General features: G+C 54.9%; 55 protein-coding genes and 1 tRNA gene (1 of these 56 running past the window's edge). 30 read left to right on the top strand and 26 right to left on the bottom strand.

Annotation, left to right across the window (positions count from 1 at the left end):
* Positions 1-1,342, top strand: partial view of a zeta toxin family protein gene (locus CC94_RS0119540; protein WP_005372580.1) — the 3' portion only. Its footprint begins 830 nt before the window's first position; 1,342 of the gene's 2,172 nt are visible here — the last part of the coding sequence; its start codon lies beyond the left edge, outside the window; its stop codon occupies positions 1,340-1,342.
* A gap of 69 nt (positions 1,343-1,411) precedes the next feature.
* On the opposite strand, the gene CC94_RS0119535 is transcribed toward CC94_RS0119540, so the two are convergent.
* Entirely contained in the window at positions 1,412-1,903 is a 492-nt protein-coding gene (locus CC94_RS0119535; RefSeq protein WP_005372579.1) for a peroxiredoxin, read from the bottom strand.
* A 270-nt stretch (positions 1,904-2,173) separates the two neighbouring features.
* Here CC94_RS0119535 and CC94_RS0119530 point away from each other — a divergent pair, with 270 nt between their 5' ends.
* The 4 genes from CC94_RS0119530 to CC94_RS0119515 all read left to right on the top strand — a co-directional run bounded on the left by CC94_RS0119530 (position 2,174) and on the right by CC94_RS0119515 (position 7,091).
* A complete protein-coding gene (locus tag CC94_RS0119530; RefSeq protein ID WP_005372578.1) occupies positions 2,174-2,515 on the top strand; it encodes an STAS domain-containing protein in 342 nt (113 codons plus the stop codon).
* A gap of 9 nt (positions 2,516-2,524) precedes the next feature.
* On the top strand, positions 2,525-2,950 hold the full coding sequence (locus tag CC94_RS0119525; RefSeq protein ID WP_005372577.1) for an ATP-binding protein: 426 nt from the start codon (positions 2,525-2,527) through the stop codon (positions 2,948-2,950).
* Complete coding sequence (locus tag CC94_RS0119520) at positions 2,947-6,324, top strand: NAD-glutamate dehydrogenase domain-containing protein (RefSeq protein ID WP_005372576.1); 3,378 nt, start codon at positions 2,947-2,949, stop codon at positions 6,322-6,324. Before CC94_RS0119525 ends, CC94_RS0119520 begins: the two co-directional genes overlap by 4 nt.
* Before the next feature lie 371 nt (positions 6,325-6,695).
* On the top strand, positions 6,696-7,091 hold the full coding sequence (locus tag CC94_RS0119515; RefSeq protein WP_005372575.1) for a PilZ domain-containing protein: 396 nt from the start codon (positions 6,696-6,698) through the stop codon (positions 7,089-7,091).
* A 37-nt stretch (positions 7,092-7,128) separates the two neighbouring features.
* Here CC94_RS0119515 and glnD read toward each other — a convergent pair whose 3' ends face one another.
* Positions 7,129-9,759 (bottom strand): [protein-PII] uridylyltransferase, encoded by a 2,631-nt coding sequence (gene glnD / locus CC94_RS0119510; RefSeq protein WP_031431880.1) that lies wholly within the window; start codon positions 9,757-9,759, stop codon positions 7,129-7,131.
* A gap of 5 nt (positions 9,760-9,764) precedes the next feature.
* Positions 9,765-10,529: a type I methionyl aminopeptidase gene (gene map / locus CC94_RS0119505; RefSeq protein WP_005372572.1), complete on the bottom strand. Its 765-nt coding sequence runs from the start codon at positions 10,527-10,529 to the stop codon at positions 9,765-9,767.
* A gap of 341 nt (positions 10,530-10,870) precedes the next feature.
* On the opposite strand from map, the gene CC94_RS24905 reads away from it, so the two are divergent.
* From CC94_RS24905 to CC94_RS0119440, 11 genes are all read left to right on the top strand, one after another.
* Positions 10,871-11,092, top strand: a complete 222-nt coding sequence (locus tag CC94_RS24905) for a DUF4172 domain-containing protein (protein ID WP_245549356.1) — start codon at positions 10,871-10,873, stop codon at positions 11,090-11,092.
* A gap of 842 nt (positions 11,093-11,934) precedes the next feature.
* Complete coding sequence (rpsB, locus tag CC94_RS0119485; protein ID WP_005372570.1) at positions 11,935-12,678, top strand: 30S ribosomal protein S2; 744 nt, start codon at positions 11,935-11,937, stop codon at positions 12,676-12,678.
* An 87-nt stretch (positions 12,679-12,765) separates the two neighbouring features.
* Positions 12,766-13,647 (top strand): translation elongation factor Ts, encoded by an 882-nt coding sequence (tsf, locus tag CC94_RS0119480; RefSeq protein WP_005372568.1) that lies wholly within the window; start codon positions 12,766-12,768, stop codon positions 13,645-13,647.
* 57 nt (positions 13,648-13,704) lie between these two features.
* On the top strand, positions 13,705-14,433 hold the full coding sequence (gene pyrH / locus CC94_RS0119475; RefSeq protein WP_005372567.1) for a UMP kinase: 729 nt from the start codon (positions 13,705-13,707) through the stop codon (positions 14,431-14,433).
* Complete coding sequence (gene frr / locus CC94_RS0119470; RefSeq protein ID WP_005372565.1) at positions 14,430-14,987, top strand: ribosome recycling factor; 558 nt, start codon at positions 14,430-14,432, stop codon at positions 14,985-14,987. The genes pyrH and frr overlap by 4 nt, the downstream gene beginning before the upstream one ends.
* A 14-nt stretch (positions 14,988-15,001) precedes the next feature.
* Entirely contained in the window at positions 15,002-15,769 is a 768-nt protein-coding gene (locus CC94_RS0119465) for an undecaprenyl pyrophosphate synthase (protein ID WP_005372556.1), read from the top strand.
* Positions 15,770-15,789: 20 nt separating this feature from the next.
* Positions 15,790-16,659 (top strand): phosphatidate cytidylyltransferase, encoded by an 870-nt coding sequence (locus tag CC94_RS0119460; RefSeq protein ID WP_005372549.1) that lies wholly within the window; start codon positions 15,790-15,792, stop codon positions 16,657-16,659.
* Positions 16,659-17,843, top strand: a complete 1,185-nt coding sequence (gene ispC / locus CC94_RS0119455) for a 1-deoxy-D-xylulose-5-phosphate reductoisomerase (protein ID WP_005372547.1) — start codon at positions 16,659-16,661, stop codon at positions 17,841-17,843. Before CC94_RS0119460 ends, ispC begins: the two co-directional genes overlap by 1 nt.
* A gap of 7 nt (positions 17,844-17,850) precedes the next feature.
* Positions 17,851-19,224 carry an RIP metalloprotease RseP gene (rseP, locus tag CC94_RS0119450; protein ID WP_005372545.1) on the top strand — a complete coding sequence of 458 codons (1,374 nt, stop codon included), beginning with the start codon at positions 17,851-17,853 and terminating at the stop codon, positions 19,222-19,224.
* 73 nt (positions 19,225-19,297) lie between these two features.
* A complete protein-coding gene (locus tag CC94_RS0119445; RefSeq protein WP_005372543.1) occupies positions 19,298-20,020 on the top strand; it encodes a DsbC family protein in 723 nt (240 codons plus the stop codon).
* A 175-nt stretch (positions 20,021-20,195) separates the two neighbouring features.
* Positions 20,196-21,140, top strand: coding sequence for a quinoprotein relay system zinc metallohydrolase 2 (locus CC94_RS0119440; protein ID WP_031431879.1), 945 nt, complete (start codon positions 20,196-20,198; stop codon positions 21,138-21,140).
* Between the two features lie 90 nt (positions 21,141-21,230).
* Here CC94_RS0119440 and holA read toward each other — a convergent pair whose 3' ends face one another.
* The 3 genes from holA to leuS are packed head-to-tail and all read right to left on the bottom strand — an operon-like array spanning position 21,231 to position 25,230.
* Positions 21,231-22,253, bottom strand: a complete 1,023-nt coding sequence (gene holA, locus CC94_RS0119430; RefSeq protein ID WP_031431878.1) for a DNA polymerase III subunit delta — start codon at positions 22,251-22,253, stop codon at positions 21,231-21,233.
* Between the two features lie 2 nt (positions 22,254-22,255).
* Entirely contained in the window at positions 22,256-22,747 is a 492-nt protein-coding gene (locus tag CC94_RS0119425) for an LPS-assembly lipoprotein LptE (protein WP_031431877.1), read from the bottom strand.
* Positions 22,747-25,230 (bottom strand): leucine--tRNA ligase, encoded by a 2,484-nt coding sequence (gene leuS, locus CC94_RS0119420; protein ID WP_031431876.1) that lies wholly within the window; start codon positions 25,228-25,230, stop codon positions 22,747-22,749. Before leuS ends, CC94_RS0119425 begins: the two co-directional genes overlap by 1 nt.
* An 82-nt stretch (positions 25,231-25,312) precedes the next feature.
* On the opposite strand from leuS, the gene CC94_RS0119415 reads away from it, so the two are divergent.
* Both CC94_RS0119415 and CC94_RS0119410 read left to right on the top strand, forming a co-directional pair.
* Positions 25,313-25,798, top strand: coding sequence for a zinc ribbon-containing protein (locus tag CC94_RS0119415; RefSeq protein ID WP_005372534.1), 486 nt, complete (start codon positions 25,313-25,315; stop codon positions 25,796-25,798).
* A gap of 71 nt (positions 25,799-25,869) precedes the next feature.
* Positions 25,870-26,652, top strand: coding sequence for a ParA family protein (locus CC94_RS0119410; RefSeq protein ID WP_031431875.1), 783 nt, complete (start codon positions 25,870-25,872; stop codon positions 26,650-26,652).
* A gap of 28 nt (positions 26,653-26,680) precedes the next feature.
* Here the strand turns inward: CC94_RS0119410 and CC94_RS0119405 are convergent, their stop codons facing one another.
* Positions 26,681-27,517 (bottom strand): DUF2927 domain-containing protein, encoded by an 837-nt coding sequence (locus CC94_RS0119405; RefSeq protein ID WP_051911554.1) that lies wholly within the window; start codon positions 27,515-27,517, stop codon positions 26,681-26,683.
* 127 nt (positions 27,518-27,644) lie between these two features.
* On the opposite strand from CC94_RS0119405, the gene lnt reads away from it, so the two are divergent.
* Together lnt and CC94_RS0119395 are read left to right on the top strand one after the other, a co-directional pair.
* Positions 27,645-29,219: an apolipoprotein N-acyltransferase gene (gene lnt / locus CC94_RS0119400; protein WP_031431873.1), complete on the top strand. Its 1,575-nt coding sequence runs from the start codon at positions 27,645-27,647 to the stop codon at positions 29,217-29,219.
* Positions 29,220-29,397: 178 nt separating this feature from the next.
* Positions 29,398-30,354 carry an IS5 family transposase gene (locus CC94_RS0119395; protein WP_005369880.1) on the top strand — a complete coding sequence of 319 codons (957 nt, stop codon included), beginning with the start codon at positions 29,398-29,400 and terminating at the stop codon, positions 30,352-30,354.
* Between the two features lie 151 nt (positions 30,355-30,505).
* On the opposite strand, the gene CC94_RS0119390 is transcribed toward CC94_RS0119395, so the two are convergent.
* From CC94_RS0119390 to bamJ, 3 genes are all read right to left on the bottom strand, one after another.
* Complete coding sequence (locus tag CC94_RS0119390) at positions 30,506-30,775, bottom strand: acylphosphatase (protein WP_005372530.1); 270 nt, start codon at positions 30,773-30,775, stop codon at positions 30,506-30,508.
* Complete coding sequence (gene rlmKL / locus CC94_RS0119385) at positions 30,763-32,973, bottom strand: bifunctional 23S rRNA (guanine(2069)-N(7))-methyltransferase RlmK/23S rRNA (guanine(2445)-N(2))-methyltransferase RlmL (protein WP_031431872.1); 2,211 nt, start codon at positions 32,971-32,973, stop codon at positions 30,763-30,765. The genes CC94_RS0119390 and rlmKL overlap by 13 nt, the downstream gene beginning before the upstream one ends.
* 153 nt (positions 32,974-33,126) lie before the next feature.
* Entirely contained in the window at positions 33,127-33,606 is a 480-nt protein-coding gene (bamJ, locus tag CC94_RS0119380) for a BamJ family beta-barrel-assembly machinery protein (RefSeq protein WP_005372527.1), read from the bottom strand.
* 177 nt (positions 33,607-33,783) lie between these two features.
* Between bamJ and CC94_RS0119375 the strand changes: the two genes are divergently transcribed.
* Entirely contained in the window at positions 33,784-34,137 is a 354-nt protein-coding gene (locus tag CC94_RS0119375) for a DMT family protein (RefSeq protein ID WP_031431871.1), read from the top strand.
* 95 nt (positions 34,138-34,232) lie between these two features.
* Here CC94_RS0119375 and CC94_RS0119370 read toward each other — a convergent pair whose 3' ends face one another.
* On the bottom strand, positions 34,233-36,050 hold the full coding sequence (locus CC94_RS0119370) for a multicopper oxidase family protein (protein WP_031431870.1): 1,818 nt from the start codon (positions 36,048-36,050) through the stop codon (positions 34,233-34,235).
* 259 nt (positions 36,051-36,309) lie between these two features.
* On the opposite strand from CC94_RS0119370, the gene ald reads away from it, so the two are divergent.
* Positions 36,310-37,440: an alanine dehydrogenase gene (gene ald / locus CC94_RS0119365; RefSeq protein WP_005372524.1), complete on the top strand. Its 1,131-nt coding sequence runs from the start codon at positions 36,310-36,312 to the stop codon at positions 37,438-37,440.
* Positions 37,441-37,556: 116 nt separating this feature from the next.
* Positions 37,557-37,632 (top strand) — tRNA-Lys (locus CC94_RS0119360).
* Between the two features lie 99 nt (positions 37,633-37,731).
* On the opposite strand, the gene CC94_RS0119355 is transcribed toward CC94_RS0119360, so the two are convergent.
* From CC94_RS0119355 to CC94_RS0119310, 10 genes are all read right to left on the bottom strand, one after another.
* On the bottom strand, positions 37,732-38,793 hold the full coding sequence (locus CC94_RS0119355) for a tyrosine-type recombinase/integrase (RefSeq protein ID WP_031431869.1): 1,062 nt from the start codon (positions 38,791-38,793) through the stop codon (positions 37,732-37,734).
* A gap of 187 nt (positions 38,794-38,980) precedes the next feature.
* A complete protein-coding gene (locus tag CC94_RS23945) occupies positions 38,981-39,196 on the bottom strand; it encodes a hypothetical protein (protein WP_157203494.1) in 216 nt (71 codons plus the stop codon).
* The gene (locus tag CC94_RS0119345; protein ID WP_031431868.1) at positions 39,193-40,101 is read right to left on the bottom strand and encodes a recombination-associated protein RdgC; all 909 of its coding nucleotides are present in this window, start codon (positions 40,099-40,101) and stop codon (positions 39,193-39,195) included. Before CC94_RS0119345 ends, CC94_RS23945 begins: the two co-directional genes overlap by 4 nt.
* A 232-nt stretch (positions 40,102-40,333) precedes the next feature.
* A complete protein-coding gene (locus CC94_RS0119340; protein ID WP_031431867.1) occupies positions 40,334-41,941 on the bottom strand; it encodes a DEAD/DEAH box helicase in 1,608 nt (535 codons plus the stop codon).
* A 126-nt stretch (positions 41,942-42,067) separates the two neighbouring features.
* Positions 42,068-43,270 (bottom strand): hypothetical protein, encoded by a 1,203-nt coding sequence (locus CC94_RS0119335; protein WP_031431866.1) that lies wholly within the window; start codon positions 43,268-43,270, stop codon positions 42,068-42,070.
* Positions 43,254-44,321 carry a serine-rich family protein gene (locus CC94_RS22625; RefSeq protein ID WP_157203493.1) on the bottom strand — a complete coding sequence of 356 codons (1,068 nt, stop codon included), beginning with the start codon at positions 44,319-44,321 and terminating at the stop codon, positions 43,254-43,256. Before CC94_RS22625 ends, CC94_RS0119335 begins: the two co-directional genes overlap by 17 nt.
* 62 nt (positions 44,322-44,383) lie before the next feature.
* On the bottom strand, positions 44,384-45,112 hold the full coding sequence (locus CC94_RS0119325) for a DUF669 domain-containing protein (RefSeq protein WP_031431864.1): 729 nt from the start codon (positions 45,110-45,112) through the stop codon (positions 44,384-44,386).
* Positions 45,113-45,126: 14 nt separating this feature from the next.
* Positions 45,127-45,891 carry an ATP-binding protein gene (locus tag CC94_RS0119320; RefSeq protein WP_084675398.1) on the bottom strand — a complete coding sequence of 255 codons (765 nt, stop codon included), beginning with the start codon at positions 45,889-45,891 and terminating at the stop codon, positions 45,127-45,129.
* 3 nt (positions 45,892-45,894) lie between these two features.
* Positions 45,895-46,323 carry a hypothetical protein gene (locus CC94_RS0119315; protein ID WP_031431862.1) on the bottom strand — a complete coding sequence of 143 codons (429 nt, stop codon included), beginning with the start codon at positions 46,321-46,323 and terminating at the stop codon, positions 45,895-45,897.
* Positions 46,324-46,459: 136 nt separating this feature from the next.
* Positions 46,460-46,780 carry a helix-turn-helix domain-containing protein gene (locus tag CC94_RS0119310; RefSeq protein ID WP_031431861.1) on the bottom strand — a complete coding sequence of 107 codons (321 nt, stop codon included), beginning with the start codon at positions 46,778-46,780 and terminating at the stop codon, positions 46,460-46,462.
* A 176-nt stretch (positions 46,781-46,956) separates the two neighbouring features.
* Between CC94_RS0119310 and CC94_RS0119305 the strand changes: the two genes are divergently transcribed.
* From CC94_RS0119305 to CC94_RS0119275, 5 genes are all read left to right on the top strand, one after another.
* A complete protein-coding gene (locus CC94_RS0119305; protein ID WP_031431860.1) occupies positions 46,957-47,196 on the top strand; it encodes a carph-isopro domain-containing protein in 240 nt (79 codons plus the stop codon).
* Positions 47,193-47,423, top strand: coding sequence for a hypothetical protein (locus CC94_RS0119300; RefSeq protein WP_031431859.1), 231 nt, complete (start codon positions 47,193-47,195; stop codon positions 47,421-47,423). The genes CC94_RS0119305 and CC94_RS0119300 overlap by 4 nt, the downstream gene beginning before the upstream one ends.
* A gap of 3 nt (positions 47,424-47,426) precedes the next feature.
* Positions 47,427-48,470 (top strand): DNA cytosine methyltransferase, encoded by a 1,044-nt coding sequence (locus CC94_RS22620; protein WP_051911552.1) that lies wholly within the window; start codon positions 47,427-47,429, stop codon positions 48,468-48,470.
* Positions 48,471-48,549: 79 nt separating this feature from the next.
* The gene (locus tag CC94_RS0119285) at positions 48,550-50,901 is read left to right on the top strand and encodes a DUF3987 domain-containing protein (protein WP_031431857.1); all 2,352 of its coding nucleotides are present in this window, start codon (positions 48,550-48,552) and stop codon (positions 50,899-50,901) included.
* A gap of 216 nt (positions 50,902-51,117) precedes the next feature.
* Positions 51,118-52,452 (top strand): ATP-dependent DNA helicase, encoded by a 1,335-nt coding sequence (locus tag CC94_RS0119275; protein ID WP_031431856.1) that lies wholly within the window; start codon positions 51,118-51,120, stop codon positions 52,450-52,452.
* A gap of 41 nt (positions 52,453-52,493) precedes the next feature.
* Here the strand turns inward: CC94_RS0119275 and CC94_RS0119270 are convergent, their stop codons facing one another.
* Together CC94_RS0119270 and CC94_RS22615 are read right to left on the bottom strand one after the other, a co-directional pair.
* Complete coding sequence (locus CC94_RS0119270; RefSeq protein WP_031431855.1) at positions 52,494-52,781, bottom strand: hypothetical protein; 288 nt, start codon at positions 52,779-52,781, stop codon at positions 52,494-52,496.
* A gap of 51 nt (positions 52,782-52,832) precedes the next feature.
* Positions 52,833-54,041: an ORF6N domain-containing protein gene (locus CC94_RS22615; protein WP_157203492.1), complete on the bottom strand. Its 1,209-nt coding sequence runs from the start codon at positions 54,039-54,041 to the stop codon at positions 52,833-52,835.
* Between the two features lie 210 nt (positions 54,042-54,251).
* Here CC94_RS22615 and CC94_RS22610 point away from each other — a divergent pair, with 210 nt between their 5' ends.
* The gene (locus tag CC94_RS22610) at positions 54,252-54,923 is read left to right on the top strand and encodes a tetratricopeptide repeat protein (RefSeq protein ID WP_169740983.1); all 672 of its coding nucleotides are present in this window, start codon (positions 54,252-54,254) and stop codon (positions 54,921-54,923) included.
* Between the two features lie 70 nt (positions 54,924-54,993).
* Entirely contained in the window at positions 54,994-55,392 is a 399-nt protein-coding gene (locus CC94_RS23940) for a hypothetical protein (protein WP_157203491.1), read from the top strand.
* Positions 55,393-55,425: 33 nt separating this feature from the next.
* Here CC94_RS23940 and CC94_RS25580 read toward each other — a convergent pair whose 3' ends face one another.
* From CC94_RS25580 to CC94_RS0119240, 3 genes are read right to left on the bottom strand one after another with little or no spacing between them, the layout of a single operon-like run.
* Positions 55,426-55,548, bottom strand: coding sequence for a DUF1660 family phage protein (locus CC94_RS25580; RefSeq protein WP_157203490.1), 123 nt, complete (start codon positions 55,546-55,548; stop codon positions 55,426-55,428).
* A 13-nt stretch (positions 55,549-55,561) separates the two neighbouring features.
* Positions 55,562-56,218, bottom strand: coding sequence for a BRO-N domain-containing protein (locus CC94_RS0119245; protein WP_157203489.1), 657 nt, complete (start codon positions 56,216-56,218; stop codon positions 55,562-55,564).
* Positions 56,219-56,230: 12 nt separating this feature from the next.
* Positions 56,231-56,719, bottom strand: coding sequence for a hypothetical protein (locus CC94_RS0119240; protein ID WP_169740982.1), 489 nt, complete (start codon positions 56,717-56,719; stop codon positions 56,231-56,233).
* Between the last annotated feature and the right edge of the window lie 291 nt (positions 56,720-57,010).

The raw sequence follows: 57,010 nt of genomic DNA, 5'->3' as shown, positions 1-57,010 counted from the left end.
CGGCTATTTGCCCGGCACGGAGGCGCTCCGCGAGCCGGGAAAAAGCGAGATCGACGGGGTCAGGTCGAGCGCGGGCGAGGCGGCGCCACTGTTCTGCCTGGACATCAACATGCTGACCGGTTTGCGCCTGCCGAGTCATACCGAATTGCTGGAGCTGCTCAGGCAGTGCGAAGGCGTCAAGACGCCGATCTTCAAGCTCGCCAATAACGAAGCATTGAAGAACCGCTTGTTGATCGCGGCCGACGGCGATCTCAGGCTTAGGCGCGGCGTCGAAATCGCTTACGAACGGCTCGGACGGATTGCGGGTAAACTGGAACACGCCCAAGCGGCCATTTTCGAAGGGAAAGCCCCGGATCCGAACCCGAAGCTGTTTATGTGCATGGGCGGGGCCGGTGCCGGCAAGACCGCGGTCGAGGAAATTGCCAGGGCCGAGTGCGGGGATAATTTCGTGATCGCATCGCTGGACGAATTCCGCAAGGTCAGCGATTCCTACCTGGTGCTGACCGCGGCCAGCCATCACAGCGATGATTATGTCTACGTCGAACCGTTCGCGAACCGGCTGCGCGACATGGTCGCCGAGCATGCGCGCACGTTTGGCTACAATCTGCTCTATGACGGCACCAGCATTCCCTATCATCCGCGCTACGCGAATCTGGTCAGGCAATTCAAGGAATCCGGTTTCCATACCCAGATTGCGGCGGTCGACGCGTTTATCGTGAAGCCGTCCGGACGCGAGGAAGAGCTGTTCCGTTCCGGCGTGATCGACAGCGTGAAGGCGCGCTTCGACGAAGCCGGGCGCGCCCTGCCGTGGGTGATTACCGTTTACAAGCACATCCGTTCGCCCGAGTCATTCCTGAACGCGCTGGAAGACCCGGCGCTGGACAAACTGGCGCTGTTTGCGAACGACGGCGAACGCGGCCGGCATTACCTGGTCGCCGAAAGCTTCCTGCTCTCCGACCGGCAGGTGGAAGTTTTGCGGGAGAAGCAGCGGGACGGCGGTCTGGCCGACCATTTGCGCCTGATCATCGCCTGGCGCTACGATTCGCTGCTGAACAGATTGTCGCTGGGCGACCAGGACCGGCTGGCCGGGCTCTTGGCCCGCAATCCGGCGTTCGAAGAGAGCAATGTCGCCTATCAGATTTATCCGGTGCAGAACGGCAACCGGGTGCTGTTGATCTACAATACTCGGCGCATGATCGATTTCGTCGAAAAACGCCAGCTCAATCCGCATGCCTCCGGCGAGGAAGGGCTTTTGCACAAGCCCGAGGCGCTGGCCTTCCATGTCGACCCGCATACGAAAGAGCCCTGGATTACCCGCTTGCAAGGTTCCCAGAGCGGATAGACTCGTTAAACGCGACAAGGGCGGAAGAAGAGCGTTCCGCCCGTGTACACAGCCCTGGCTTGGCAGCGCTTATTCGGCTGCCGCTTCCTCTTCCTCGGGCTGGGGATTCAGCTTGTCCAGGATTTCCTGGGCATGCCCTTCCGGGGTGACGCCGTAGGCGACGTCTTGCAGAATGCCTTCCTTGTCGATGATGAAGGTCGAGCGCAGAATGTGCATGCCTTTCACGCCGTTCTTCTCGCGTTCGCGCCAGACGCCGTAGTTTACGCACATTTCGCCTTGGGTATCGGCGAGCAGTTCCACTTTCAGTCCGTACTTCTTGACGAAATCGGCATGGCATTGGCAGGTATCCTTACTGACGCCGATCACGACCGTATCGAGTTTTGCGAATTCGTCGGCCAACTGGGTAAATTCATTGGCCTCGATCGTGCAGCCGGGGGTATCGTCTTTCGGATAGAAATATAAGACAATGTTTTTCTCGCCGGCAAAATCGTGCAGGCTGACCAGTTGGTTGTTCTGGTTCATTGCTCTGAACATCGGAGCGGGTTGGAGTTTTTCTAGCATCGAACACCTCGAATCTCGTTATTGTTATTATGGTACACTCAGCACAAAGCCGGGCTTCGGTGCGAACGGCCAATGAGCAAGACCGGGTATTTGTTTGTCTGAGTGGGTAGGATCGGAACACCGTTTACGGACGATGTCCTCCGCATGATAATCAGCCTGTAAACGAAAGTCTAGCCATTGTCTTGACCCGGTTGATAAATAATTCTCCGTCCGGCCGGAAGCAAGGTATGCGATGGGATAAAGTTAAAGGTAAAAATTTTGGAATAAGTGATGAATGCGAGTCTGGAGAAAATCAACGGCTACAGTGTAGTGAATGTGCTCGACGAACGGATCGATGCGCATAATTCGGCCGGGTTGAAAGAAATGTTTCTGCGTTTGATCGAACAGGGAGAGGCCAAGATCGTCGTGCAGTTGGACAAGGTGCGCTTTATCGACAGTTCGGGGCTCGGTGCGCTCTTGTCCGGACACAAGAATCTGACGTCGAAGAAGTCTGGCCGGTTCATCCTGGCCGGCTGCAAACAGCAGGTGCTGTCGATGTTTGAATTAACGCGTTTGAACCGGATTTTCGAAATCTATACCGATCTAACTGAAGCTTTGGAAAATGAAAAATAAACGTTAGCTATGTGCGATCCCATTATGCAGGTCGAAGTGATCATTCCCACCCAGACCAAATATCTGAATCTGATCGGGAGTATCGGCGAACATATTGCGAAGGAGTTGGAAGACTACTCCGGCGATCGTGAAATGCTGGCATATCATCTGAATCTGGTGTTGACCGAGGCGACCGCCAATGCGATCAAGCACGCTAACTGTAACGACCCGAAGGATTCGGTCCGCATCACCATTCATATCGACGACCATGAATTGAAAATCAAGGTCTACGATCACGGCCAGGGTTTCGACCTGGAAAAAGTGGACATCCCGGATTTCGACCATCCCAAGGAAGGCGGCATGGGCGTTTATTTTATCCGCACGCTAATGGATTCGGTCACTTACAATAGAATGAGCGACTGCAATGTGTTGGAAATCGTTAAGCATCTCAAATGAATTCGGCGGATAAAAAGAACAGCCCCGAAACCTGGCAGCAAGCCTTGCGCCGGCTGGCCGAACGGGCGCTCGGCAAAAAGCAGGGCCATGCTTTGTGCGTCAAATACCGTTCCCTGGCAACCGAAAATTATCAGGCGCTGGTGCCGCCGCGCTTTGCGCTGAAAGACATGCTGCATCTGGAGCGGCTGGATGAGGCTTGTCCGTCGGTGAGTCTGCTGAATCCGTCCCGGCACGTCGAGCATTACCGGCTGCATTTTTACAGCCGGCAGGAACGGTTTCTCGACGAATATATTCCGCTGCTCGAAAATCTGCATCTCAGGGTAATGGATCAGGTGCAGTTTACCGGTGACGTAAAAGATGTCCGTTATTTCATCAAGAGTTTCACGATCAAGCCCGCGCAAGCTCCCTGCAAGCAGATCGTAAGGCTGAGGCCGCGCCTGCTCGATGCAATCCGGGCGATTTTAGCCGCGCGCGTCGAAAACGACGGTCTGAACAAGCTGATCATCCTGACCGGTATGGACTGGCAGGAAGTCGACGTGTTGCGCGCCTACCGGAATTATTATCTGCAATTGGGCCACCGGACCTCCCGCGCCAGTATCCATCATGCGCTGCTCTGCAATCCCGACGTGGCGCTGTGCCTGTACCATTATTTCGATGCGCGCTTCAGGCCTTACAGGGAAGATGAAAATGCTTCTCTCAGAGAAGAGCGGAACCTGTTGCCGATGCATCTGAATTTGCTGAAGAGCATGGAAAATGTTGCCGATTTGAACGACGACAGAATCTTGCGCAACCTGTTCAACCTGATCGATGCGACGATGCGCTGCAATTTTCATCTGCGGCGGCAGTCGCTCGACGCTTACTTCATCGCTTTCAAGATCGACAGCCTGGGCGTGATCGAGATGCCGCCGCCGAAGCCTCAGTACGAGATTTATGTGCATGCGGCGACGATGCAGGGCATTCATCTGCGCGCCGGCAAGGTGTCGCGGGGCGGCATCCGCTGGTCCGACCGGCCCGATGATTTCCGCAGCGAAATTCTCGGACTGATGCAGACGCAGATCGCCAAAAATGCGCTGATCGTGCCGACCGGCGCCAAAGGCGGATTCGTACTGACCGGCGACGGCTTGCGGGGCGGCATGAAGGAAGCCGGCAAACGGGCTTATCTGATACTGATCGAGGGCCTGCTCGACCTGACCGATAATTACGACGACGCGCAGATCGTATCGACTCGGCCGGATCTGGTCGTGTACGACGATCCCGACCCTTACCTGGTCGTCGCGGCCGATAAAGGTACCGCGCAGTTTTCGGATATCGCGAACGCGGTTTCGGCAGATTACCGATTCTGGCTCGGCGATGCATTCGCCAGCGGCGGTTCGCGCGGATACAATCACAAGGCCTTGGGCATTACCGCGCGCGGCGCCTGGGAATGCGTGAAGCGGCATTTCCGCGAACTCGGCAAGGACATTCAGAATGAAACGTTTACCGTTATCGGCGTCGGCAGCATGGACGGCGACGTGTTCGGCAACGGGATGCTGCTGTCGCCCTGTATCCGTTTGCGGGCCGCATTTAGCGGCCAGCATATCTTTCTCGATCCGAGCCCGCCGGAAGACGAGCGCGCGTTCCTGGAGCGCAAGCGCCTGTTCGAACTGCCGGGCTCCAGTTGGGACGATTATGACCGTTCGTTGTTGTCGAAAGGCGGTGGCGTGTATTTACGCTCCGCGAAAGATATTCCGCTCTCTTCCGAGGTGAAAGGATGGCTCGGCGTACATTACCGCGCACTCGACGGCGAATCGCTGATACGCTATTTGCTGACCGCGGAAACCGATTTGCTGTGGCTGGGCGGTATCGGTACCTATGTGAAGTCCAGCACCGAAAAGCACGAAGACGTTTCCGACCGGGCGAACGACAATGTCCGTGTCGATGCGTCCGCGTTGCGCGCGAAGGTGGTCGGGGAAGGGGCGAATCTCGGCTTTACCCAAAAAGCGCGGATCGAATACAACCTGAAAGGGGGCAGGATCAATACCGATGCGGTCGATAATTCCGCCGGCGTCGATACGTCCGATCATGAAGTCAATTTAAAAATTCTGCTGACGCTGCTCGGCAAGAGAAATTTACTGGCCGACGGCCAAACCTTGTTCGCCGAGATGACCGAAGATGTTTGCCGGCTGGTGCTGGCGGACAATTATGCGCAGAGCCAATGCCTGTCTCTGGAGCAATTGCGGGTCGCGGAAAGCACCGCGGCGTTTTTTAAGGCCGCCGAGCGACTGGAGGCCGCCGGGTTTCTCGATGGCGCCAGGAACGTGTTTCCGGGCGAAAAAGAAGTGCAGGGCCGGCCGGACAAGAATCTGGCGCGGCCGGAGCTTGCGGTGCTGATGGCTGGCGCCAAAATGTTTCTGACTGAACAGATTCAGGCGCATACGGCATTATTGGAAGATCCGTGCTGCGACCGTTATCTGCGCGATTATTTTCCCGAGCGGATTGTCGAAGATTACCGGGACGATTTGCTCCTGCATCCTCTGGCCGACAAGATCAAGGCGACCTTCATCAGCAACAAGATCATCAATCAGGCCGGTAGCGGTTTTGTTGTTGCTCATAACGGGGAAAAAATCGACCTGCTGGAACAAATCAACTGTTATCTGGCTTTTGAGCGTATTCTGGAGGCGGATGCGTTGCGGCGCCGTATCGAGCGCCTCGATAATCGAGTGCCGGCGTCGCTGCAATACCGGCTTCTGCTGGATATCGAACTGCTGCTTGAGCATTTTTGCCGCTGGGCTTTAGCCCGCGCGCTCCGGATCCGGCCCGATGCGGCGACAATGGCTTTGTACCGGGGGTACTTGAGCGACTATTGGGAGTATTTCCATGCGCGGATACTGGCGCAGGACGAAGCGGTAAATAGACGGCTGGCCCATTACGAGTCCCAGGGAATCGCCGACGATCTCGCTTTAAAAATGGCTTTCTTCGGCGAACTGCACGATTTCTTATGGCTTGTCGATCTGGCGCTGCAGTCGCAGCGGGATCTGGCGTCCGTTTCGCGGCGGTATCGGGAAATCAGAGCGCTTTTGGGGCTGGATGGGGTCTTTGACCGTCTCTCCGGCTTGCCCAGCCAGGACCGCTGGCAAGACAGAGTCGGCAGGGATTTGCAGGAACAGTTGATGACGCTGACCGGCAGACTGTTGATTGTGATCCTCTCCAGCCCGGCGCCTACGTGTGCGGCGTATTTCGAAGCGCTCGGAAATCGGGACGAAGTCGCCCGTTATTTCGATCTTGCCCGGGAAGTCGGCCGTCTGACGCCCACCCATTTGTATCCCTATCTGGTGCTCTGCGGGCAGTTGGAAAGACTGGCCGACAGTCTTTCCGTCGAAGCGGGCGGTGTTTAGAAGCATATCCTTATACACAAGTCCGTCATTCCGGCAGAGCCTGCGCCGGCCGGGGATTGCCGGAATTCAGGCTACAGGGACGTTTTGAGCTTGCCGTCCCTGGCGCTGGATGCGGCAACTGCTCCTGCGTTGCTCTAGCTCCTGCATCCATGCAGTCGACCCGCTTCCCGGCGGGTATGACGGCATTTATGTATAAGGGCATGGCTTAGAAGGGGATGCCGATACCGGTTCGCAAGAGTCTGTGCTGCTTGCAATCGACCGCCGATACTTTAGGATTGACTTTTAAAAAAACTAGTAACAAACTGTACTGTATATAAAAACTAGATTTCTGGTCTGTGTCGACAATCAACAAACCGCGAGGATCGGGCACCATGGACAAGAAGATATATGGTAGAGTTTCGGAGAGCCTTCCAGCGACGGTCGTCAATGAAAACGGCGTCGAGCTGCACGTCATTGCCGTGGATACGGCGGGGGACGGCGTCAATGTGTTGTGTGATCTTTACCAGCGGGATGCGATCGTGCCGGGCGGCAACTTTTTGGTCGGCGGACGTCCGGTGCAATTGTCGATTTCTTTGACTTTGCCCGATGGTGAAGGGTTGGATGCGCCTTTTCGGGCAAAATGCCATATCGCGTTTTTGCGGCGCCTGTCGAAAGAACGCTGCATGATCGGCATGCGCTATGTCGATGTCGAGAGCCAGAGCCTGAACCGGCTGGTCCGGTATCTGAAAAAATCGGCCGGCCTGAACGAAGCGCATTGGCCGATTTAGCGGGAAATTCCCTCTTTTTTCGAGAGTTCCCGGCAGTTTATCCTCCCAGCGCGCTGACGATTTCTTCCCGCAGTTTTTTCTGGGTTTCGGCATCGGTGATTGGCCGGAGCGCGCTGTCCGTCACGTAAAACATGTCTTCGGCGCGGCTGCCGATCGTGGTAATCTTCGCATTATGCAGATTGATGTGCTGCTTCAAGAAGGCGCGGCCGATCTTCGAGAGCAGGCCGGCCCGGTCGGTGGTGATCAGCTCGATGATCGTGCAGTGGCTCAGCGGGTCGTCCTGAAAACGGATGCTGGTCGGGATCGGAAAGTGTTTGGCCTGCCGGGACTGGCGGTGAATATTTTTACGCTCGTGCACCGCTTTGTTCAACAGGTTATTGCGCAGCACGGAACAAATATGCACTTCCCGGAGCAAGTCGGTGATCGGTTCGCCGTTTTGTTCGAGCACCTGAAAGCTGTTCAGCACATAATTGTCCAGGGTCGTCATGATGCGGGCGTCGAGTACGGTCAGGCCCAGCTGATCCAGTGTGGCGGTGCTGATCGAGAAAATGTTGCCTTCATTGGTCGTGTAGACGAAAACTTCCGCGCTGCCGTGCTGGGTTTGCGGGCGCAGGAGCACCAGCGGCAGTTCGGCTTCGCTGGAAGAGGCGATCGCAATGGTATGCCAGACGATTTCGTCGGCCGAATAGCGCAGAAAATAATCGTCGTTCACATGCCGCCAGGAAGCGTCGATGTCCGCCTTGGACAGGCCCAGCTTCAGGAGTTCGTCGTACGCCTCTTTTTTGGTTTCGAGAATCCGGTCGGTCTGACCGGCCGGGTTCGGCAGGCCGCGGCGCAGCATCAGGTGCGTCGCCGAATAGAGTTCCCGCAGCAGCGAATCTTTCCAGGAATTCCAGAGCTCGGGATTGGTCGCGCGAATGTCGGCGACGGTCAGCAGATAGAGGTGATTCAAATACTCGACGCTGGCGGCCTGCTGGGCGAATTTGTAGATCACGTCCGGATCGCTGATGTCCTTGCGCTGGGCGGTCATCGACATGATCAGATGGTTGCGGACCAGCCAGGCGACCAGCTTGGTGTCGTGCGCGGAAAAATCGTGCTGCCGGCAGAATTCCCGGGCGATGTTTTCCCCGATCGTCGAATGGTCGCCGTTCATGCCTTTGGCGATGTCGTGGAAAAGCGCGGCAAAGTACAACAGTTCGGGTTTGCCGATCAACAGAAATATCTGATTGCACAGCGGCAGCTCGTCCTTGTGTTTTTCGAGCGAAAAACGGCGTAGATTGCGGATCACGAACAGCGTATGTTCGTCGACCGTGTAGATATGGAACAGATCGTACTGCATGCGGGCGACGATGTTCGCGAAGCCGGGCAGGTAGGCGGCCAGGATGCCGTAGCGGTTCATTCGCCGCAATTGGTGCGTCAGCCCCCGGGGTTGCTGGAAGATTTTGACGAACAGCCGGTTGGCGGTTTTGTCGTGGCGGAAATCGTCATCGATCAGGTGCAGGCTTTTGCGGACCAGGCGGATGGTGGTGGCCCGTACCCCTTTCAGCTCCGGATGCTGCTGCAAAATCAGGATCATCTCGAGCAGGGACGCTGGATTCCGGATAAAGGCCTGTTCGTCGACCGCTTCCAGATAGCCGTTGATCGAAACGAACTGCGCATTATCGGGAATCGGCTTGATGTCGGTATGACCGTTGATGAAGCGTTCGTGGAACAGCTGCAGCAGCATTTCGTTCAGGCGTTCGAGGCCCTGCACGGTTTTGAAATAGAACTGCATGAACAGTTCGACGTCCTGGTTGTATTGCTGGTCCTCGCGGCTGAAGCCGAATTGCGCGGCCAGTTCGCGCTGATAGTCGAAAATCAGCCGGTCTTCGCAGCGGTTGGTCTGCAAATGCAGGGCGTAACGGATGCGCCAGAGCACCTCGACCGCATCGACCAGTTCGTTGTATTCCGAGACCGGCAGAAAGCCGTATTTGATCAGTTCTTTGAGGGTCGAAGAATTGTAATGGCGTTTGAATACCCAGGCGATCACCTGGCGGTCGCGCAGTCCGCCGGGGCCTTCCTTGATGTTCGGCTCCAGGTTGTAGGCGGTGTCGTGGAATTTGGCGTAGCGCTGCCGCTGCTCTTTCATTTTGGCGGCGAAAAACTGGTCCGAAGGCCAGATCTTGTCGGGCGCAATCGCCTCTCTGAGCGTTTCATACAACGCCTGATCGCCGCAGATCAGCCGCATCTCCATCAGACTGGTGATGACGGTCTGATCGTCGATCGCCTCGCGCACGCATTCTTCGACCGTTCTGACGCTGTATCCGGGTTTCAGACCGATGTCCCAAAGAAACGTGAAAAACTGTACCAGTGCGTCCTGACGCGGTGCAGCGCCTTCCGAATCGAGCAGGACCATGATGTCGATATCGGAATACGGGAACAGCTCGCGCCGGCCGTAACCGCCGACCGCGATCAGGCTCAGGCGGGGAGCATGATCGCCGAGGAAAAGGCGCCAGCAGCGGCCCAGGATCGCATCGATGAAATCCGATTTGGCATGCAGCAGCGGCAGCACCGACCGGTGCGGATCGAATTGGCGGTGCAGTTCGGCATTTTTCTCTTTCAGCAGCTGTTTGAAGAACGGCAGGCTGTCGGAGCCGGAGAAGGGGAGTTTGTCGATCGGATCGTGCAACGGGATTACCTTTCTTCTTGCCGTAATGTCAGAATCTCGTACCCGTCGGCAGTGACCAGCAAGGTATGTTCCCACTGCGCGGAAAGGCTGCGGTCTTTGGTCACCACGGTCCAGCCGTCCGACAATATTTTGACATGGCGTTTGCCGAGGTTGACCATCGGTTCGATCGTGAAAATCATGCCCGGCTGCAGTACTTCGCCGGTGCCGGCCTTGCCGTAATGCAGGACCTGCGGTTCCTCGTGGAAGACTTTGCCGATGCCGTGCCCGCAAAACTCCCGGACGATCGAATAACGGTTGCTCTCCGCATGCTTCTGGATCGCCTGGCCGATATCCCCCAGCGTCGCGCCGGGTTTGACCTGTTGAATGCCCAGATACATCGATTCCTGGGTGATCTTGACCAGTCGTTTCGCGTGCGGGCTGACTTCGCCGACGCAGAACATCTTGCTGGTGTCGCCGTGATAGTCATCCTTGATCACGGTAATATCGATATTGACGATGTCTCCGGATTTCAGCTTTTTTTCGCCGGGAATGCCATGGCAGACCTGCTGATTCACCGAAGTACAGATCGATTTTGGAAAGCCTCGATAATTCAGCGGCGCCGGAATGGCCTTTTGCACGTTCACGATGTAATCGTGGCAGATGTTATTCAGCTCATTGGTCGTAATGCCCGGTACGACATGGGGTTCGATCATTTCCAGGACTTCGGCGGCCAGACGGCCGGCGATGCGCATTTTTTCGATTTCGGTTTCGGTTTTGATGGTAATGCTCATTGATCAGGCAAGGCCTCGGAACAATTGAAAGAATTCGCAGGATATAAATTGATTTACGGAGCAACGAAAATGCCGAGATTCGCCGTAAAATTCTTACAATATATCATATATCCCGGTCGGATACGCCGGCCGGCATAAAACGCCAGCGTATTTCGCTCTGGAAAAGCCACAAAAACGATCGAAATAAGCAAACTCAAAGCCGTCAAAGCCATGCTCTTAATACATCCGGAAATCTTGAGTTTCATCAAAACTTTCTTCAACGAGACGAGTGAGTTAAAAAAATACTTTCTATAACTCATAATTTTTCTTGTGATGAGGTATAAGAAGAGGGAGTATCACTCATGATCTGGAACTGGCAACAACCTGACTGGCCTGATTTCAGCTACGACCCATCCCGGATTGAGGAAAGCGAAAAGCGTTTGCTGCTGGGCGCAGGCCTAAGGTTCGGTGCTTTTAAACATCTTGGTGTTGCATGCCATCCATGGCATGTTGATAACGAATCAGGAATTCGACGGCTCCCGTTTTTATTCGATGCCTGTCGAAGCATCCAGCTAAAGGATTAAATTTTTTGCAAAAGGACTTGTGTATTTAAGAGAGTATCTACGCGCTATGTCTGGTTTTCCGAAGATCCGCGTTGCGAGGCAGCGGTCCAAACGCCGCACGGGAATTTATCCCGTCCGTACCGTTCGGAGATGTCCCCAAAGGTCGGCTTGCAAGTGATTTCGAACAGTTCAAACCGAATTCCGGCAGGGATTGTCGGCATCCGGAAACCCAGAAGGGTGGGCTCTGTCTCTGGACCTCGGCAATCCCCCTGAGTGAGACGAGGTTGGCAACCTCGTTCCCCACGTTTGAAGGCCTACCGTCAGCATAAAATCCTCGTCTGTGTTCGCGCGATGCTAAACGTTACGGGCGGGATAAATATCCCGTCCGGCATGCAGCCCCGTAGGGTACGCACAGCGTACCCTACGGGGCTGGCTGGACTTAACGGCATGGCGCGCCCTTCAGAAGGCGAGGGCTTCCCTACACGCGATATGAAAATGCTCTAGTAGTCGGTCGACAGTCCTTTCAGATATACAGCCAGGGCAACATCGCTCAACGGTCTTAGCCCGCCACAAGTACGGCGGTGGCAGCGACGAGGTAAATCGTAGGGGGTCTTCGCGGTCGCGGATGCCGCCTGATTTCAGGTCGGACCGGTCTCGGCGATAGACCGACATCGCAATTTGTTCTGAGAAGCGAAATATGGTATAAAGTTAGGTTCAGTTTTTCTGAAATAAATACTCACTTTTACCGTCACGCTTGCCAGGGTGACTGTGCCGTACGTATTGCGGCGGGTTGGCAGGCGGGGTAAAGGGAGGCGTAACCCACCGGAACTTCGTTCCGAACTTTATACTTAGGAGAGAATTTAATGGCGGCAGTTTCAATGCGTCAAATGTTGGAAGCGGGTGTTCATTTCGGACACCAAACCCGTTACTGGAATCCGAAAATGTCTTCATACCTGTTCGGTGCCCGTAACAAGATCCATATCATCAATCTGGAAAAAACGCTTCCGTTGTTCAACGACGCGATGAATTACCTGGGTCAAATGTCCGCAAACAAAGGCAATATTCTGTTTGTCGGCACCAAGAAAGCGGCGCGCAAAGTGATTGCGGAAGAAGCGATCCGCTGCGGCATGCCTTATGTCAACCATCGTTGGCTGGGCGGCATGCTGACCAATTTCAAGACCATCAAGAAATCGATCAATCGCTTAAAGGAACTGGAAGCGATGAAGACCGACGGGACTTTGTATCAACGCTTCGGCAAGAAAGAAGCGCTGATGATGGAACGCGAGCTCGAAAAGCTCGAGCGCAGCCTGGGCGGCATCAAAGACATGAGAGGCATTCCGGACGTGATTTTTGTGCTGGATGTCGGTTACGAAAAAAATGCGATCATGGAAGCCAAGAAACTCGGCATTCCGGTGGTCGGCGTTGTCGATTCGAACAACTCGCCGGAAGGCATCGATTACGTGATTCCCGGCAACGACGATTCGATCCGCGCAGTCAAACTGTACTGCGAATGCGCTTCCGTGGCGATTCTGGAAGCGAAGGCCGCCGCGCAAGGGTTGTCGGCCAAAGCGGACGACTTCGTCGAAGAGACTCCCGTAGCCGAATAAGCCGAAACGGGCTATTCGATGAGACCGGAAAACGCCTCCTTTTGGGGGCGTTTTCATAGTGAATGACAAGTTGAGGAAAATTAAAGAATGAGTATTACCGCGGGTATGGTTAAGGAACTGCGTGAAAGAACCGGTTCCGGCATGATGGAATGTAAAAAGGCCCTGCAAGAAGCCAACGGCGACATGGAGTTGGCGATCGAAAACATGCGCAAGGCCGGTCTGGCGAAAGCCGACAAAAAATCCGGCCGGATCGCGGCCGAAGGCAGCATCGGCGTCAGGATCAGTGGCGACGAGAAAACGGCGGCAATCGTCGAAATCAACTGCGAAACCGATTTCGTCGCCAAATCGCCGGATTTCGTCGCGTTCGTGAACGACGTGACGACCGCACTGTTGAGCGCCGATGTCGCGACCAACGAGCAATTGCTCGAAATGAAGCTGGCCGGCGGCGAAACGGTCGATGAAACCCGCCGTGCGCTGATTGCAAAGCTGGGCGAGAACATCACCGTCAGACGCTTCGAAAAACTTCACACTGCGGAAGGCGGCACCGCCTGCTATCTGCACGGCAGCAAGATCGGCGTGATCGTCGAACTGGCCAAGGCCGACAAGGAACTGGGTAAGGACATCGCGATGCACATCGCCGCCAGCAAGCCGATTTGTGTGTCCGAAGACCAGGTTTCCCAGGAAACGATCGAAAAGGAAAAGGAAATCTTCAAGGCGCAAGCTGCAGAAAGCGGCAAGCCGGCCGACATTATCGAAAAGATGGTCGCCGGACGGATCAGCAAATTCTTCGCCGAAGTAACCCTGCTGGGCCAGCCGTTCATCAAGGACGACAAGCTGTCGGTGGGCAAACTGGTTGCGTCGAAGGGCAATAATGTCGTGCGTTTCGCCCGTCTCGAAGTCGGCGAAGGGATCGAAAAGAAGGAAGAAAACTTCGCCGAGGAAGTCATGGCGCAGGTACGGGGCAGCTAAACCGGCTGGTGTCAGACCTTGTACACAAGCTTTTAATAAACCATCCGACAAACATTTATGACAAAACCGATTTGCCAGAGAATTTTATTAAAGCTGAGCGGCGAGGCGCTGATGAGCGAAGCGGGCGGTAGCATCGACTCCGACATCCTGAACCGTCTGGCTGCCGAAATCAGGGAATTGTCCGATTTCGGCGTCCAGGTCGGCCTGGTGATCGGCGGCGGCAATATCCTGCGCGGCGCCGATAAGGCTTCGCAGGGATTGGACCGGGTGACCAGCGATCAGATGGGCATGCTGGCGACCGTGATCAATGCGCTGGCGATGCAGGATGCGCTCGAGCATCAGGGCTTGCAGGCACGCGTGATGTCGGCGCTGAAAATCAATCAGGTCTGCGAGGACTACATTCGCCGCCGCGCGGTTCGCCATCTGGAAAAAGGGCGGGTCGTGATTTTTGCGGCGGGCACCGGCAATCCGTTTTTCACCACCGATTCGGCGGCCAGCCTCAGGGCGATCGAAATCAACGCCGGGCTGATGATCAAGGCGACCAAGGTCAAGGGCGTTTATTCGGACGATCCGGCCAAAAACAAGGAGGCGGTTTTTTATCCGCATCTGACTTACGACGAAGCACTCGATCAGCGGCTGAACGTGATGGATACCACTGCGCTGGTACTGTGCAGGGACAATGATATCCCGATGCGGATAATGAACATCTTCGAACAAGGCGCGGTGATGCGGTTGATGAAGGGCGAAGAAATCGGTTCGCTGATTGAACGAGGAAACAAGAAATGATAAGTGACATTCAACAGGATGCCGCGTCCCGCATGGGCAAAAGCATCGAAGCCTTAAAGCACGAGTTTTCGAAAATCCGGACCGGCCGCGCACATCCGAGCCTGCTCGACCAGATCAGCGTGTCTTATTACGGCACCGATTCCTCGCTGTCCCAGGTCGCGAACATCGCGGTCGAGGATGCGCGGACGTTGACGATCACGCCCTGGGAAAAGAACATGGTGCCGGTGATCGAGAAAGCGATCCTCAAATCGGATCTCGGCCTGAATCCCGCCACCAACGGCATGACGATCCGTATTCCGTTGCCGCCGTTGACCGAACAGCGCCGCCGCGAACTGGTCAAGGTCGTCAAACAGGAGGCCGAAAACGGCCGCGTAGCGATCCGCAATATCCGCCGCGATGCGAACAACGCGATCAAGGAAGCGCTGAAGGAAAAGCTGATTTCCGAAGACGATGCGCGAGGCGCGGAAGAAAAGATCCAGAAAATCACTGACCAATATGTCAAGGAAGTCGAAAAGCTGTTGGAGGCAAAAGAAGCCGATCTGCTGTCGCTTTGATTCGGAAGCCTCTCATGCCGTCAGACAACGCCTGTATTAATCCAACCGATAACGGGATTCCTCGCCATATCGCGATCATTATGGACGGTAACGGGCGTTGGGCGCAGAAGCGCTTCATGCCGAGGGCCGTGGGCCATCAAGCAGGCGTCAAGGCGGTCCGTAAAATCGTCGAACACTGTGTCCGCGAGCGCGTCGAGGTGTTGACGCTGTTCGCGTTCAGCAGCGAGAACTGGCGGCGGCCGCCGGAAGAAGTCTCTTTACTGATGGAGCTGTTCATGGCGACCTTACACGCCGAAATCGACAAGCTGCACCGGAACAATATTCGCCTGCGTTTTATCGGCGACAGAAGCCGTTTTTCCGAAGCTTTACAGAAGAAAATGTCCGAAGGGGAAACGCAAACCCGCAATAACACCGCCTTGACCGTGGTAATTGCGGTCAATTACGGCGGACGCTGGGATCTGTGCCAGGCGTTCCGCGCCGTCAATCAGAAAGTACTGGCCGGCGAGCTGAATCCGCAGGATATCGACGAAAGCCTGGTCAGTCGCCATTTATCCACCGCGGATTTGCCGGAACCGGATCTGTTCATCAGAACCGGCGGCGAGCAGCGCGTCAGTAATTTTTTATTGTGGCAGTTGGCCTACACCGAATTGTACTTTACCGACACGCTATGGCCCGATTTCGACCAAAAATCGCTCGAACAGGCCATCCTGAGCTTCAAAGGCCGGCAAAGGCGCTTCGGGCATACCGGCGAACAGGTACTCGGCAAAGCGGTCACTCTCTAACCTTAACGATAACTATAACAATGTTGCTCAAGCGAATTATCACTGCATCGATTTTGGCCGCCCTCGTCGCTACGGCGGTATTTACGCTTCCTCCCGAATATTTCTCCCTGGTGCTCGCCGTCCTGACGCTGGTCGCGGCATGGGAATGGCTGTATCTGATCGATGTGCAATCGATCGCCAAGCGGTTGTTGTTCCTGCTGGCGCTGATTCTGCCGATGATCGGGGCCCATCTCTGGACCCAGTTTCTGGAACTGCTGGCGCAATGGACCAAATGGCCGGAGATCCGTTTTTACTCGGGGGTGATCGAATGGCTGGTAGTGCCGGCGGTTCTGTTCTGGATTATCGTGATGCTTTCGATCCGGAATCTGCCGCAGACGGTGCTGAATCTGAATCCGAGGCTGCGCTACAAGATGCTGATCGGCTGGTTCATCCTCTTCACCTGCTGGCTGTTCCTGACCCGGCTGCGGGTGTTCTACGAGCCGCCGATGACCATGTATTTCCTGGTGTTGATCTGGGTGGCCGACATTAGCGCGTATTTCGTCGGCAAAAAATACGGTAAAACCAAATTGGCGCCGGACATCAGCCCCGGCAAGACGGTGGCCGGCTTTTACGGGGCGATTGTGTCGGGTCTGGTCTGCGCAGTCGTTCTGAGTCTGTTCTACGGCTTCAATTACGTCTTTGCGGCCGACTTTGCGCTGTTGTCGATGCTGACCGTGCTAATTTCAGTTTATGGCGACCTGTTCTTCAGCGTGGTCAAACGCCAGCGCGGCGTCAAGGACAGCGGTGCGATCCTGCCGGGGCACGGCGGCATCCTGGATCGGGTCGATAGCATCGTTGCGGCGATCCCACTGTTCTATGCGGGCATTTACCTGATTTACGGGCTGATCTGATGAAAGGGATATGCATACTCGGCGCGACCGGTTCGATCGGCGTCAGCACGCTGGATGTGGTTGCCAGGCATCCCGATCTGTATAAAGTCGTTGCGCTGACCGCGAACAACAATATCGATCTTTTGCTTGACCAATGCCTGCGGCACCGGCCCGAACTGGTCGTCGTCGCCGACGAAGCGAAAGCCGCCGCATTCAGAGACAAGATTGCCGGCACTGCCGTGGCGGGAACCCGGGTACTGGCAGGAGCCGAAGCCTTGGCGGAGGCCGCCACGCTGGACAATGTCGATTCGGTGATGGCCGCAATCGTCGGCGCGGCCGGCCTGCTGCCGACATTGGCGGCCGCGAAGGCGGGCAAAACCGTCCTGCTGGCCAACAAGGAAGCGCTCGTAATGTCCGGCAATCTCTTCATGCAGGCGATCGCCGATTCCGGCGCCGAGCTGCTACCGATCGACAGCGAGCACAACGCGATCTTTCAGTGCATGCCGTCCGCTTATAAAACCGGCGTGACCGCGCAGGCGGCCCGGCGTATCCTGCTGACCGCGTCGGGCGGCCCATTCCGGCAGACCCCGATCGAAGACCTGGTGCATGTCACGCCGGAGCAGGCGGTTGCGCATCCGAACTGGGATATGGGCAAGAAAATCTCGGTCGATTCGGCGACCATGATGAACAAGGGGCTCGAAATGATCGAGGCCTGCCTGCTGTTCAACATGAAGCCCGAGCAGATTCAGGTCGTGATCCATCCGCAAAGCGTGATTCATTCGATGGTCGATTACATCGACGGCACCGTGCTTGCCCAGATGGGCAATCCGGACATGCGGATTCCGATCGCGCATGCATTGGCCTGGTCCGGCCGCTTCGAATCCGGCGCGGAGCCTTTGAATATTTTCAACGTGCGCCGGATGGATTTCGAAGAGCCCAACCTGGAGCGTTTTCCCTGTCTGCGCCTGGCCTACAAGGCGATCGAAGCCGGCGGCACGATGCCGGCGGTGTTGAACGCGGCGAACGAAATCGCGGTCGATGCCTTCCTGAACCGCCGGGTACGCTTTACCGACATTCCAGCCATCATCGAACGCAGCATGGATGCGATCGAGGTCAAGGCGGCCGATTCGCTCGAAATTGTTTTGGATCAGGATAAATTAGCCAGAACGGTGTCTAACCGGATAATCGATCAACTGGCCGGCTAAATTTATTATGAGCACTCTCTTTTACTTCATCGTCACCATCGGCGTCCTGGTTTCGTTCCATGAGTTCGGACACTTTTGGGTTGCCCGCAAGGTCGGCGTGAAGGTGCTGCGCTTTTCGGTGGGGTTCGGCAGGGTCCTGTGGTCTTACCGGAAAGCCCCGGAAACGACCGAATATGTGATCTCGGCGATTCCGCTGGGCGGCTATGTGAAGATGGTCGATGAGCGCGAAGGTGAAGTCAAAAGCGAAGATCTGCCTTATGCTTTCAACCGGCAAAAGCTTTCCGCGCGTTCCGCGATCGTGGCGGCTGGACCGATTTTCAATCTGATCCTGGCCGTTGTCCTGTTTTGGGTCGTGCTGGTCGTCGGCGAAGAAGGGACGCGGCCAATTCTCGGCAAGATCGAGGCAGGTACGCTCGCGGCCGAAGCCGGCTTGCTGGAAGGTGACGAATTCGTTGCGGTCAATGACAAGCGGACCCCGACCTGGGCCGAAACCTTGAACGTGCTGATCGGTACGGCGCTCGGCGGAGACCGGAAAATCAAACTGCTCGTAAAGGACAGGCAGGGACGGGAAGAGGTGCGGTGGATCAAGTTTTCCGAGGCCGATGTCGACGATCCCGAAAAGCTTTACAAGCGGCTCGGGTTTACTCCCTGGATGCCGAGATTGCGTCCCGTGATCGATAAGGTGTTGCCGGAAGGCGCGGCGCTGGCGGCAGGCGTGAAACCCGGCGATATCGTGATCAGTGCGGACGGCACGCCGATCGCCGATTGGCAGCAGTGGGTCGAATATGTCAAAAACCGCCCCGGCCGGCCGATAACGGCCGAAGTCGAGCGCGACGGCGCGCGCCGGACGCTGACGATCACGCCGAAGGTTGTAGAGATGCCGCCAACGGTGAAAGGCGAAGCGCCGAAGGCCGAAGGAAAAATCGGCGCATCGGTCGTGATTCCCGAAGAGGTCAGGAGCGCGTTGCAGGTTAAATACGCGTTGGGACCTCTCGCAGCGGTTCCTGCCGCCTTCACCAGAACCTACGATTATTCGTTTTCGACGCTGAAAATGATGGGCAAGATGGTGCTGGGCCAGGCCTCGGTCAAAAACTTGAGCGGACCGATCAGCATCGCGCAATATGCCGGCGAGTCCGCCGAAATCGGTTTCATGCCTTTCCTGAAGTTCATCGCGCTGGTCAGCGTGAGTCTCGGCATATTGAATCTGCTGCCGATCCCGGTGCTCGACGGTGGGCATTTGCTGTTTTTCGGGATCGAGGCGATCAAAGGCGAACCCCTGTCCGAAAAAAGCCAGCTCTTTTTTCAACAGATCGGCATTGCGATACTGGTAACCCTGATGGCGCTGGGGATGGTGATGGATATTCAGCGCCTGTTCCAATAAGCCGGCCTTTCGGTTGATTCCGGTCTTTTGCGAACGTCCGGATTTTTTTCAATAACTCAAAAACGAGCAGATCATGAAGAGAATTATTGCTGTTGTTGCTTTCGCTGCCTCGGCGATGTCCGCGGGTTTACTGCGGGCGGATGAAGCCGATGTCAAGTCGGCGCTTGCGAAGGCGATGCCTTCGGTCAAGGTCGACTCGATCAAGCCTTCGGAGATCAAGGGCTTGTTCGAGGTGATGGTCGGCGCCGATCTGTTTTACGTCAGCGAAGAGGGCAAATATCTGCTGCAGGGCCATCTGATCGATCTGGCTTCGCGTACCGATTTGACCGAGGAAAAGTTGAGCGGCGCCCGCCTGGCCGCGCTCGACAAGGTCGGCGAAAAGAACATGATCATCTTCAAACCGAAGATCGGCAAATACCAGGTTTCGGTGTTCACCGATATCGACTGCGGCTATTGCCGCAAACTGCATTCCGAAATCGACCAATATCTCGCCGAAGGCATCACGGTGCGCTATCTGTTCTATCCGCGTGCGGGCAAGGGATCGGATTCCTATAAAAAAGCCGTTTCGGTGTGGTGCGCGGACGACCGGAACAAGGCGCTGACCGAAGCGAAGAAAGGCGCCGCCCCGAAAGAAAAAACCTGCGATAATCCGGTTGATCAACACATGCAGCTGGCGCAGGATTTCGATGCGCGGGGCACGCCGTTGATCGTGACCGAAAAAGGCAATCTGCTGCCGGGCTATGTGCCGGCCAAGCAACTGGCCGAAGTCCTGCGAGACGAACAGGCGGCAAAGTAAACTTGCGGTCGGATTTTCCGGGCCGAAGGGACGGTCCGGCAGCCGATTTGTCATGCTCGAAAAGATTCAGAATACAGAGAGTAGAGGCGAAGTGCATGCCTTAAGCCGGACTCCCTGTATCGGGATTATTCAACCCCTTCTTACGAATTATCATACCCCTCAAGGTGGTCTGCCTATGAGAAGCTGCGGTCTAACTCCGCTTCGAGCCTTGCTGCTTTCGGCATTGTTCCTGCTTGCGGCGATTCGTCCGGCCGCGGCGGCTGCCGTGCTTTCGGTAACCCAGGTAGCGCCTGGAATTTACGTGCATTTAGGGCCTCATGAAATTCCGGATACCCGGAATCACGGCGCGATCGCGAACATCGGCTTCATCGTCGGCGAGCGCTGTGTCGCGGTGATCGATACAGGCGGAAATCCAGATCAGGGCAGGGCGCTTTTGAATGCGGTCCGCCATCACACGGACAAGCCGATCTGCTATGTGATCAATACCCATGTACATCCCGACCATATCTACGGTAATAGCGTGTTCAAGGCGAACGGCGTCAAGTTCGTCGGGCACTCCCTGCTCGGCCGCGCGATGGCGGCGCGCGGGCCTTTTTATCTTGCCAAGGCAAAAGAACTGCTGGGGATCGATTTAACGTCCGGGAACCTCATTCCCCCCGATATCGCGGTCGAAAAAGAACTCGACGTCGATCTCGGCGGACGCATCCTGAAGCTGACCGCCCATCAGCCTGCGCATACCGACAGCGACCTGTCGATTTACGATCCTTTGACCGATACCCTCTGGTTGGCCGATTTGCTGTTTCTCGAACATTTGCCGGTGATCGACGGCAGCTTGAAAGGATGGCTCGTGGAGATCGACCGACTGGAGCGCCGGAATTACAAAGTCGTGATTCCCGGGCATGGCTCCATCGTGACGGACTGGCCGCAAAGCCTGCAGCCTGAAAAACGCTATTTGCAGACACTGTTGACCGACCTGAGAGCCTGGATCAAAAATGGCGGGTTTCTCGAACAGGCAGTGGAGGCGGTCGGCTATGAAGCGAAAGCCGAATGGAAACTTTTCGAGGATTTTCACCGCAAAAACGTGTCGACCGCGTTCGCGGAGCTGGAGTGGGAAGACTGAAAACTAACCGATAACGCGCCTCGTGAGTCTAGCGGTCGATTCGGGAAGTCGCGCGCTTCGAGTCCTGGCGTTGAAGCAGAAAGTACGAAATTACCGTTGGAGTCCGCCGATCGCGGTAAACAGCAGGCAGATCTGCAATAAGCTCTGCCAGGGATCGCCCGGTTGCTGGCCTTTGATCTCGCGGTCGGCTTTGGCGCTGAGTACCAGGATCCGGTGTAAAGCGGTTTCGCCCAAACGTTCCAGCGCATGGCCGACCAGTGCTTTGCGCTTGTCCCAGATTTGCTGCGCCTGCATCGCGGCGTCCCGGTTTTTGCCGGCGGCGATCTCGCGCTTGAGCTTGCAAAGCAAGCGAGCTTCCCGGGTGATCGACCAGAGTACGACCGGAGGGGCGACATCCTCCTCTTTCAATCCCGCCAGAATTTTGGTAATTCTTCCCGGATGGCCGGCCAGCAGACTGTCGGCCAGTTTGAATACATCGTAGCGCGAACTGTCCGCGACCGCGTCGGCGATCTTTACGGCATCCAGAAATCCCGCGCCGTAGAGGATGTAGAGCTTTTCGATTTCCTGTGCGGCGGCCAGCAGGTTGCCTTCGACTCGGCCGGTGAGCAGCTTCAAGCCTTCATTATCGGTATTGAGCCCGCGCAGTTGGAGCCGCTGCTGCAGCCAGCGCTGCAAATCCTCGCCTTCGAGCGGCCGGACCTGAATGAACACGCCGACACGTTCCAGGGCCTGAAACCAGCGGGTTTTCAGAGCAGCGGCGGCCAGTTTGCCGGAGGTGATCAATAACAGGGTATCTTCGGGCAAGCGTTCGCAATAGGCGCTCAGAACCTTTGCGCCTTCGGTGCCGGGAGAGCCGGAGGGCAGCCTGAGATCGATCACTTTCCGGTCCGCGAACAGCGAAGTCGCGTACGCGGCTGCCGGCAGGTCGTTCCAGGAAAAGCCGCTGTCCTGCGAAAAGATCTCGCGCTCCAGATAGCCGGCCTCCTGTGCTGCCTTGCGGATCGCATCGGTGATTTCGGCGATTTGCTGAGGCTCATCGCCGCTGACCAGATAAACCGGCGCGAGCTTGTTGCCGCGTAAATGCTGCGTCGTCTGTTCCGGCTTCAGGCGCATGGTTATTTGGCTTTAGCCTGAATTTGCGCCTTCGCGCGGTCGAGGATGGAACGCACCGCCTGCCGGTACATTTCCCGCCGGATCACGCCTTCTTCGTTATTTTTCGCCAGAATGTCCTGTTGGTCGTTGAAAAACTCGCGCGTGATCAGGAGCGGGTCGTTCGAGGGCAGTGGAGCATTATCGGCGCCTGCCAGTTGAAATTTCAGGCGATAACTCAGCTCCAGCTGGTTGGAGCGGCCGCTGAAATTCAGCGAAACGACGCGGCGGTTGTATTTTTCATCGTCCACCTTGATGTGCAGATCCGCCTCTTTTGCGTTTTTAGCCAAGCGGGTGGACGATAATTTCAATATTTCGTCGAATTGCTCCCGCAAGGCTTCTGATGCGCCTTCAATATAGACTTTCTTGAATTTGACCGCCGCCTGTTCGGTTCCACGCAAGTGATAGCCGCAGGCGCTCAACCAACATGCCAGTAAAACAATGAAAAGCTTCTTCATCAAATAACGATATTCACCAATTTTTTGGGGACCACGATGATTTTTTTGGCTGCCTGGTCTTCCAGCAAGCGCGCGATGTGTTCGTTGTTCAGCGCCAAGGCTTCGATTTCCTGATTCGAGGCGGCGGCAGGCACCGAGATTTTGCCGCGCAGTTTGCCGTTGATCTGTATGACCATTTCGAGCGTATCCTGCGCCAGCGCCGACGGGTCCGCCGCCGGCCAGCCGGCGCCGATCAGCGCATCGATGCGCCCCAGGTCCTGCCAGAGCTGATGGCAGACATGCGGCACGATGGGGGACAGCATCAGTACGATCGCCTCTAAGGCTTCCTGCAGCAGGGCGCGCCCGTTGTCGGTTTCGTCGTTGAACTTGTACAGGCTGTTGACCAGTTCCATATTGGCTGCGATCGCGGTATTGAAGGTGAAGCGGCGGCCGAAGTCGTCGCTGACTTTCGCGATCGTTTGATGCAGCTGGCGGCGCAAGTCGGCCTGTTCCTTGGTCAAGGCCGCCTTGTCGAGCGCTTTGGCCGGCTGGCCCGGTTCGACGTGTTGATAGACCAGCTTCCAGAGCCGTTTCAAAAAGCGGAAGGCGCCTTCGACGCCGCTGTCGGACCATTCGAGCGACTGCTCGGGCGGCGCTGCGAACATGATGAACAGGCGAACCGTGTCGGCGCCGTATTGGTCGATCAGCGCCTGCGGATCGACCGTATTGCCTTTCGACTTCGACATCTTGCTGCCGTCCTTCAGCACCATGCCCTGGGTCAACAGGTTTTTGAACGGTTCGTCGGGAGCCAGTAGGCCTTCGTCGCGCAACAGCTTGTTATAGAAGCGCGCGTAGAGCAGGTGCAGGATTGCGTGTTCGATCCCACCGATGTAATGGTCGACCGGCAACCAGTAGTTCGCGCGGGCATCGAGCATCGTCTCCGCATCCTTACAGGTGAATTTTGCGAAGTACCAGGACGACTCCATGAACGTATCGAACGTATCGGTCTCGCGCCGGGCCGGCTTACCGCAACTTGGGCAGGTTGTTTTGGAGAAAGTCGGATGTGCGACCAATGGCGATTGCGAGCCGTCCAGCACCACATCGCGCGGCAGTTCGACCGGCAGGTCTTTTTCGGGTACCGGCACGGTGCCGCAGTCGTCGCAATAGATCACCGGAATTGGCGCACCCCAGTAGCGCTGGCGTGAAACGCCCCAGTCGCGGAGGCGGAAGCGCACATGCTTGTCGCCAAGTCCTTTGGCTTTCAGGTCGCCCGCGATCGTGTCGATCGCCTGTTTGTGGGTCAGACCTTCGTATTTGCCGCTGTTGATCAGTACCATCGAATCGTCTTTCGCTGCATACCAATCCTGCCAGGTGATCGTATCGAACGGCTTGTCGTCCTTGCCGGGCCTTTTATTTTCCAATACCTGGAGGGTCGGCAGATGGTACCTTTGCGCGAAATGGAAATCGCGTTCGTCGTGCGCCGGCACTGCCATCACCGCGCCTTCGCCGTAACTCATCAGCACATAGTTGCCGACCCAGACCGGCACCTGCGTGCCGGTCAAAGGATGGGTGACCCTGATTCCGGTTGGCATGCCTTTCTTTTCGAGTGTCGCGATATCCGCTTCGGCGGTGCCGGTCTGTTCGCATTCATGAATGAACGCGGCCAGTTCCGGATTATTGCGGGCGGCACGCGCCGCCAAAGGATGTTCGGGAGCGACCGCGCAGAAGGTTACACCCATGATCGTGTCGGCGCGGGTGGTGAACACCCATAACAACTCCCGCTTGCCGTCCAGTTCGTAAGGGAACGCGAAACGGACCCCGTAGCTCTTGCCGATCCAGTTCGCCTGCATCGTCTTGACCTGCTCCGGCCAGCCGTCGAGCGACTCGAGCGCGGACAGAAGTTCGTCCGCATAATCGGTGATCTTCAGGAACCATTGCGCGATTTCCTTGCGTTCGACCTGAGTATCGCAGCGCCAGCAGCAGCCGTCGATCACCTGTTCGTTCGCGAGCACGGTCATGTCGTTCGGGCACCAGTTGACCGGTGCGGTCTTTTTGTAGACCAGGCCTTTTTCGAGCAGTTTCAGGAAGAACCATTGCTCCCAGCGGTAGTATGAGGGATCGCAGGTCGCGATCTCGCGGTTCCAGTCGTAGCCGAAACCGAGCCGCTGCAGTTGGCCCTTCATGTAGGCGATATTTTCGTAGGTCCAATCCGCGGGATGCACGCCGTGCTGCATCGCCGCATTCTCGGCCGGCAGGCCGAACGCGTCCCAGCCCATCGGTTGCAGCACGTTCTTGCCGAGCATGCGCTGGTAGCGGCTGATCACGTCGCCGATGGTATAGTTGCGGACGTGCCCCATGTGTAATTTACCGCTGGGATAGGGGAACATCGACAGGCAATAATACTTTTCGCCCTGGGAAGTCTCGGAGGCGCCGAATACGCCAGTTTCTTCCCAGATTCGCTGCACTTCTTGCTCTACAACCAACGGCTTGTAATTTTCTTGCATCCTTCTCGTCTTTTGTCGGCCAAAAGCGTTAGAATACCACAGTTGCTCGAATCAAAGAGTGTCATTTTCAGGAGATGTAACGATGAGTAAAAACAAATGGGTCGCTGCGTACAACGACATTGTCAAGCACCTTTACGAGACGATGGACGATGCCCTGCACACGCTCGGCGAAGCGCTCGAGATCTCGACCGAAAAAGCCGGTAAAACCAGCGATTTGAGTAAGGAAGAGCTGGACAAGGTATCGGGCTATGTGAAGCGGGACGTCGAAAGTGCGGCCCGCGATTTGTCTGCCGAGCAGAATGACAAGGAGCTGGGCGAATGGTTCAAATTCGACATCGAGCTGATCGAGAACTTTGCGCTCGACGCCTTTTTGAGCGTTGCGGACAAAACCCGCATCCAACTGGCCGAGATCGAAGAACGCGCCAGGATGCACAAGTACCAGAGCGGGGAAATCACGATCCCGGGCACCTTCATCTGCGACAGCTGCGGCAAGGAAATCGCGTTCAAGACCACCAGCGAAATCCCGGTTTGCCCGGTTTGCCATGCAACCACCTTCGTGCGCATGTAAGCAACAAAAAGCTTGACTAATGTATTATAATGGCGCTTTCAGCCAGCGGATTTCGAGGTACGAGTAAAATAATGCGCAGAGTCATTTTCAATCAAAAGGGCGGGGTCGGCAAATCCACGATTACCTGCAATCTGGCCGCGATCAGTGCTGTCGAAGGCAAGCGGACTCTGGTGATCGATCTGGACGTTCAGGGCAACTCCACGCAATACCTGATGGGTCAAAAGGTCACCGAAAGCGGAAAGACGCTCGCGCAGTTTTTCAAGGACACGCTGAGTCTGTCGCTGTTCGGAGGGAGCACGGGTTCCGGTCTGGAAAATTTCATTCATGAAACGCCGTTTCCGAATCTGTACATCGTGCCATCGCATCCGGAGCTGGAGGCCTTACAAAGCAAGCTCGAATCGCGCTTCAAGATTTTCAAACTGAAGGAGGCGCTGGAAAGTTTGCAAGGCTTCGACCAGGTGTACATGGACACGCCGCCGGTGCTGAACTTCTACAGTCAGTCGGCGCTGATCGCGGCAGACAAATGCCTGATACCGTTCGATTGCGATACTTTTTCGCGCGATTCGCTGCTGACTTTGATGAATACGATTCGCGAAGTGAAGACCGACCACAATCAAAACCTCGAGATCGAGGGAATCGTGGTCAACCAGTTCCAGAAACAGGCGAACCTGCCGCGCCAGCTGGTCGATCAGTTGATTGCCGAAGGCCTGCCGGTGCTTGCCGCGATGATTTCGCCTTCGATCAAGGTACGCGAATCGCACAGCCAGGCGCAGCCGCTGGTGCATTACGTGCCTGGCCATAAACTGACCGAAGAGTTCAAGGCGCTGCACTCCGAGATTCACGGCGAATCGTAATGCCGGGGTCATCGGCCGCGGGCGGCGCTTAAAGAAGCCCGCCTGCGCCGCCGTACAGCAATCCGTAGAGCCCGCCCGTTCTTACGTTGGCGTCGGCGTTCCGGATCCACCCGTTTCGCTCGAATTCGTTGGCAATCGTCTTCAGGATCGGCGCCGCTTCCTGAATATTCATGCCGGGCTTGATGCGCGGATCGTAAAGCATTTTTAGCAGCAGATAATCCAGTCCAGACAGCAAGGTATTGACCGATTTGTCGTTGAAGATCGAAGGGAATACCTTGTCCGAATCGTTCGGCAATCCCAAAACCTGGGTGATTTCTTCGACGATGCAGTCGACCAGCTTGGCGTGGGCATAGGCGCGGTCGACCGGAATGAGTACGACTCCCCGGACGATAGCGCCGTTTTTTGCCGGAGCGAAATGGCCGAGACAGACGCTGTCGCGGAACAGCGCCTCTCTTTGCGGTTTGGAGCGGATGCCGAAATCCTGCAGCAGGTCGTTCCGCAACTGCATCTCGGTCGAAAAGATGATTAGCAGATTGGCCGTTGCCGGCGTTTTGGCCGGCTCCATCGTCAGGCCGGTAATTTCGGCGAGCTGATCGATGTGCATCCGGGCCAATCTCTCGTGCAGATCCCGATCGCCGACCCGGTGCACAAAATAATAGCCGATCGGCCCCGTCCACTTGCGGATGCCCATCGGTTGGGCCGAATATTCGTTGAACATCGCGATTTTGATAAAGCTGTTCAGCAGATAGCCCGGCGATTTCCAGGCTTCGAGCGGGTCGGCGGGTGCCGCCGCGGCGGCGGTGGGGCCGAGCAGGCATAAACTCAGCAGCAGCGAGGTGATGATCCGGTAAATTTTATTCTGCATCTGTCGTCCTAAAAGTTGTTGCCGTAAGGGCTCCCGGCACAAATCAAGAAATCATCCCGCCACGCGTGGGAAATATCCGGTAAAATATCGGCGCCCCGAAGCCGGTCCGAAATATTCCGCCACTCCTATGAAAAACCTTACCGCCGCGCGCCATGCGCCTTGGCTGTTGCCTGTATTATCCGGCATTTTGATCGGTACCAGCTACATTCCGTTTCCTCCCTGGGCCGCTTTATTTTGTTTCGTGCCGTTATGGCGCTTCTGGAGCGGCCAGACTTCCCTCAAGCCGGTGCTTCTTGGCGGCCTGTTAACCGCCTTCGTCTTCACGCTGATCGGTTTCAACTGGGTCGCCTATCTATTGCATGAGTTCGCGCATTTGCCCTGGCCTTTGGCGGTTGCCGGGATGCTATTGTACGCCTTGCTCGCGCATTTGTTCGTGCCGTTGGCGGGAGGCCTCTGGTTTTGGGGCAGGAACCGTTTCGGCTGGAGCGAACAGCTTTCGCTCGCGCTGATGGCACTCATTACGACGCTTTGCGAAGCTTATTCACTGACCCTGTTCGACTGGAATTTCGGGTATTCGTGGTACGGTGCGGGCGTGCCGGTTTTTCAATGGGCCGAGATCGTCGGTTTCAAGGGGCTCAGCGCGCTGACGCTGCTCGCGAATCTGCCTTTGTATTGGGCTTGGGTTCAGCGCCATGCCACTCGGGGCAAAATTCTGCTGGCGTTAGTCAGCGTGGTGTTCGTGCTGCTCAATTTCGGCGGCCTGTGGTTGAAAAATCGCCTGCCTGAACCCGACGCGTCGATCAACGCCCTGCTGGTTCAGGCCAGCATCGAAAACTCGGAAAAGCTGGCTGCCGAACTTGGCAAGGGGTTTCGCCAAGAAATTTTCGGGCGCTACATGCGGCTGACCGATCAGGCGCTGGAAAAGTATCGGGATAAAAAAGTCGATGTCGCTTTGTGGCCGGAAACCGCGTTTCCGGCGATTCTCGGCCCGGAATTCATTACCCAGGAATATCCTTCCGCATTGCGCGAATACCTGCGCGAGAGGCAATTGCCGCTGATTACCGGCGCTTACGGTTATGATCTGGAGCAGCGGCTGCCGACCAATTCGTTGTTCGTACTGGACAAGGACGGCGAACTCCAGGCCGCGCATTACAGCAAGACGATCCTGCTCGCGTTCGGCGAATACGTGCCGGGCGAACGGCTCTTTCCCCAAATCCGACAGTGGCTGCCCGAAACCGGTCACTTTGCCCGCGGCAAGGGGCCCAGCGAATTGCTGGCATGGAACGGTTTCAAGATCGGCGCGCAAATCTGTTACGAAAGCCTGTTTCCCGAATTCTCGCGCGAACTGGCCGCCCGGGGCGCCGAATTCATCGTGAACGCGACGAATGATTCCTGGTACGGCGCCTGGCAGGAGCCTTACCAGCATATGTACATGACGCTGGCGCGCGGCGTCGAATTCCGGATTCCGGTGCTGCGGGTCACCAATACCGGCATTTCGACCGTTGCGCTGGCGTCTGGCGAAATTTTGGAGCGTTCTCCGCTCTACCGGCCCTGGAGCGGCTTGTACGAAGTTCGCTACCGGAAAAATCCCGAGCCGACTTTTTATCAACGGAGGTTCTATCTGGTGCCTGCGCTGCTCTGGTCGGTACTCTTGATATTGCCGATGTTCGGCAGGTATCTTCGGCCTCGGCAGCCTAGCTGAACCGGCAGGTGGGTTGGATGCGCGGAAGGGCTTGTTGAAGCGGAAAGGACGCGGGCATTGCGCATCCAATCCACCCTACGAAACTCGTGGCAAATCCTCGGACTTTAGGGAAACTCTGAATAAGTCCTACGCCTGGGATAAAATATCCGCAGCTTGCCATTTTCGATAGGTGCCCGCCATGAAGCAACTCGGACTCAGTGCCCCGCTGTTCGTGAAGAAACCGAAACAGACTCGGCGGCAGCAATTTCTCCAAGAGATGGAGCAGGTAGTGCCTTGGAGTTTGTGGGCGAGCCGGATAGCGCCGCACTACCCGACAGCGGGCCGAGGCCGCCGCCCCTTTCCCTTGGCGACGATGTTGCGCATTCACCTGATGCAGCAGTGGTTCGGCTATTCCGATCCGGCGATGGAGGAAGTATTGCACGACATGCCGCTGCTGCGCGAGTTTGCCGGGCTCGATGCGGGCGAGGACGCCCTGCCGGATGAAACCACGATCCTCAAGTTCCGGCATCTGCTGGAACGCCATCAGTTAGCACAAACCCTATTTGATGAAACGGCGGCGCTGTTGGCCGAAAAAGGCCTGTTGCTACGGCAAGGCACGATCGTCGATGCGACATTAATCGCTGCCCCGCCGTCCACCAAGAACCGGGCGCGCAAACGGGATGCCGAGATGAGTTCGACCAAGAAAGGGAACAATTACCACTTTGGGATGAAGGCGCACATTGGGGTCGATGCCGAGTCGGGGTTGGTGCATACTGTGGAGATGACCACCGCCAAGGTGGCGGATGGGGTCATGACGGAGGCGTTGCTGCACGGCGAGGAACGGGTCGTGCTGGGCGATCGGGCCTATACCCGCAAGGACCGGAATCTAGCGGCGGATCGCCTGGAAGGCGAGCCGGTTTGGGCCTTTCCGTTCAAGCGGGGGAAGGGTGAAGAGTTGCCGGTAGAGCAAGCCCTTCACAACCACATGCTGGCGCCGTTACGCGCCATGGTCGAACATCCGTTCCGGATCGTCAAGCGCCAGTTCGGCTATACCAAAGTGCGTTACCGGGGGCTGTTCAAGAATGCCCAACAACTCTACTTGCTGTTTGCCCTGGGCAATCTTTATCACGTTCGGCAGGCGCTGCAGCCGACCTAGGGAGACCTTTGTCCTTCGCCCTGGAAAACCGAGAACACTGAGTGAAATCACCCCGATAGCGGGCGCTGCCGGGAAGGATTTGCCCATTTTCGGCGAGGTGCCACGGATGTCGCACGGTGTCGCTTATAAAAACCACTTATTCAGAGCTTCCTTAGATGATATCGAAGGACTTGTAGCTGAATTCCGGTTCGAGTTCGGTCACTTCGATAGTGTCGACGCGGGCGGTGATCGGGCCTTTGCGGCACCATTTGATGAATTTCTCGATCATCAACGGATCGGCTTCGGCATAAATCTCGACCCGGCCGTCCGGCAGGTTTTGCACCGTGCCGTTGATCGCCAGATGTTTGGCCTTGTTCTGGGTAAACAGTCGGAAATAAACGCCCTGAACGCGGCCGGACACCACGATTTTCACTCTGTGCATGTTTTTTGTATTCTCCAGCAGTAATGGATTTTCGGATTGCGGGCGAAATCTTCCGGGACGGTTGCCGCGCTAATGTCTTGAATATGCAAACCGGGCAGCGCTTCATGATCCATTTTGAAACGCCGGAAATTGGTCGAAAAATATAATACGCCCTTTGCATCCAGAAGCGTTGCGGCCTGAGCGATCAATTGCACGTGATCTTTCTGGATGTCGAATACGGTTTCCATCCGCTTCGAATTGGAAAAGGTCGGCGGGTCGAGAAAGATCAGATCGTATTGGCGGCAATAGGGCTGCGCGGCTTCTTGAGCCAGCCATTCCAGGCAGTCGGCTTGAATGAATTCATGCGCGCCTTCGAGCCGGTTCAGCGCCATATTCCGTTTTGCCCAACCGATATAGGTAGTCGACATGTCGACCGTCGTCGTTGCGATCGCGCCGCCTTTCGCTGCGTGCACGGTTGCGCTGCCGGTATAGGCGAACAGGTTCAAAAAGCGCTTGCCTTTGGCCTCCTGTTGAATCCGGAGCCGGATCGGTCGGTGATCGAGAAACAGCCCGGTATCCAGATAGTCTTCGAAATTGACCCAAAACTTGCAGCCGTCTTCCTCGACGACATGAAACCGGCCGGCTTCGCCGTGTTTCTCGTACTGATCGGTATTTTTCTGTTTGCGGCGGATTTTCAGGAACACATTTTCCCGCTTCATGTCCAGCACTTTCGGAATTTCGGCCAGCACGCCGGCCAGGCGGCGGTCGGCCTTGAACGGATCGACGCTTTTCGGCGGTTCGTATTCCTGCACGTTGACCCAGGTTTCTTCGGCCTGGTAAAGATCGACCGCGACCGCAAATTCGGGCAGGTCCGCATCGTAGACGCGGTAGCAGGTAACCTGATTCTGCCTGGCCCATCTGGCGAGTTTTTTCAGATTCTTTTGCAGACGGTTCGCGAACATCTCGGCGCCGGCCCTATCGTCGGTCGGCTGTTGACTGCCTTCGACAGCACGGCTGATACGTTCCTCAGCCGTTTTCGCCTTAGGGATGAAGAACGCCTCGGGTTCGATATTCATCCGCAGCAGCTTGCATTCGAGTGCGCCGTTATAAAGCGTGACCGGCTTTTGCGAGCGAATGCCGAGGCGGAAACCCAGTTCCGGGTCGCTGATGATCAATGCCGCCTTCCAGCCGTTGAAACGGGCCTTCAAAATCTCGCCGAAACGTTGATACAGATCGGCGGTTTCCTGCGTATCGCCGAGGCGTTCGCCGTAGGGCGGATTGCAGATCACCAGTCCCGGCGGCCAGCCCGCGGCCGGTTCGGCATCGCCGATATCGCGGCGTTCGACATGGATCTTGTGCTGCAGGCCGGCATTCGCGATATGCGTCAGTGCCGCATTTATCGAAGCGCGGTCGCGGTCGAAGCCGACGATCGCCGGAAGTTTGTCGATGCCTGCCAGTTTACGCTGCCGGGCTTCCTCGCGAATTGCCTGCCAGCAGGCCGGATCGTGCTGTTTCCAGCCGAGAAAACCGTAATAGTCGCGAAGCAAGCCCGGCGCGAAATCGCCCGCGATCATCGCGGCTTCGATCAGCAAGGTCCCGGAGCCGCACATCGGATCGACCAGCGTGCCGCCGGCTTTCGCAATCTCCGGCCAGCCGCTTTTCAGCAGCATCGCGGCCGCCAGGTTTTCCTTGATCGGCGCCTGAATCGTGATGTCGCGGTAGCCGCGGCGGTGCAGGCTCTCGCCGGACAGGTCGAGGCTCAGCTGGGCGCTCTGGCCTTGCAGATGCACATTGATACGGATGTCGGGGCGGTCGGTCGCGATATTCGGCCGTTTGTGGAATTTCGCGCGCATCTGGTCGACGATCGCATCCTTGACCTTCAGGGCTCCGAAGTGCGAATGGGTAATCACCTCGGAGTTTTTCGCGCTGAACGAGACCGCGAAGCTGTCTTCCTGCCGCATGTGCTCGAACCAGTTGATTTTTTTGACGCCGTAATAAAGGTCGTCCTGGCTCTTGACCTCGAAAGTACCGAGCAGCAGCAGAATGCGGTTGGCGGTTCTGGACCACAGGCAGGCGCGGTAAGCGGTCGCGAGATCGCCTTCGAAAGCGGCGCCGGCTATTGCCGGTTTGATATTGGCCGCGCCTAACTGTTTCAGTTCTTCGCAGAGAACGGCTTCCATCGCCTTCGGCGTCGTGGCGAAAAACGGGTAGTGCGGCATGTTGAATAGGGCAGGGTAAGAAGGAAAGGCGAAAACGCCTATTCTATCCGGATTTGGCCGGGTCAGCCTAGCGAAACTCGGCCGGGAGAGGAGAATGCAGGGATACGGCTTGGTTTGATAATGCCGTATCCCGAGTCTATTCTGCTTAAGGAATTATTGGATTTTGATCAGCTCGACGTCGAAGATCAGCGCTTCGTTCGGACCGATCGGGCCGGCGCCGCGTTCGCCGTAAGCCAATTCGGAGGGGATATAAAGGCGGAATTTGTCGCCTTCTTTCATCAATTGGACGCCTTCGGTCCAGCCTGCGATCACGCCGTTCAAAGGAAAGGTGATCGGCTCGCCGCGGCTGTAGGAACTGTCAAACTCTTTGCCGTCGATGGTGGTGCCCTTGTAATGTACGGTTACGTTATCGGTGGCGGAAGGCGAAACCGTGCCGGTGCCCTTTTTTAAAACTTCATACTGTAAACCACTTTGGGTGGTTATGATATTGGGCTTTTTACCGTTCTGAGTCAGAAAAGCGACGCTTTCCGCTTTCTTCTCTTCCGGATCCGTTGCATTTGCCAAGGATACAATCGTTAAACCCACAAGCACCAATGTCACGAGTGAAATGATTTGAGTTTGAAGTTTACCCACGGTATCTCCTTATTAATTATTATCGAAAGCAATAGTGTAACAAAAAAAGGTCCGATTGGTCGCGGTAGGGCTTCTCCTGCGGCAATTTGTCCCACCCTGGCGCTCTTCGGGCGGTTATTTTGCCTTTTGCCGCTTCTGGTAAAATAGACTGATTTTTAATCTCGTCATTTTTCTCCCATGTCGTTCCCTCTTGTAGCCACCGTCGGCCTGCTCCTGTGCAGCAATGTTTTCATGACCTTCGCCTGGTATGCGCACTTGAAGCATCTCGGCAACAAACCCTGGATCGTCGCGGCGCTGCTCAGTTGGGGCGTTGCGCTGTTCGAATACTTGTTGCAGGTTCCTGCGAACCGGATCGGGTATACACGGCTCTCGGTGGGCCAGTTGAAAATCATTCAGGAAGTCGTGACCTTGTCCATTTTTGTGCCCTTTTCGCTGCTTTATATGAAAGAGCCGCTCAAACTGGATTATCTATGGGCCGGGCTGTGCTTGGTCGGCGCGGTATATTTCATGTTCCGGGGAAATACGCCTTGAAAGCCGATGCGTGCATCGTGTGGGGAATATAGAAATCTGGATAATTTGAGATGCCGTCCGGGCCGTATGAAATCGCGGCTCGGACGGCAATCGGCTTATTCGACCAGAAAATCGCGCATCATGCCCATATCTTCGTGTTCGAGATTGTGGCAGTGGTACATGAACAAGCCCTTGAAATCCTGAAACGGCTTGATAATCCGGACCGTCTCTCCCGGCATCACCAACACGGTATCTTTCCAGCCGCTTTCGATGAAGCCGTGACGCACGGTTTCATAGTCATCTTCGCTGCCCGCGGCGAGGCTCCGGCTGACGATCTGGAACGACTGCCCGTGCAGATGGATCGGATGGGCCATGCTCATCATCATCCCCATGCCCATCATTCCGCCCTGGCCGCCACCATGCATGCCTCCCATTCGGCCCATTCCCCCGCGATGTCCCATACCCATCATACCGCCTTCCTCGTTTCCGCCATGCATGTTCATACCACCCATCATGCCCATGCCGCCGTGCTGCATGTCTCCCTTTTCCTGCGAGTTGCCGTGCCCGCCGCCCTCTCCATGCGCATGAAAGATTTCCATCAGTTGCACCGTGTTCAGCGGGATCCTCTCATTCGGCTGTACGTCGTCGAATGCATAAGGACGGCCATTCAGCAGCATTGCCATATGTCCTTCCGAAATGGCGATCGGCACCGGCTTATTGGCGTTTGCGGTATCGTCTAGGCGGTAGCGGTTGATTTTCGATAATTGTTTGGGCAGTGCCGGACTCTCGCTGACCTTACGTTTGATCCGCACGGTAAAGATCGGGTAATTACTGCCGACGGGCAGGGCCGATTCGTGCATCATCCCGCCCATCATGCCCATTTGATGGCCGCCATCGCCGCCCATCCGGCTCTGCATCCGCTCCATCATTTTCGGCAATACCCCGGAAAAAGACAGGCTGCGCATCACCAACTGCGAGCCGACCGGACGCCCGCTGAAATCGGCCCAGACATCCAGGCGTTCGCCGGGCGCCAGCATTACGTAAGGCTTGCTCTCCGGCGTTTCCAGCAGTCCTCCGTCGACGCCGAGAACGGTCAGCGGCGTACCGTCGTCCCAGCCGAGTTTGTAAATCCGCGCGGTCGATCCGTTCAAAAACCGCAGGCGATACGCGCGGCTGTCCACGTCGACCGTATAGTCGGGTAAGCCGTTGACCAGAATCCGGTCGCCGTAGTAACCCATCATCCGGTCGTGCATCCCATGCATCCCGCTGGCATAGAGCAGTTGATTCCGGTCGTCGAAGCGACGATCCTGGATCACGAGCGGAATTTCGTATTCGCCGGACGGCAGTTCCAGCGCGGCTTCTTCCCCGTCATGCACGAACAGCGCCCCGGCCAGCCCGTGATAGACCTGTTTGGCGGTGATTTCATGCGGGTGCGGATGGTAGATGTTCATGGAGGCCCGATTCAGCACTTCGAATTCGTAAACGAACGTTTCGCCGGGATCGATCGTGTAACGCGGATGGCCGTCCATTTCGGCCGGCACATGCAGGCCGTGCCAGTGCGTGATGGTCGGTTCGGCCAATTTATTGTGCAGATGGATCCGGACCTTCTGGCCTTTCTGCAGATGAACGAGGGGGCCCAGATAGGAGTTCGGAATGCCGACCAGCGTTCCTTCGGGGCCTTTGATCAAATTGCCGGTATATTGCTGAACCAAGGTGGATTTGCCCGGCAGAATCGGCAACGAAGCGGAACGGCAGTAAAGTTCGAATTCGACGTCCGGCTTGAAATTTGCCGAAGCCTTGAGCGGTGGAATTTTCGGCATGGCCTGCATGACTTCCATCGCGCGAAGCATCCGCGGCATGCCGGCAAAGGCCAGCAGGCCCAGGCTCGAGTGCGTCAAGAAACGACGGCGGCTGTAATGAGTGCTCTTCGGCATAATTCCTCCTCAGGATTTGCTTTATTATATTAAGGCCCCAATCAAGGTCGGGGGATAATATCGAGTTTATATTAGGAATTGGTAATATTCAAGCATAAAATCTATGCCGGACGACTTGCGCCATTATGGATGAGTGAGGAAGGTTTATTCAACGGCTCATGCCTAATAAATTCTTTTGTGGTACGTTCTGGAGGCTTCTATTGTTCACCCTGCATAAAAATGCTATTTTTTAAAACCCCATTCGTCACCCATTTCAAATATGCTGATCGGATTACCTAAAGAGATTAAAGACAACGAATACAGAGTGGGTTTGACGCCCGGCTCGGTTAACGCCTTGGTCCACCAAGGCCATCAGGTCAAGGTTCAAAGCGGAGCCGGGATCGGCAGCTCGTTTACCGATACTGAATATCTGTCCGTCGGGGCGGAAATTGTGATGGATGCGGAAGAAGCCTGGAAAGCGGAGCTGGTCGTCAAAGTCAAGGAGCCGATCGAGGAAGAATACCGCTATTTGAAGCCGGGCATGATTCTTTTCACCTACCTTCATTTAGCCTCCAGCAAAGTCCTGACTGAGACGCTTCTGCAAAGCGGCATCACCAGCATTGCTTACGAAACGGTGCAAACGCCGGACGGCAGGCTGCCTTTGTTGATGCCGATGAGCGAAGTGGCGGGCCGCATGGCGGCCCAGGCGGGGGCGACCTATCTGCAAAAAAATCACGGCGGCCGCGGTATCCTGATGTCGGGTATTCCGGGCGTTCCGCCGGCTAACGTCGTGATCCTCGGCGCCGGTATCGCCGGTTCCAACGCGGCCCGTGTCGCGGTGGGTTTCGGAGCCATCACCACCGTACTCGATGTCAATTACGAAAGACTGAGAGCATTGGACGATCTCTATCGCGGCCCATTGCAGACCCGTATCAGCAATAACTATACGATCGAAGAAGCGGTTTACGAGGCTGACTTGGTGATCGGCGCAGTATTGATACCGGGTGCGAAAGCCCCGCGGCTGATTCGGGCCGATATGTTAAAAAAAATGCGCAAAGGCGCGGTGATCGTCGATGTTTCGATCGACCAGGGAGGCTGCGTCGAAACCGCGCGTCCGACTACTCACAGCGACCCGACTTATGAAGTCGACGGCATTGTTCATTATTGTGTCGCCAATATGCCCGGTGCCGTCCCGCGCACCAGTACCCTGGCGCTGAACAATGCTACTTTGCCTTACGTGTTGCGTCTCGCGAACGAAGGACTCGACGCGCTTCGCCACGATCATCCGTTGCAATCGGGTCTGGCGACTTGTCAAGGCTACTTAACAAATGCGGCCGTAGCTCAATCCTTGGGTCTCGACTATACCGAGGCATCATCTTGTCTCATGATGAATTATGGGGCTTCCATTTAAGCTCAGTTATCAATATAATGTTAAGATAACGTGCCTCGGAGCATTATTGTATTTCAATAGAAATAAAAAAGATTTGCAAAGAGGTGAAAATAGTTATAGAATTTGAAATCTTTGTTGGGTCGTTAGCTCAGTCGGTAGAGCATCGCACTTTTAATGCGGTTGTCATTGGTTCGAATCCAATACGACCCACCAACTTAATTTATATAAAACAAGGGCTTAGTTTTGACGGACGGCCCTTTTTTTATGCCTGTCATTTCTGACTGCCGGAATTTTGCCGGTTTTTCCTGATTCTCAAGCTCGCTTTAACAGCGTCAGTTCAGGACGTTGGCGACCTTCGCAAAGCAGCTCGACGCACTCGATCAGCCGCGCAATTTCTACTTTGCTGTAATGCGTCGTGATGTTGCCGTTGTGATGCCCGAGCAAATCCTGACGATCTTCCAGGTCGACGCCGGCCGCTCGCAGGCGCCTTCCAAACGTGTGGCGCAAATCGTGAACACGCACATCGATCAAGCCGGCCGCCTTTCTGGCCTTTCGCCATGCACGGTTATTCATTCGACTCAGGCGCTTACCGTTGCGATGGAACACGTACTCGCATTGCCCGCGGTATTTGTCCGCGATTGAGCGGGCCACGGCGTTGAGCGGCACAATCCGCTCATGGGCATTTTTAGCGCGCTCTTCCGTAATGAGGAAGACAGTCGTGGCCAGTCCGTTGACGCTCGCTTCATGTTCCCAGCGCATCCCGCAAATTTCCTGATCCCGAAGCCCGGTATGCAGCGCAAACAGCGCCATGTCGGCCAGGTACGCCGGCATGTTTTTCAGCAGCTTATCCTGTTCGGCTACCGAAATCGGGCGCGGCTTGCGTTTGGATCCAGAAATTGGCGGAAAGAGCGGAGCGGTATCCAGCCACGGCCGGCCCTGCTCATCACGCCACAATTCTGCAGCCAGATTCAAGACGCGCCGGACTATGGCCATGTCTCGATTCAGCGTTCCGGCGGCGATGCCATCCGATTTCCTATCCTTGATATACTGTTTTAGCGATCCAAAATGAATTTTCCGGAGCGGCATGCCGCCAATATGTGGCATGACCAGTTTCAACGTGGTAATATCCCTATCGAGGGAACGTTTGTGATCGCAGTCCTCGATGTAGCGGGCGGCCGCTTCTTCGAATGTTCGATCGATTCGCTCGCCGTAAACCGCTACGGACCGGATTTCGCGGATACGCATTTCTAGGTAGCATTCCGCCGCTTCAAGCTCCGTTTCTCCAGTGCTTTCGAAAAGCTGGACTCCTGCGATGGTTTTCTCAATATGCCAGGTATTGCCTCTTTTTCGGAGGCCGGGTGTTGCTTTTGCCATGTTTGTTTCTCCTGTTGTTTTCTTCCTGGCTTCCCGTTCGCAACTTTAAATTGATCTACCCAGGCGTCCAAGTCAAGTCTGTCGTAAAAAATTGCCCGGCCTTGCCGTATTTCGGTGACATACGGCCGGACGTGTTCGTTAAAGTGTGGCTCGCTCATGCTCAAATATTTGAACGCCTGAGATTGCCTTATGAGTCTACTTTCCATTTATCCTGCTCGAATTTAATTGCCTGTCGTCCCTTATCCGTTATTCCTTCGTCGTCGATTAATCCTTTTCGATACAATGCTGAAATCGTCCAGGTAAGTCCGCCATGGGCGCTTCGCCCACGTATCCCTGATTCGGCCGGCTTTCCGCGCGCCAGGTTGTCCAGTACGCGGCGCTGTGGCGGTGTTAATGCGCTCAAGCGGCCTCCATAACTTCATTGTGCTCAACTTCGCCGCCCATTTCCTTGGTCATGAAGCTGATCACTTCGGACAGGAGCGACCCGGTAACCAGGCAGTCGGCCAGCTTTGAGGCTTCGGCGGTTTCGTGTACAGCATCATCGAAGTGATCATGCTCTATTCCCTTGAAGCGGAAATTCTCATCGAAGTTAAAAGCGAGTTCGCCGCGCTGGTCGTCCTGGTACCGGAGAGACAGTTCGATAATCTGATTGCTATCCTCGGTGATCAGATGCGAAACCAAGTCGACCAAATCGCCCGAGAAGCCTTTCATGCCGGCCTTTTTCTCGCCTTCCGGAGAAGAGAGTCTGTAATCGCCGGTCAGAGTCAGGGCTTCAGGTATCTGCATGGATCCGTCTACCCAGTTGGTCAGGATGAACGCAATTGGTGATTGCACGGCAATCGGGACACAATCGAGCGAACCTAAGGTTTTCCGCAGGAACGACACTAGTAGCTCGGCCTTGCTGGCTGAGGATGTGTCGACAACAAGCAGCCTATTCTCGATGTCGATAAAGGCCTCGATCGAGCTTTCAACCACGAATGCTTTGGGCAGAAATTCGAAGATCACTTCGTCCTTGATACTGGTCTTTTCCTTTTTGCCTACCTTTCTGTCCTGTTCGGTTTCGATTTTCTTAACACGTTTCGAAACTTCGCGATCAACAACGGATGGCGGAATGAGTTTATCTTGGATGTTGAGCTTTAAGAAGATGAAGCCGCGTACCTCGATTGTCATTTTTTTATCAGTGCCAAACTCGTAGGGCTCCCATCCGAGCATTTGGGATTCATGCGCGCCGATTTCTCTAACTGGGTGCTTAATAGGATCCAGGAAAGGGATGTAATTTAATCTGAAAGCGATTGCGTTTTTGAACATGGTTTGTTTCTCTCGTGACTAAAATGGGATTGTTTCAATCCAGTTGTGGCAGCCTTTCGGCTGGTAATCTATTGGCACATCTTGTTCGTATAATTCACAAAATTTCCCGCACGAATTTTCCCCATGCTGGCATTTGCTGCAAGGCGTGTGGACCGGTAGCGCGTCGATCAGGTTGAGAGCCGCGATGAGGGTTTCGATCATCGCGGTTTTTTCTCGTGGGGTTGGGGTAGGGTTAAAACTCATAACTCGCCACCTGATCATATTTGCCATTCTTGGTTAGCGCAATGCTGTGCGGCTCCCGAAATGGCGTGGTTTGGATAATTCCTAAGGCCTCTTCTACGGTCTTTGGGATTGGTAAATCCGATCGCACATTCCACCAGACCTCGGCCTTGGCACGGGCATACATCGAGGGGCTTTGTATCGGAACCCACTCTTTGATTACCTGCATCCCGCAGATGTACTCGACGCGCAAGGAAATCTCGTTCGCGTCGCCGTTACGCTTCTGGTGTGGGTAATACATGATCTTGGTTACCTGGCGCTTCTTCTCTACTGGCGCGGCCGGCGACAAAATCTCAGCGTCCGAAGCGGTCGGATTGATAACCGGGAAGTTTTCAGGGAATTCAAAGTCGCACTTCACGCAGTAGCGGACGCCGGCCGGATTCTCTTCTTCGCAGGTCGGGCATACTTTGAACGGGGCGCCGGCCGCGCCTTTGGGTTTAACCGGGTCGCGGCCGGTTACCTGGTCGACAGGCCCCATCATGGCCGTGGTGTTGGTGAAGTCCATCCAAAGGCAATCGTCCTTGCTTGGGTGCGTGCGCATGCCCCGGCCGCAAATCTGCACATACAGAACCGGGCTTTTCGTGGTCCGCATCAGGGCGATTAAATCGAGTTCAGGATGGTCCCAGCCGACAGTGAGGATCATGCAGTTGACGACTGCCTGAATACGCTTGTGCTTGATGTCGTCGAGGATCTTGTCGCGCTCGCCGGCCGGGGTCTTGTCCGTGAGCATCCCGGCCTTGATTCCGCGCGACACGAACTCTTCGTAAACGTGCTGGGTATGCTTCGCGTCGACGCAGTAGACCGCCCAGGACTTCCGGTTTTGCGCGGTACCCATGGCGATAATTTCGCTCACCGCGGCGCGCGTGATTTCGGCCCGGTCCGCAGCCTTGGCAAGCTGTTTGATGTTGTAGTCGCCGCTCTGCAGCGATACGCCGGACGCATCGATGAAGGTCTCAGTTTTTCCAAGTACCAGCGGGGCCAGATAGCCGTTATCGAGCATTTCGCGCATGCTGATCCGGGTAGCAATCCCGGAGAACAGCGCGGTTTCGCCTTTGTGCAGCCAGACGCCGTTTCCGCGATAGGGCGTCCCGGTGTAGCCGATCACCCGGAACATTGGGTTCAGCTTCCGCATGTCGCCGATGAACTGACGATAAAGGCCGACTTCCTTCGGGTTTATGTTGTGACACTCGTCAATCAGCGCCAAATCGAACACGCCGAGTTTCATCGCCTTCTTACCCACGGAACCGATCGATGCAAAGATGATGCTTTCGAATATGTCCTTGCGGCGCAGGCCCGCCGAGTGAACGCCTACCGGCGCCTCTGGCCAGATCGAGAGCAGTCGCTCATAGTTCTGGCGAACAAGTTCCCGGCTGGCGACAATCATGATGATGCGCTGGCTTGGCCAGTTGGTTAAAACTGTCTTGCAGAAGTCGGCAATCAGAACCGACTTGCCGGAGCCTACGCAGGCGTCTACGATGGGATCGCCAGTCGGGTTCTGGTAGAACCATTGCATCAGCTCGTTCTGTGCGCGGGCTTGGTGGGGGCGTAGGGTGTAGGTCATAGGTTGTCAACCAACTCTTCTTCGTTCATATGCATAACCCTCATGTGTTGCTTTACTAATTTTATGAATACTCATCACAAAACCTCTCCACATTCGGATAAAGCAGCGCCGACTGCTCGATGCCAATTAAACATTTTCCGATTCCTTCGCCCCATCCGATCCGATCGCGCTCGAAGTTGGCACACCCATCGCACGATACACTTCGTCCACGCCACTCTCTAATTCTGTCATCGGCGCTTGACTGGTCGAATTCGGAGGCATCAACCAATCGGGCGCCGAAGGCTTTTTTAGCGCTTCGATCCCCTTGTCACCGATCAATAAATGATCGCTGACGCGCAGTTCTTCCGAGCTGTAATAGCCGTCGCCGTTTCGGAATCGGGCGCCATCCGGTTTCTCGTACTCGATCCAGTTTTCATCCATACTGGCATCGATCGTCTTGTAAGGCGCGAGCAAGGCCGGGATATAAACGTGCCTGGCGCATCCGGCGCGCTGGAAGTCGGTCGGAATGTCGCCCTGGTAAAGCGCGCAGGACCAGCGGCCGTTACCGTCCATTTCCGGGGTTGCGTGGGCGCAGGTCCGGCAGTTCACCGCCGGCAGGCTTTCGCCATGGCAAACGGCTTTGAAGTTGCACCATTTGCACTGGAAGAACTCGGGCTTTTCGCTGATACGCTCTAACGGTTCCGGTGATGTAATGATCCGCATGGCCTTGTTGACGATCAGCTTGGCCTCTTTGTTGCTGGCATTGGTCCGGCAGGAGGTTTGCGTCCGGCCGCCGGGGCTCGATACCGTCAGGTAATGGCGGGTCAGGTCCATGTAGTACATATAAATCAAGGCTTGTGCGTAATAGACCTCGTCCCACTTTTTAAGCGCTTCCTTTTCGCCGAACTCGGCTTTCAGCTTGTCAAGATTTGCCTGTTTCTTTTCATTGGTACACTTGTGTTCCCAGACGTGCGGGGTTTTCGGCGCCTGGAGAATCCCACGGATAATGCCGTCCAAGTGGCCGCGGAAGTGCCCGCCGTGATCCATGATGCCGATCTGCTGGCCCGTGCGTCCGTCCAGCGTCCAGAGTTCGACGCCTGGAACCGTACGCAACCGGCTGGCCATCAGATCCTCGTCACGGTGCCCATCTTCAAAGCGCTTGTGCGTGATCGCATCGAACAGGACTGGCGCCACCCAGCGGAATTGGTACCAGAGTTCTCGCGAGCAAGGGCGGCCGATCGATGAGGCGCCCAAGTAGGGACGCGCAAGGCCGCGGCTTTCGCGCTCGACAATGGCGCGGTCGACCGCATTCAGGGTTGGGTCGGAGGAGAAACTAGGAATTGTTGCCATCGGTTTCGCCGATAATCCCATGCGCTACAATGCCGGAACGAATTTCTCCGATAATGCGCATCTCGTCAATTGTTGGCATTTTCCAGCCGCACATTCCCGCAAATATGCGCAACTTGCAGCGCAAATAATTGGCAGTAATATTTAGTCCGGCCGTAATGCCATCTCCGGCCGTAATGCCATCTCCGGCCGTAATGCCATCTCCGGCCGTAATGCCATATCCGGCCGTAATGCCATCTCCGGCCGTAATGCCATATCCGGCCGTAATGCCATCTCCGGCCGTAATGCCAGTTCCGGCCGTAATGCCATCTCCGGCCGTAATGCCATCTCCGGCCGTAATGCCAGTTCCGGCCGTAATGCCAGTTCCGGCCGTAATGCCATCTCCGGCCGTAATGCCATCTCCGGCCGTAATGCCAGTTCCGGCCGTAATGCCATCTCCGGCCGTAATGCCATCTCCGGCCGTAATGCCAGTTCCGGCCGTAATGCCAGTTCCGGCCGTAATGCCATCTCCGGCCGTAATGCCAGTTCCGGCCGTAATGCCATCTCCGGCCGTAATGCCAGTTCCGGCCGTAATGCCAGTTCCGGCCGTAATGCCAGTTCCGGCCGTAATGCCAGTTCCGGCCGTAATGCCATCTCCGGCCGTAATGCCAGTTCCGGCCGTAATGCCATCTCCGGCCGTAATGCCAGTTCCGGCCGTAATGCCAGTTCCGGCCGTAATGCCAGTTCCGGCCGTAATGCCAGTTCCGGCCGTAATGCCATCTCCGGCCGTAATGCCCCGGCCAGCCTTGATAGAAAACTTAACATTGATCGACTTCGAAACCTTGATCATACCGGCGAAATACAGATGATCGCCGTCGAACTCATTAAGTTCAAGCGTTGCGTCGATTGCGCCGATTTTGGAAAGGAGCCAATCTGCATAATCAATCTTTTTGTCTTCCACGCACTTGTCGATTACCGCCTGGTAATTACCCCCTTCCGGCCAAGTTTTTGAAAAGTATTCAATGCCTGAATTGCATGCGCCTTTCGCTATAAGAGTATCTACTGTAATTTTCATTTTTTCTCCAATCAAAAAGAGCCGGCGATTGCTCGCCGGCAAGGTGGTAAGCACAGCAAAAATTAATGCGTGGCGGCCGGGGGCATTTGCCAAGGTGCCGGGCCGACGGGTGGCGACTGGTTGTTAACAGGCGCGGCTGCTGGCGCTGGCTGCGCCTGATATACCGGCGCGGCCGGTGGCGCCGGCTGAGCTTGATGTTGGGCAACTCCCTGGGCTTGCCCTTGATAGACTGGTGCTGCAGCAGGAGGTGGAGCGCTATACGCTGGTGCGGCGGTAGGCGGGGCGTTATAGACCGGCGCCGCTGGCGCGTGAGGGTGTGGCGTATAAGCGGGCGCAGCCGCTGGAGCGCTGGTTGGCGAAGCGGTTGGTTTGGTGTATTCCGATATGTGCAGGTAGCCCTTAATATCATTGCTGGCTGGGTACTGCTTGCCGTTCTCGTTTCGCGGATCGACATATTCGACCGAAACGCACATCGGGATGTGATGCAAGGCACTGGTATCGCTGACCTGCATTTGTCCAGTTGCCCTGCACAGCGCGGAGAATTGAGAGCGGCCAATACGTTCAGCCTCCGGATTCGGATTGGTCATGTTGATGTTGCCGAAAATACGGCGGCCCTTGTACTGGCCGTCGATGATTTCGAGCTTGATACTGACCAGCGTTCCAGTTTTTTTGGAATTCTGCTTGTACTCAGACTCCACCATCATGACCGGGTATCGGCCAGTAGGGACCGCTTCGAGCGGCGCATCAGGTTCGACCTGATTTGCATCAAAAACAAAGCCTAATTGAGCCATGGGATTACTCCTGATTATTTATTCAAAGGTTTGGTAAGATATTCGTGGATAGTCGGCCAGACGGTTTCCCGCACGAATGGGATTTCCGGAGGCAATGAATATCTGTTCTTGGCCAGGTGCGAAGGGCGCTCTTCGGTGTACAGAACGCGCTCGCCGGTCCCTGTGCCGCGTGTTTTTTTCTGGTTAAAGCCTACGTCCGTCTTGGTGGTGTAGGTCTTGAAGTTGGCGAAAGCGACCATATCGGCCCACTCCTGCACGAGTGCGCTGGCGCGTTCTTGGAGCTTGATCGAATAACGATCGTAAGGATCGGTATTCGGATCGTCAAAGCGTTTCACTTGGCAATGCGCGATCATCACCACCGCCATATTCTTGTTATCCCGCAAGGCATTCAGCCAGCCGAACAAGGTCCGCCATTGGTCCAGAGCGTAGATATAGCCCTTGCCGAACCCGAACGCTTCGATGTCGTCTTTGCCGTTCAGTTGCGCGGTGGCCGTCCAGATCATCGGTTCCAGCCAGTCGACGGAATCGATAATCACAGATTGGTAATCGTGCTGCTCGTTGTGCAGCGCAGCCAAGGCCTCAATTACTTCACCTAAAGTTTTCATCAGCGGGAATGCCGGAACGTTAAGTTGGCCAATCCCTTCCTCAGTCGGAACAAAGATCGGATTCGGCGCCATAGCTCCGAATGAGGATTTACCGATACCGTGCGGGCCGTAGAGGCAGATACGCGGCGGACGAATGACTGGTGTGGTTGATATACTTGATAATGAAATCGCCATGATTTACCCCTTAACAAGGGGCTTAACGGCTGTTTTCGAGGGTACGATAGTCAGTGCTTCGCGAATTTCCTGCCACAACTCGGGGAATTTGTTCTCGATGGTTTTAGATTGTGCGCGAACCTCCTTGTGCTCGACTTTAAACGGCCAGTATTGCGGCCTGATGCCTTTGGCCAGATCGGCGAGTTTGGTTTGATCCCACTTCCGGGTTTCTTTGGTGGTGACTTCGAACAGTTCGCCGATTTTGCTGGTACCGGACGGTTTCAGATTGGCAATGACTTCGGGATGCGCGGCAACCTCTGCTTCAATCTGAGTGCGACGCTTGTTGGCTTCCTGCTCGGCTTGGGTGGCGGCGATCAGCTCAAAGTAAAGGGTGGTCAGCGGCTTAGTGCCGACTGCCTCGTTGTCGGCAACTGGCGAATTTTGAGATTCCATTTGTGTTTCCTCTTGGTATTGGTGTCAAGATTCGAACAAACGATGTTCGTTTTGTTCACAAACAGAATAGTGAATAAAATTCACATTTGCAAGTGAATTTTTTTACGCATGGCGTTTTGGGTGATTTGAACTGGTGTTATTGAGCGGCGATCAGCTTGATTGTGTCCGCCAGTAATTTCCGCTTATCTTTGGGTAATGACTGCAGCACTTTGGCCGCATCAAGCACATCAGGATCCATGTCCTGGGCGGTTAGCACCACTCCAAACAAGAAATACCAAGGCGTTGTATCCAATGCCTCAGATAGTTTGAATACAGCTTCTTTCGATGGCCATAGCGTTGTACCGCATTCAATTTTTGCAATTGCTTCTCGACTGATGCCGGATTTATCGCTCAGTTCTTGCTGTTTTAAATTACGATGAGCCCTAAGTGTTTTCATCCGTAAAGCTATTTCGTTCATGCCGCAGTCCTCGAAAATGTGTATAGAAGTAACAAATTCAATAATCTACGCTATTTCAAACGAGTTCACTATGTCACCACGCGAACAGAAAGAACACGAAAAAATCTTTTTTTCTTTGCAAAATGTGAATTTTATTCACATACTATGAGCAAATGATTTTACGGAGATAGTCAGCCATGACGAAAAAAAGAGCCATGAATACGACAACAAAACAAGAAGCGGCCAGGGCCGCCATCAAGAAACTCGGCGGGCCAACCAAGCTGGCTGAAAAGCTCACGGAAGTAACCCGGATACCCATGCAAAGGACCACGGTGCAAAAATGGAACAACAACGGAATACCTCTACACATGGCGCCAACAGTCGCAAACCTGTTGGGCGTGAAAGTCAGCGAAGTCAGGCCAGGGTTCAATGTATGAACCTGTACGAGCACAACCGTAAAATCATCGAAGACGCGCTATCGACCGCCCCCAAGCGGGCGGCGCTGGCGTCGTCGGTCGGTGTTTCCGAGGGACAGCTTTCAAAGCTGTTGAACGGGGAAATTCATCGGTTCTGTCAGATCTTGGAGCAGCTCGGCCTGCAGATCAATCATGGCGATTACATGCTCTCGCTTGAGCGCGTGCTGCAAGAAAAACTCAAAAAATAATTCATGGCGGCCTATTACAACGAGTTCGCCCCCCATGCCGCCGCTTGGCTGAAACAACTGATCGCAGAAAACCTGATACCCGATGGCGAAGTCGATGAACGCAGCATTGCCGACGTACAGGCAAATGACCTTAGAGGATTTACTCAATGCCATTTCTTTGCAGGAATCGGAGGCTGGCCGCTCGCCTTGCGTCTTGCCGGCATCGAGGACGATTTCCACGTCTGGACAGGCTCCTGCCCGTGCCCGCCGTTCAGCGTTGCCGGCAAAAAGAAATCCTGCCCTGATTGCGGCGAAATCAGCCTACTTCCACATCCTTACCGGACCGGCGTATTCGTCTGCAACAGCTGCTGGCACGAATGGCATGCTGACGAAAGACACCTTTGGCCTGAATTTCACCGGCTCATCAAGGAGTGCCGTCCTGCAATCGTCTTTGGCGAACAGGTTGCAGGAAAGGATGGAGAAATATGGCTCGCCGGTGTACGCGCAACGCTGGAAATTCTCGGATATGGCGTTGGGGCCGCAAATCTTGGCGCACACAGCGCGGGGGCTTACCACCAGCGGCAGCGATTGTTCTGGGTGGCCGACGGCGACCGCTTGCGATCATCGCCGCGGAGCGAAGGATGCCAGGCCGACGGATACGGGAAAGCCGTTGAATCAGATTGCGGCGTTGGCGTTGTGGGGAACGCCGCGAGTGACGACCAACATGGGAATAGGCAGTCCCGTTCGCGCGATGGACAAAAGATTAGCGACATGGGCAACGCCGACGGCGCGGGACTTCAAACACGCCAACATGAAACCGTATCAACTACGTGGGGGGGGGAGAAGGGCGAGCAACTATGCAACCAAGTGGTTCATTTTATGCCCACCATGCCGATGCGTTACACATCGACTGGCGAACTGCTGACTGGATCGCCTGCCGAGATGAAAAATGGCGCCCAGTTGAACCCGGCACATTCCCGCTGGTTGATGGGCTACCCAAAGGCTTGGTGCGCAGCGGCGATCAAAGCGCATCGATCGATGCCAACGAAACAGCCGAAGCGCGGGTGATGCGGCTGAAAGGTTACGGCAATGCGATCGTTCCGCAAGTCGCCGCCGAATTCATTGGTGCATTCATGGATGTTATCTGATGGCAGACCTAACCGCTGCATTTCCAGGCGGCTTCAATGCGGCGCACTATCCGCCAGAAACGGCCTTCGACCGTTACGCGGCCATTGCCGAATTCACCGAGGAGCTCAGAGCAACCGGGGCGTTGATTGCCGGATACGCGATTCCGGACGGCCAGATTCACCGGGTAAAGCACAAGGATGACAAATCCGGGACCAAGAACGCTTGGTATGTGCTCTACGAACATCCCGACTTTATCAGCGGCTGCTTCGGGCATTGGAAGAACCCGGACGCGCGAACCACTTGGACATCATTCAATCATGCCGAAATGTCCTTCCAGCAGCGGCAGGATTACGCCGCGGCGATGGAGGCGGCGAGGGTTCGGCAAGAAGAGGAAAGGAGGCGGGTTCATGATGAAGTCGCGGCACAATGCGCAGCCGAATACAACGGCTATCCGGACGTAACGGAAGCGCATCCCTATCTGCAAAAAAAGCAGGTCGCCAGCGTTCCCGGGCTGAAATGGGACGGCCTAATCGATTTGATCGTGCCCATGATCAATGAGCACGGCGAAATCCGGAACCTGCAGCGGATCAACTTCGACGGCAACAAGCTGTTCACGCTGGGCGGCGAGACAAAGGGCTGCTTCTTCGTGATCCAAGGCTCTGAATCCCTGGTCCTGACTGACGAGGGCTTATCGACCGGGATCAGCCTGCACATGGCCAGCGGCGCAACCGTCTATGTCGCGTTCAATGCCGGCAACCTGCCGGCCGTGACCGCCATCGCCCGGCGCCGGCATCCGAACGCCAAGCTGATCGTGTGCGGAGATAACGACCGGTTTACCAAGAACGCGAAAGGCGAGCCGATGAATACCGGGCTGCTGGCCGCGCATAAGGCGCACGATGCCGGCGGACCCGGTACGCTCTGGACGGTGCCAGGATTTCCGAACGAGGATGCCGAATCGAGCGACTTCAATGATGTGCATGTGCGCTATGGGCTCAAGTATGTGCAATCCGCGCTTGGCCTCGATGTGCCGCCGGCGCCGACTTATACCCAGTCGCAAACCGTCATTGCCGCCGGCTCAATGCCGCCGCACTTACTGACCCCGCCCGGCGTCCTTGGCGAAATCGCTCGCTATTACAACATGACGGCCCGGATGCCGCAGCCGGCATTCGCGGTGCAGACGGCGCTGGCCATTTGTTCGGTGATCCTGGGCCGGAAGTACCGGACCAACAAAGAGAACTACACGGCGCTCTATTTTTTGAATATTGCGCGATCGACGACCGGGAAGGAGCATATAAAGACCGTCGTGGACCGAGTGCTCGATGCCTCTGGACTAGGTCAGTTGGCGGTCGGCGGCGGGTATACGTCGGCCGGGGCGGTGTTCTCGACGCTCATTTCCAAGCCGACGCATATCGCGGTGATCGACGAAATGGGCAAATATTTGGAATCGAGCAAGGCGGTGACCAATGTTAACGCCAAAGAGGCGAACAAGATCATCATGGAAGCGGCCGGCCGGCTGCACGGCATATTGCGGCCGAACAACTACAGCACGATGAACGTGAGCGCGTCGGCCAAGGCTGCCATGGAAGACCGGAAGATCGTCAAGCCTTCACTGACCATTGTCGGCATGACGACCCCGAGTACGTTTTACGACAACATCACCAAGGAGCAGATCAAGGACGGCTTCCTGGGGCGGTTTATCGTCCATTCATCGGATGCCGAGCGGCAGGTATCGAGCGACCCGGATTTTATGCCGGTACCGGAATCGATCATCAGCTGGACTAAGCGCGTGATCGAGCGCTACGAAAAGCATGGCGGCAACCTGATGCCGTTTCTCGGCGTGGATTCGCAGTCCGATCCGGACGCGATACCCGTTTATTTTAGCCACGGGGCAATCGATTTACTCAGGCAGTTCGAGCGGCGCCAGATCGATGTGATGAACGATATGGAAAGCGAAGGTATCGAGAGCCTGTGCGGACGGGCGAAGGAATTCGCGATGAGGATCAGTCTGATTGTGGCCTTGGCCATGAATCCAGAAGCAACCGAAATCACCTACGATCACGCGCTTTGGGCATGCGCCTATATCGATTACCACATGCTGGTACAGGTGGTCGATAACGTCCGCCGGCACATGACTCACTCCGAATACGACCGAGAAAAGAAAGAGATTCTGACCGCTCTTCGGAAGTGCGGCGCGCGCGGGGCGACTATGCGCGAGATGAAGCGGAAGGCGCCGTTTTCCAAGCATACGGGGCGCTCGCTCGGGGCGATTCTGGCTGACCTGCAGGAAGCCGGCTTGGTTGACGTGCGCGAAGTGAGTAAGGGTAGGGTGGCGCATGTGGCGCTGGACCCAAATTTTAATATCGAGGGGTAAGTCATGGGTATCGAGATTGGCCAGATTGTTCACCAATAAATATGCCAGAGACAAATACCCCGGTAGAAAGTTATTTGTCCAGAAAATTCAAAGCGACATTGAAGATCAGTATTTTCAGGTTATTGGTCCGTTTCTCGATAGGAATGGGCGTCCGCAAAAAAAAACACAACATATAGATTTTAAAGACTTAATTTTATAAAAAACAGGGCAACAAAAATGGGAATCCAGCTAAACGACCAACAAACCGCGGCGCTGAATGCCATGGTGGAATTCTGCAGGGGAGAGGCCGACTGGCTTGGCGATGGGGCCGGCAATATGTTCTGCCTGGAAGGATACGCCGGTACCGGTAAATCGACCACGATTCAATTCCTGATTCGTCACCTGCTGGACGAAGGCGTCGCGGTGGCCTGCACGGCGCCGACCAACAAGGCGGCCAAGGTGCTGGCCACGATGGCGCGCGAACAAGCGATCGATGTGTCGTGCATGACGATCCATTCTATGTTGGGGCTCCGGATTACCCAGAAGGAAGAGGACGAGGAACTGGAAAAAGAAGGCGAGGGGCATATTCACAAGTTCAGCGTGATCATTGTCGACGAGGCCTCGATGGTGAACTCGAACCTGTACGATTTTATTGCGACCGAATCGACCGTCTACCGGGTGCGGGTGCTATTCGTCGGCGACCCGGCCCAGCTCCCGCCGGTCGGGGAAACCGATTCGCGCGTGTTCGGCATCGAGGGCAAGACCAGGCTGACGCAGATCGTTCGGCAGGCCGAGTCGAATCCGATCATTGGGCTTTCGATGGAAATCCGCGCTTGTATCGCCGAGGCCGAGCAAGGCAACACGCTGATGCCGGCCACAAGCAAGTACCTGCAGCTTAACGGGCCGAGCGGAATCACCAAACTACCAAGCCGGGATTGGTGGCGTTGGTTTCCGAGCGCGTTCCAGTCTGATGCCTTCAAACAGTCAAACGATGCGTTCCGGATATTGGCTTGGACCAACAAGAAGGTCGACGAGTACAACAATGCGATTCACCGCCTGTTGTATCCGAATTGTTTCGATACGCCGTTCGCCGAGGGTGAGATTGTCGCGTTCCGCAAGCCACTGGCGCAGGAAGGCGGTACCGTGCTGATTGCGACCGATCAGGAAGTCAAGGTCGTCGGCATGCTCCGGGCCGACAATATCATCTACGGGGATAAGATGTGGCAAATCGAAGTCGAGACGGACGAAGGAAACCGCCATAAGGTTTGGTACCTGGACAAGTCGGACGAAGTGTTGTTCGAACAGGAGCTTAAGCGTCTGGCCGATCTGGCCAAGAAGGAGCCGGACAAGGAAAAGCGGAAAACCGCTTGGCAGGATTTCTGGACGCTGAAAAAGCTGCCGGCGCAAATGGCCATGTGCTACGCGATCACGGTACACCGGTCCCAGGGCTCGACGTTCAACAATATTTTCGTCGATATGGAAGATATCATGCGTAACCGGAATTGGCTGGAGTGCCTGAAACTGTTCTATGTGGCGATCACGCGGGCGCGGTATGCCGTGGTACTGAGCTGATTGCGAAAACGCGCGCCCATCCCTGAGCGCGCGCGAATGACCTACTCTTGTTTATCAGTATCCCGGGTGGCCTGATGATAAGCGTGACAGATCGCCCGCATATCTTCGATCATCCCGGAAACGGCGCTCAACGCATGGTAGAGAATTTTTCCTTGCATTCGGCCTTCCCGGTCTTCGTCAAATTGATCCTGAATCAAGGTGATCAGAGATTTAGCCTGGTCGGCCAACTCGTGTACTGAGTCGGCGACGTTCAAGGCGGTGGCGGCCTCTTCATTATTGATGAAGTGGTGGCGCATATCGGGATTCAGCTTGATGATTTTGTTTTTCATTATTGTAGCTTCCATATGTTATCAATGTAAGCGTTAGGATTTTACCCGGCTTTACATTGCCTCCTTGGTGGTTGCCACGTAACCGACGCGCGTGCCATTGGTATTGCGGCCGATTCTGATGGATTTTTCTTCGTTCACCAGAAAGTCAAGGATTTTACCCAAGGTGTCTTTGGTGTATCTCGAAAAGGGTTGGCAATTCATTTCTTGTTCGGTCACGCCTTTTTTACCCGCGCTCATGATGGCTTCGCGGATTTCGTCGCAGGCAATTTCAAAATCGCTCTTTGCCGGTTTTGCTTCCTTCTCGATGGCGACATAGGCGGTGCGATTCCTGTTGACGTTGGCCAGCGCAATGGTCCCATCATCGTATTCCAGATACGAAAGCACTTTTCCAAGCTGTAATGGCGTGTATTTCGAAAACGGAGCCTGGCGTTTCATCTCGCGCATGGTTAATCCGCGTTTACCGGCTTTTTTAATGGCCGCGCGAATCTCATCGCAGGCAATATCCCAGGTGTCTCTTTGTTCGGCCGGTTTATCGTCCTGATAGATCAGCGCGGCCGGCGGAATGGCATCGCCAAGCGCGGTCAGTTGCTGCTGGACGTAGGCCGGCGTGACGCCGCATTCGATCAGGTAGGCTTGGGCCAGGCTCTTGGACATTTTCCGGTATTCGTTCAATAGGCCCTGCTTTACGCGATCCATCGGACCTTGGGAAAGCGGCGGGTCGTTGAAGGTAACGGGCTGCTGTTTGATGGCGAAATAGGCTTTGACCAGTTGGCGCTGGATTTGCCAGGCCAGTTCATCGGTGAAGGATTTGACCAGGAGGAGGTAGCCGGTTTCGGTGAGCAGGGTAATGTTGGCCGGGGTGCTGCCATCTTGCCGGGCTAAGCCAAGCGTCCGAATTTCGGACGGTTGATTCAGATTATAAAAATCTTCACCAACAACCAGTTTTTCTTTGTGGTCATTAAAACGTTTACGAGCTGTCCCTTCCGGGCGACCGTGCACTTTGTCCATCATCGCCAGCGTAATGACGGGCTGGGTACGATAAAACAGCGGGAATAACTGGGTGTTGCCTATGGTGATAGGCGTGTTTTGAACAGCCATGACGGCCTCCTGTGCAGTGGTTCTTAAGTCACCGACCGGAGCTACCAAACTCTGGGCGGCGGACGACGTAACAGGTTGGTAGACCGGGCACAGGGCCGGCGAGCCTTGCGGCTCCCCATTACGCCGCCCGCCATAAAGCGAAAGGCATAAAAAAAGCCACACGACTTGCGACGCATAGCTCTTGCGTCTGTGCTCAACGGGCTACCAAACCCGCCTGCCCAATGTGGGGCAGTGAATAAAGAATAATTTCTTCGTGTGGATGTTGTCAAGAAAAACTTTTACGAACAATTGTGAATAAATTTCACTAAAAAGTAAAGCTGTTTTTTTCTGACGTGTATGCTAAGCTTTTTTGTAATAAAATTCGAGGCGACAATGCTAAATCTACTTGTTTTATGTATATTAATAATTTCAGGTTGCACTACTGAAACAAAAAATAATATAGAAATCACAAATCATAAAGTATTACAAAAAGAGAAGCATACTTGCTCAATAGTTGTTAAGCAAGAAGGTCCTATTAAAATCCAAGATAATATTGTAAGGGCTTTAGTTTTTGTAAAGAATAGAGACATAAAATGCCTAACAGATATTGCCAGCAACGGAGATCAAGTAGCTCAGCTTTTTTTAGGCGATATGTATAGCTCAGAAGAAAATGTTGAAAGAGATTATAGTAAGGCAGCTTATTGGTATAGGTTGAGCGCAGAGCAAGGAAACTCAGAAGCTCAGCAAGAGTTAGGAATTCTTTATTATAAAGGAGTTGGTGTAAATAAAGACTATAAAGAGTCTGTAAAATGGTACAGATTAAGTGCAAAACAAGGACATGCTTTTGCGCAATACTGCATGGGATTTATGTATTATTTAGGTCTTGGGTTGGACAAGGATTATACAAAATCTTATCTATGGTTGAATTTATCGGCTTCAAATGGTAGCAATGCAGGGATAGAGTTGCGCGATGAAATTGAAAAAAAGATACCAATGAAAAAAATAATAGAGCTGCACGAAGAAACTAAAATATGTAAATCCAATAATTATATTGGGTGTGATTGATGCAAATTAGGTATATTTATTCTCTCAGTTTGTCCTAATGCGTATTTTAAATAAAACTGAATAACTGATAATGAAAAATTTGAGTTTTATATTGTGCGCTATGGTTTTAGCCGGATGCGCAGAGCAACCAAAGCGGAATGAGTTAGATTTTTCAGCAGAAGGCCGTTATATGGTCTATGGCGCTGGCGCTGAGAAATGCGCTCAAGTATCAGAAGACTATCGCAATGGAGGGCAGGTTATTTATAGCGGGTGGATTGCTGGATATATTACTGCAATCAATGAATCTTTTTCAGCGATAAATAATACACTTTCACCAGACATAACAAATGGATTAGGGCTAAATGGATCATTAAAAGCAGCTATAGCTTATGTGGATGTTTATTGCGGAATTAATCCACATAAGCAGCTAGCCAATGCTATGTCTGATTTTGTTGTTTTAATGCTTAAAAAGCAACAAGATATAAAATAAAAAGACAAGGGTGTCGGTTTAATCGACACCCTTTTAAACCTCCCAGAACTTACCGCACCGCTCACAAATAAAGACCTTGGTGCCTTCCAGGCTTATCCTTTTGAATTTCCATCGGTGCCCGAAAATTCTGCAGGCGATTTTGTTGACGATCCACATAAAGCCGCCGGCCTCATTCCAAACTCAGATCCAGTTCGCCGCCATCATCATCCGCGCCGGCGGCTGCCGGGATAGCCGGGGCCGAGGCTTGGGGGCCGCAGTTGAGCAGCGCCATGGTATCTACGGGTTCAGGCTCCCGATAAACCCGGTAAAGACCGGATGCCGTTCTTTCGATGATCGCATCGTAAATGAGTTGTTCGAGTGCGGTTGTCACTTCGGATTCCACGGCGCCAGGATACGGCTTTTTCCTCATGAACTGGTACAAAGAAATTCCATTGCCGCCGACATCTTCGATACGCTCACGCACGCCCGTAACCATGCTTTCCCAGAGATTGAGGCCAATGAAAAGCGGGAATTTGCTGGCGCCCGGGCCGTATGACATGGCGGAAAGTTTATCGATGCCATCGATATTGATCAGCCTGGCGCGCTGCTTGCCGCTGACGAGCGTTTTAATGCCGAAGGTGCGTGTGACATTGGCTTCGTCATTGCCGAGCTTACGCAGCGTTACGATGTGGTTTTTGTAGCCGAGCGCCCGGCAAACATCCTTGGCTACAAACCAGGGTTCGGTGCGGATGTAGCAAAATCTGACCTCATGCCCATTGAATTTGCCGGGTAGTGTGTCGGCGTTGGGGCGTTCTTCTTCTGACTCAGTGAAGTTCATGTCTACCATTGGTTGCTCTCCTTATTTTTCGCTAAATCTGTAATCGATAGGCAGCCATGTTTGGCTACCAATAAACTTGGTAATGCTTGTCGGTGTTGTGTCCTGCTTGATAAAGTCGGGCCGATGAAAATAGCTTGCGCCATCATCAAACGCGATGATGGCCAGATTTCTCCCTGTTCCGCTCGATCGAGCCAATAGTTCGCACTGAAAATCCAAGTCACGCGAAAAATTTTTCGCCTTATTCATGATGCGTTTTGACATTTCCGGTTCTACAAGCCAGAGGACACGCTTGTCGGTGCGGAAGAGTTTTTTCTTGAATTCGTTCATGCGCTTGGCTGTGTTGAATTTTTGCGGATCGTGAATCGCAATGATCCCGGCAGCATCAAGCGCGCCATTTGTCTCCATTTCCTCGATCTTGGTTTTCATTTGTGCATAAAGTTTTTCCGCCATAGGTAGCGTATCCCACCAGTACAGGATAACGGTGAACTGGATGGCATCCAGGTTTGGCACTCTGTTTTCCATTGTTGTCCATATGTGAATTAAAAGAACAAAAAAATAATATCACTTGGTTACACATCGCTCAAGAAAAATTATTTTTCATACCACGCGTTACTTGCAAAATGAAATGGTTATCAAACAGGTGTCATCGATTACTCTAGATAGTGATAATTGACTAATAAATATATAAGTCATTGATAAAAAATAAAAAATCAGTTTATCGTTATCACCTATATACGTGTTAATTGCAAAAATTGGCTTAAAAAAATAAAGACAAGAAATCACAAAAGCACCTCAAAACAA

This window comes from Methylomicrobium agile, from assembly GCF_000733855.1.
GTDB classification, from domain to species: domain Bacteria; phylum Pseudomonadota; class Gammaproteobacteria; order Methylococcales; family Methylomonadaceae; genus Methylomicrobium; species Methylomicrobium agile.
This window is presented reverse-complemented; position numbering and strand designations above follow the sequence as displayed.

Excerpts from the sequence above, each read along its gene's own strand:
- CC94_RS0119535 (WP_005372579.1), bottom strand. The coding sequence starts at position 1,903 with ATGCTAGAAAAACTCCAACCCGCTCCGATGTTCAGAGCAATGAACCAG.
- CC94_RS0119530 (WP_005372578.1), top strand. The coding sequence starts at position 2,174 with ATGAATGCGAGTCTGGAGAAAATCAACGGCTACAGTGTAGTGAATGTG.
- CC94_RS0119525 (WP_005372577.1), top strand. The coding sequence starts at position 2,525 with ATGTGCGATCCCATTATGCAGGTCGAAGTGATCATTCCCACCCAGACC.
- CC94_RS0119520 (WP_005372576.1), top strand. The coding sequence starts at position 2,947 with ATGAATTCGGCGGATAAAAAGAACAGCCCCGAAACCTGGCAGCAAGCC.
- CC94_RS0119515 (WP_005372575.1), top strand. The coding sequence starts at position 6,696 with ATGGACAAGAAGATATATGGTAGAGTTTCGGAGAGCCTTCCAGCGACG.
- map (WP_005372572.1), bottom strand. The coding sequence starts at position 10,529 with ATGAGCATTACCATCAAAACCGAAACCGAAATCGAAAAAATGCGCATC.
- CC94_RS24905 (WP_245549356.1), top strand. The coding sequence starts at position 10,871 with ATGATCTGGAACTGGCAACAACCTGACTGGCCTGATTTCAGCTACGAC.
- rpsB (WP_005372570.1), top strand. The coding sequence starts at position 11,935 with ATGGCGGCAGTTTCAATGCGTCAAATGTTGGAAGCGGGTGTTCATTTC.
- tsf (WP_005372568.1), top strand. The coding sequence starts at position 12,766 with ATGAGTATTACCGCGGGTATGGTTAAGGAACTGCGTGAAAGAACCGGT.
- pyrH (WP_005372567.1), top strand. The coding sequence starts at position 13,705 with ATGACAAAACCGATTTGCCAGAGAATTTTATTAAAGCTGAGCGGCGAG.
- frr (WP_005372565.1), top strand. The coding sequence starts at position 14,430 with ATGATAAGTGACATTCAACAGGATGCCGCGTCCCGCATGGGCAAAAGC.
- CC94_RS0119465 (WP_005372556.1), top strand. The coding sequence starts at position 15,002 with ATGCCGTCAGACAACGCCTGTATTAATCCAACCGATAACGGGATTCCT.
- CC94_RS0119460 (WP_005372549.1), top strand. The coding sequence starts at position 15,790 with ATGTTGCTCAAGCGAATTATCACTGCATCGATTTTGGCCGCCCTCGTC.
- ispC (WP_005372547.1), top strand. The coding sequence starts at position 16,659 with ATGAAAGGGATATGCATACTCGGCGCGACCGGTTCGATCGGCGTCAGC.
- rseP (WP_005372545.1), top strand. The coding sequence starts at position 17,851 with ATGAGCACTCTCTTTTACTTCATCGTCACCATCGGCGTCCTGGTTTCG.
- CC94_RS0119445 (WP_005372543.1), top strand. The coding sequence starts at position 19,298 with ATGAAGAGAATTATTGCTGTTGTTGCTTTCGCTGCCTCGGCGATGTCC.
- CC94_RS0119440 (WP_031431879.1), top strand. The coding sequence starts at position 20,196 with ATGAGAAGCTGCGGTCTAACTCCGCTTCGAGCCTTGCTGCTTTCGGCA.
- holA (WP_031431878.1), bottom strand. The coding sequence starts at position 22,253 with ATGCGCCTGAAGCCGGAACAGACGACGCAGCATTTACGCGGCAACAAG.
- CC94_RS0119425 (WP_031431877.1), bottom strand. The coding sequence starts at position 22,747 with ATGAAGAAGCTTTTCATTGTTTTACTGGCATGTTGGTTGAGCGCCTGC.
- leuS (WP_031431876.1), bottom strand. The coding sequence starts at position 25,230 with ATGCAAGAAAATTACAAGCCGTTGGTTGTAGAGCAAGAAGTGCAGCGA.
- CC94_RS0119415 (WP_005372534.1), top strand. The coding sequence starts at position 25,313 with ATGAGTAAAAACAAATGGGTCGCTGCGTACAACGACATTGTCAAGCAC.
- CC94_RS0119410 (WP_031431875.1), top strand. The coding sequence starts at position 25,870 with ATGCGCAGAGTCATTTTCAATCAAAAGGGCGGGGTCGGCAAATCCACG.
- CC94_RS0119405 (WP_051911554.1), bottom strand. The coding sequence starts at position 27,517 with ATGCAGAATAAAATTTACCGGATCATCACCTCGCTGCTGCTGAGTTTA.
- lnt (WP_031431873.1), top strand. The coding sequence starts at position 27,645 with ATGAAAAACCTTACCGCCGCGCGCCATGCGCCTTGGCTGTTGCCTGTA.
- CC94_RS0119395 (WP_005369880.1), top strand. The coding sequence starts at position 29,398 with ATGAAGCAACTCGGACTCAGTGCCCCGCTGTTCGTGAAGAAACCGAAA.
- CC94_RS0119390 (WP_005372530.1), bottom strand. The coding sequence starts at position 30,775 with ATGCACAGAGTGAAAATCGTGGTGTCCGGCCGCGTTCAGGGCGTTTAT.
- rlmKL (WP_031431872.1), bottom strand. The coding sequence starts at position 32,973 with ATGCCGCACTACCCGTTTTTCGCCACGACGCCGAAGGCGATGGAAGCC.
- CC94_RS0119375 (WP_031431871.1), top strand. The coding sequence starts at position 33,784 with ATGTCGTTCCCTCTTGTAGCCACCGTCGGCCTGCTCCTGTGCAGCAAT.
- CC94_RS0119370 (WP_031431870.1), bottom strand. The coding sequence starts at position 36,050 with ATGCCGAAGAGCACTCATTACAGCCGCCGTCGTTTCTTGACGCACTCG.
- ald (WP_005372524.1), top strand. The coding sequence starts at position 36,310 with ATGCTGATCGGATTACCTAAAGAGATTAAAGACAACGAATACAGAGTG.
- CC94_RS0119355 (WP_031431869.1), bottom strand. The coding sequence starts at position 38,793 with ATGGCAAAAGCAACACCCGGCCTCCGAAAAAGAGGCAATACCTGGCAT.
- CC94_RS0119345 (WP_031431868.1), bottom strand. The coding sequence starts at position 40,101 with ATGTTCAAAAACGCAATCGCTTTCAGATTAAATTACATCCCTTTCCTG.
- CC94_RS0119340 (WP_031431867.1), bottom strand. The coding sequence starts at position 41,941 with ATGACCTACACCCTACGCCCCCACCAAGCCCGCGCACAGAACGAGCTG.
- CC94_RS0119335 (WP_031431866.1), bottom strand. The coding sequence starts at position 43,270 with ATGGCAACAATTCCTAGTTTCTCCTCCGACCCAACCCTGAATGCGGTC.
- CC94_RS22625 (WP_157203493.1), bottom strand. The coding sequence starts at position 44,321 with ATGAAAATTACAGTAGATACTCTTATAGCGAAAGGCGCATGCAATTCA.
- CC94_RS0119325 (WP_031431864.1), bottom strand. The coding sequence starts at position 45,112 with ATGGCTCAATTAGGCTTTGTTTTTGATGCAAATCAGGTCGAACCTGAT.
- CC94_RS0119320 (WP_084675398.1), bottom strand. The coding sequence starts at position 45,891 with ATGGCGATTTCATTATCAAGTATATCAACCACACCAGTCATTCGTCCG.
- CC94_RS0119315 (WP_031431862.1), bottom strand. The coding sequence starts at position 46,323 with ATGGAATCTCAAAATTCGCCAGTTGCCGACAACGAGGCAGTCGGCACT.
- CC94_RS0119310 (WP_031431861.1), bottom strand. The coding sequence starts at position 46,780 with ATGAACGAAATAGCTTTACGGATGAAAACACTTAGGGCTCATCGTAAT.
- CC94_RS0119305 (WP_031431860.1), top strand. The coding sequence starts at position 46,957 with ATGACGAAAAAAAGAGCCATGAATACGACAACAAAACAAGAAGCGGCC.
- CC94_RS0119300 (WP_031431859.1), top strand. The coding sequence starts at position 47,193 with ATGAACCTGTACGAGCACAACCGTAAAATCATCGAAGACGCGCTATCG.
- CC94_RS22620 (WP_051911552.1), top strand. The coding sequence starts at position 47,427 with ATGGCGGCCTATTACAACGAGTTCGCCCCCCATGCCGCCGCTTGGCTG.
- CC94_RS0119285 (WP_031431857.1), top strand. The coding sequence starts at position 48,550 with ATGGCAGACCTAACCGCTGCATTTCCAGGCGGCTTCAATGCGGCGCAC.
- CC94_RS0119275 (WP_031431856.1), top strand. The coding sequence starts at position 51,118 with ATGGGAATCCAGCTAAACGACCAACAAACCGCGGCGCTGAATGCCATG.
- CC94_RS0119270 (WP_031431855.1), bottom strand. The coding sequence starts at position 52,781 with ATGAAAAACAAAATCATCAAGCTGAATCCCGATATGCGCCACCACTTC.
- CC94_RS22610 (WP_169740983.1), top strand. The coding sequence starts at position 54,252 with ATGCTAAATCTACTTGTTTTATGTATATTAATAATTTCAGGTTGCACT.
- CC94_RS23940 (WP_157203491.1), top strand. The coding sequence starts at position 54,994 with ATGAAAAATTTGAGTTTTATATTGTGCGCTATGGTTTTAGCCGGATGC.
- CC94_RS25580 (WP_157203490.1), bottom strand. The coding sequence starts at position 55,548 with ATGTGGATCGTCAACAAAATCGCCTGCAGAATTTTCGGGCACCGATGG.
- CC94_RS0119245 (WP_157203489.1), bottom strand. The coding sequence starts at position 56,218 with ATGGTAGACATGAACTTCACTGAGTCAGAAGAAGAACGCCCCAACGCC.